This is a genomic window from Herbiconiux daphne, from assembly GCF_024979295.1.
GTDB lineage: Bacteria > Actinomycetota > Actinomycetes > Actinomycetales > Microbacteriaceae > Herbiconiux > Herbiconiux daphnes.
The window spans coordinates 285,870-339,109 of record NZ_JANLCJ010000002.1; the positions used below are offsets into that span (position 1 = coordinate 285,870).

Genomic DNA, 53,240 nt, shown 5'->3' on the forward strand with positions numbered 1-53,240 from the left:
GGGTCTGCCGCGCTACCACCGCTCGGTGCGGGCCTATGCGGCGGCGCTCACCGAGAGCGAAGTTGACTGATCATCACTTTACTGTTTAACCTGAAGACTCAGTAGCAGCGGGAGGGGCGCGATGCGAGCGATACCGCCGCCGATGGATGCCGCCATCGTGGCGGAGATCGACCGCCGGCTGCTCGAGGTGAGTGATCGCTTCGGCGTGAGGATTCCGTGGGCGATCGAGAGCGGTAGTCGGGCGTGGGGTTTCCCATCGCCCGACAGTGACTACGACTGCCGGTTTCTCTACCGTCAACCGCCCGATCGCTACCTGTCGCTGTGGGCTGGTCGCGACGTGATCGAGACGCCGTTGGACGCGATCTTCGATGTGAACGGGTGGGACATCGCGAAGGCAGTGCGACTCGTCACGAAGGGCAATGCGACCGCGCTCGAGTGGCTTCGGTCGCCGATCGTCTACTCGGGGTCGACCGCCTTTCGCGATGAGATGCTCGCGTTCGCCGAGCGGGTGGTCGAGCGGTCGTCGATCGGCCGGCACTACCTTCATGTGGCCGTTCAGCAGCGGGCGGGTGCTCAGACGCTGAAGCGCATCTTCTACGTGTTGAGGCCGGCGATGGCGCTGAGGTGGTTGCGCGCGCATCCGGGTGCCGCCGTCCCTCCCATGGATCTGCCCACGATGATGGCGGATTGCGAGGTCGCCCCTCCGGTGGCGCGGGCCATCGCCGAGCTCATGGCGGTCAAGGCCGTGACCCGCGAGCTGGGCACCGGAGCCATCCCGCCCATTCTTTCCCGCTTCATCGACGACGAGATCGACGCGGGCAGCCGTTTCGACGCCATGCCGCTCGAGCGGGATGCCGCGTGGGTGCGGCGGGAGGCAGACGCGTTCTTCCGCGGGCAGCTCGCCAGAAAATGAGCGAATGTCAGTGGTCGATGTTTGACTCTTCACATGGAGATCAGCCGACCTGACCTCGATGAGATCGCCTCCCAGCTCATCGATTGCTTCGGCGTGCCCACGGGGCGGCTCAGCGACGACGACCTGCTGAATCTGGCCGCGGCCGCCGAACGACTGGCGCGGGTCATCGGTGCGGCGCAGACCCTGCTGGCGGGCGAGATCGGCTCGCGCTCGCGCCCCGAACTGGGCGACGAAGGGTTGAGCCGGTCGCAGAACTTCACGACGCCCGTCAAACTGCTCGCCGCCGTCACCAAGGTCTCGCCCGGTGAAGCTCGTCGGCGACTCGAGCTCGGCGTTCGGTTGCGTGGCGCTGAGTTGCTTGGCGGTGCAGTCGGCCCGGCGCCCTATCCGCTGGTGTCGTCGGCGATGACCCGCGGCGACCTGAGCGTCGAGACCGCCGGCGTCATCAGCCGCGAGTGCGCCGGGCTCGCACAGCGCGGGGTCGACCCCTCAGCAGTCGGCGCGGCCGAAGAGACCTTGGTCGATTCGGCGACCGACCCGGCACTCACGGCCGACGACATCGCCCGACTGCGTGCGCATCCGCGAGACGCTCGACCCCGACGGCCTGGAGCCTCGCGCCGAAGCGCAGCACGAAGCGCGATCCCTCACCCTGGCCCGCAGCTCCGACGGCATGTATCGCGGGCGCATCGCCCTCGCCCCTGATGCGGCGGCGGTCTGGATCAATACGTTGCAGGCCCTCATCACCCCCCGCGCCGCGCCGCGTTTCGTGAGCGAAGACGACTACGTCGAGCAGACCATCACCGCCGACACCCGCACCGGTCCGCAGAAGATGGCGGATGCCGCCACCGAGGTCTTCAGCCGGGTCGCCGCCTCGCCCGACACGCCCCGCCTCGCCGGCGCGACCACCACCGTGAACGTGCACGTCACCCTCACCGACATCGAGCGCGGCAGCGGACCGGGCTGGGTCGACGGCCTCGACGAACCGGTGCCGATGTCGGTCGTCGCGCGGCTGCGCTGCACCTCGCCGACCGTCACGACCGTGTTCGGCGACCGTGGCGAGGTGCTCCACCACGGCAAGGCCCGACGCCTCTTCACCGGAGCCCAGAACCGCGCACTCGCCGCGAGAGACGGCGGGTGCATCTGGCCGGGTTGCGACCGCCCACCGTCCTGGTGCGAAACGCATCACGTCGACGAATGGATGTCGCACTCCCACCCACCCGGTCGAACCGACATCGACAACGGCGTGCTGCTGTGCCGGTTCCACCACAGCCACCTGCACAAGTCGAGTTGGCGTCTGGTGATGTCCGAGGGCGTCCCTCACGTCGTTCCACCCCGGTGGATCGACGTCTCCCAAACCCCGATCCGTGTCGCGCGTCGCAGGACTCTGCCCGCAGCTCGATCTGGTCCGCCGACCGCGGGTGCTCGGCCGCTGTCGCACGGCTTCGATCCCCCGCCCCGACATGCTTCACCCGACCACGACGACATCCGCAACACCGACGCCCGCGGTTCGGGATGACGGGTGGTGGCGAGCGCCGACGCATGTGGGCGACGGAGACTTCAATATCATGCGCGCCGTCAGTCTCGAAGGGGACCGCCTCCGATGCGCGCCGTCAGGCTCGGGGGCGACATCCTCCGCTGCGCGCGCACCGCGCAAGGGACGAGCTCGCCGCCGCCTCGCATACCCGACAGCGATAGCGACCGCGCCGGCCATCCGCTACCCACCACCCGGCGCGCGACGAAGCCCGGGGTGTCGGTGCGACCGTCCGATTAGCGCGCGCTCAGGCTCGACCACACACTCAGTCGAATGACCGCACGGGACGCAGCCGAGTAGGTCCCAGGCCCACCCGCGACCCCCGCCCACAACTCTTCGGCACATCCTTAAGCTGCGCGCAAGGCGACCCGACGCGCCGCCGCGCGCGCGGCGGGCCGCCCTCCGCAGCGCCCCTACCGCCAGCCGAGCGCCGGAGCGACCTCCGTGAGGATCGCGTCGATGACGTGCGCGTTGTAGGCGACACCGAGCTGGTTGGGCACGGTGAGCAACAGGGTGTCGGCCTCGGCGATGGCCTCGTCTTCGGCCAACTGCTTCACGAGGCGCTCGGGCTCGGCCGCATAGCTGCGACCGAAGATCGCCCGCAGGTTGGCGTCGATGTTGCCGATCTGGTCTTCGCTCTCGCCGCTGCCGCCGAAGTAGGCGCGGTCTTGGTCGTTGGTGATCGCGAAGATGCTGCGACTCACCGACACCCGCGGTTCGAAGTCGTGACCGGCCTCTTTCCACGCGTCACGGAACTCGCGGATCTGCGTCGCCTGCTGCACGTGGAACGGCTCTCCCGACTCATCGGCCTTCAGAGTCGACGACTGCAGGTTCATGCCCAGTTCCGCAGCCCACCGAGCGGTCGCGTTCGACGCCGCACCCCACCAGATGCGCTTCCGCAGACCCTCCGAATACGGCTCGATGCGCAGCAGCCCGGGCGGGTTGGGGAACATCGGCCGCGGGTTCGGCTGCGCGAACCCCTCGCCCTTCAGCACCTCGAGCAGCACTTTGGTGTGCTCGCGCGCGAGGTCGGCGTCATCCTGCCCCTCCGCGGGGCGATAGCCGAAGTAGCGCCAGCCCTCGATGACCTGCTCGGGTGACCCCCGGCTGATGCCGAGCTGCAGCCTGCCACCCGAGATGAGGTCGGCCGCACCGGCATCCTCGGCCATGTAGAACGGGTTCTCGTAGCGCATGTCGATGACGCCCGTGCCGATCTCGATCGTCGACGTGCGCGCGCCGACCGCTGCGAGCAGTGGGAACGGCGACCCGAGTTGCCGGGCGAAGTGATGCACCCGGAAGTACGCCCCATCGGCCCCCAACTCCTCCGCCGCGACCGCGAGGTCGATCGACTGCAGCAGCGTGTCGGCCGCCGAACGGGTCTGCGACTGGGGCGACGGCGTCCAGTGCCCGAAGGAGAGGAAGCCGATGTTCTTGCGGTTCGTTGCGCTCACGAGCCGTGCAACGCCGAATCAGCGGCGCACATTCCTCGCGCCGACGTGCCGCGGGAGGCCATGCTCACGACTCCTCGATGTCGGAGAACAGGATGCGCACACCACCGGTGGCCAGCCCGAAGATGCTCGGGAACAGCGCCGCCGCCTGCTCGGTGGCCACGGCCGCGCTCGCCGCGTCGTAATCGGTGAAGTAGAGGTCGACCTGGCGGTAGGCCGGCGTCGGGCTGCCGTCTTCTTTCGGCCAGACCTTCGCGCTCTCGACCCGCACGAGGCCAGGGAGGGCCTTCGCCAGGGTCACCTGCTCGGGGTAGCCGGCTTCGAAAGCGTCGGGGTCGGTGGGGTTGTCGTAGATGACGGTGATCTTCGTCGGCATGTCATGCCCTCTCGTCGAGCAAGGCCCGGCGGCCGGTCGGCCGTGAGCGCAGAGGAGCGGATGTCTCCACCCCTGAACGTTACGCCGACCAGCCGACACCTTCGAGAGCGGATGCCTCAGCGGTTGACGGCGCGACGGCCGGCGACGCGGGTCCAGATCAGCAGCACGATGATCGCGCCGATGACCGAGCCGATGATTCCGGCGGGCTGGAAGAAGCCGTCCATCGGGTCGTGCTGGAAGATGAGGAAGCCGAGGAATCCGCCGACGAACGACCCGACGATGCCGAGCACGATCGTCATGACGATCGAGATGTTCTGCCGGCCGGGCACGATGAGACGCGCGAGGGCTCCCGCGATGATGCCGATGACGATGAGGCTGATGATGAGACCGAGCATGGGGTTGCTCCTTCGATTCGGTGATGCATGAGGTGGTGGTGCACTGCAGCTGACCGAGGTCGGCTGTTTTCAGCGAACCAGGATGCCGCGGGCCCCGGGTCACCCCAAGGGGTGGTCTTTTCGACCCCTCCGCCTGGCCGCCCGAAGCCCGTGTAGCGTCGAGGCATGAGCGGAACCCTGCGCGACGGCCCTGTGCGCGACGGCCCTGTGCGCGACGGCCCCATCCGGGTGGCCCTGGTCGACGACTACGACGTCGTTCTCGCCGGCCTCGCGCACATGTTCGACCGCTACCGCGATCGCGTCGTCGTGTGCGAGATCGATGCGAACGCGCAGCTCGACGACGAGGTCGACATCGTTCTGTACGACTCCTTCGCCCAACCGGAATCCGACCATTCCGAACTCGGCGCCCTGGTGCGCAACCCGCGCGCGAGCCGGGTGGTGGTCTACACCTGGAACTTCCACCCCGACCTGGTCGAGAGCGCTCGGCAGCAGGGCATCCACGGCTATCTCTCGAAGACCCTCCCGGCCCGCGACCTGGTCGCCGCGCTCGAGGCCGTGCACTCGGGCGAGACCATCGTCAGCGAGCCGCCGCATCGTGCCCGCAGCGCGATCGGCCTCGACTGGCCGGGACGGCACGAGGGCCTCACCGACCGCGAGAGCGAAATTCTCGCCCTGATCACCCAGGGCAAGAACAATGCCGAGGTCGCGACCCTGACCTACCTGAGCCCCAACACGGTGAAGACCTACATCCGCAGCACTTACCGCAAGATCGACGTCACCAGCCGCACCCAGGCCGTGCTCTGGGGCGTCGCCCACGGCTTCACCCCCGACCACCACCGCATCGACCACTGGCTCGGCGGCCCCTGAGAACATCGGAACACCGCGTAGCCTCGACTCCGCGGGGTGCTGAAAAGGAATGGTCATGGCACGTTCGTCGGAACTCTCGAGTCCGTTCGAGGGATTGCATGCAACACCCACCGCGCGACTCCCCTATCAGGCCGACGTGGTGTTGCGGTCGTACCTGCTGGAGCGCCCCGAGGGGAACGTCATCGTCTACAACTCCCCCGGTGTGACGGCCGCGGCATCCGCGATCCGCGCGTTCGGGCCGGTGGAGCGGCTGCTGATCAATCACGAGCACGAGGCGATGTACGGTGCTCCCGATCTGGACGCACCGGTCTTCGTGCACGAACGCGACCGCGCGGCGACCGCCCGATCGATGTCGGTGGCAGGCGTGTTCACCGAGCGCGAGCGACTGGGCGACGACCTCGAGGTGATTCCGACCCCGGGGCACACCCCGGGAACGACGTCGTTCTTGTGGAACAACGGTCGGCTGCGCTTTCTCTTCACCGGGGACTTTATGTGGATCGAGAACGGAGAATGGCACGCCGTCGTTCTCGACCCCTCATCACAGCCCGCCTATCTCCAGAGCCTGGCGCTGGTGCGCGAGCTCGAGTTCGATGTGCTGGTGCCTTGGGGTGTGACGGAGGGTGACGCCGGGTTCGCCCACGTCGACCGCACGGAATCCCGCTCGCGGGTGGACGCAATCATCCGCCGGGTCAAGGCCGGCGAGAACCGATGACTTCGACCACGCCGCCCGACCGTGCCGTGCCGAATCTGCCGTCGCGCGACTTCGACGGCACGGAGGCGTTCTACCGCGCCTTCGGGTTCACGACCTCGTTCCGTGACGAGGGGTGGATGATCCTCACCCGCGGCGGCCTCCAGCTGGAGTTCTTTCCGGCACCCGCACTCGACCCGCTGTCGAGCAGCTTCATGTGCTGCCTGCGGGTGGCCGACGTCGACGAGCTCTACGACGCCATCCGTCGGTCGGGCGTGCCCGAGAAGACGACCGGGATGCCGCGGCTGCACCCGGTGCGCGCGCAGGAATGGGGCTTCCGCGCCGGCTACCTCGTCGACCCCGACGGCACGCAGCTGACCCTGATCGAGCAGCGAGGCTGACCCTGATCGACTAGCGCAGCTGACGGCGAAACGCGGCTCAGCGCTGCCGCGGGGACGCCGCGACCAGCGACTCGAGCTCGGCCTCGATCAGGGCCAGCGTGTCATACCGGGCCGCGGCCGACGCCAGTCGCTCGGCGGCCGCCCGGTAGGCGGGGTCGTCGAGCACCTGCAGCACCGCCTGCCGCACCGCGTCGGGCGTCGGAGTGCCCGTTCGCAGATTCACCCCGGCGCCCGACCACGCGACGCGCGCGGCCACCTCGGGTTTGTCTTCGGTGTCGCCGGCCACCACGATCGGCACGCCTTCGCTCAGCGCGTGCTGCACACCGCCGTAGCCGCCATTGGTCACGTAGACCGCGGTGCGGGCGAGCAGCTCATCGTAGGGCAGGTAGGAGGCGACCCGCGCGTTCGACGGCACCCCCTCGAGTTCCGAAGCCGGCCGGCCGCCGAGGGAGACGACCACGAGCACGTCGAGACCGTCGAGCGCGTCGAGCGTCGGCCGGATCAGTCGATCGAGATCGCGGTTGTCGATGGTGCCCTGCGTGACGTGCACGATCGGCCGCGAACCGTCGAGGTCGGCCCACCACTCGGGCAGCGGCGGCGCACCGGCGTCCGTCGCATCCGCCGCATCCGTCGTCCCGGTCGCTCCCGTTGCCCCCATCGCTCGCTTTTCGGCCTTTCCTCCCGCGGGCGGCATCGCGCCGACGAAGACGGTGTTGGGAGCGATGTCGCTGCGCGGGTATTCGAACGCGGCGGCGCTGAGTTGCAAAAAACGGTCGAAGGCGCTCGAGATGTCCATGACGAAGAGGTCGAGCGGCGCGATTCCGAGGTCGGCGAAGATCGCCTCCGCGACCTTCTGGGTGCGGCGGAACAACACCCGCCGCGCGACCACGTCGAGCACGCGATTGCGCGCGCGGCCGATCACGCTCGACGACGGCGGCATCCCGGTTCCCGCCGGCGCCACGTCGCGGCTGCGCTGGGTGAGCGGGGTCACCCCGAGTGCTACGACCGGCGGGCGCGGCCCGGAGCGCAGCAGCAGCGGCGCCACTCCCCCGAAGGCGCCGTCGACGAGCACCGCATCCGGATGCTCGTCGTCGATGATGCGCTGAACCGCCTTCGCCTGGTCGGGAATGGTCTTCACGAAGATCGACTGGATGTCGTATTGCGCCTGGGCGAGGCCGCGATAGCGATCGCGGTCGGGCAGATAGCTCGGCACGTCTCGATCATCGAAGTCGGCGATGCCGCCGAGCGGCCGGAACTCCGCCCCGATCGCCCTGACCCGGCCCGCGAACCGGCTGCCGGTGAGCACGACGACCCGATGGCCGCGTGCGACGAGGTGACGAGCCGCCTCGAGCATCGGCACGGCGTGACCATGGATGGGCGAGCTGCACACGAGATAGGTGGCCATGGCTCTGTTGTAGCACACCGTTATTGATTAGGATAGGGCTCTAATCAACGCGATCGACGGTCGACACAGATCGGCCGACACAACTCGGTCGAGAGGCGACCAGCGGGCTCGGCGAGCGGGCGGCACGAGGAGGCACGACGATCATGACCACGCGGCAGTACTCGTCGCCGATCCGGCAGGAGGCGTCGGCGCACACGCGCAGGCGCATCGTGCAGGCCGCCGCGACCCTCTTCTCCCGCGACGGCTACCAGGGCACGACGCTGCCCGCCATCGCGAAAGAGGCGGGGGTGTCCGTGCAGAGCGTTCACCTCGCCGGGCCGAAGAGCGCGCTGCTCATGGCGGCCTTCGAGCTCTCGCTCGCCGGCGACGAGGGAACCCATCCGCTGCACGAACGGCCCGCCGTCGCGGCGATCATGCAACTGCCCCCGGCGCAGGCACTGCCGGCCTACGTGCAGTTCCTCGCCGAGGCCAACGCCCGTTCGGCCGGCGTCGACCGTGCGCTCTCGGTGGCCGCCGAGACGGATGTCGCGGTCGCCGCGCTCGTGGCAGACCTCAACCAGCGGCGGCACCTCGACATCCGCATGGCGATCACCTGGTGCGACGCCCACGGGCTGCTGCACGGCGACGCCGACCCCGACGAGCGCACCGAGACGCTCACCTGGCTGGTCTCGCCGGCGACCTACCGGTTCTTCGCCCACGAACGCGGGTGGAGCGACGACCACTATCGCGCTTGGCTCGGCGACGCCATCGAACGCCTGGTGTTGCGCGCGCCCTGATCCCTCGCGCATTTTCAGGATACCGGTCGCCCGGGGGCTTGCCGCAAGACCCCCCGGAGCGGGCAGAATAACACGCTGCGACGCGGGACACAGCTAAGCCGCCCCACGTGCGTCGCCACACGAGAGCAGGGAACAGGGAGCAGGGAGCAGGTCTTGGGTTCGACGATGTTCGACGTGATCATCAGCGGCGGCGGGCCAACCGGCATGATGCTGGCCGGCGAGCTGCGGCTGCACGGGGTCGACGTGCTGGTGCTCGAGAAAGACGAGCAGCCGAACCCCGCGGTGCGGTCGCTCGGCCTGCACCCGCGCAGCATCGAGGTGCTCGCCCAGCGCGGACTGCTCGAGCGCTTCCTCGCCGTGGGGCAGCAGTATCCGGGGGCCGCGGGGCGCTTCGCCGGCATCGTGCCCCCTCACCCGCCGACGCTCGACACCGCTCATGACTACATCCTCGGCATCCCTCAGCCCGTCACCGATCGCCTGCTCGCCGACTGGGCGACGGAGCGGGGTGCGCAGATCCGGCGAGGCATCGAGGTGACAGGCTTCGAGCAGCACGCTGAGGGTGTCGACGTCCACCTCGCCGACGGCAGCCGGCTGCGATCGCGATGGCTGGTGGGCTGCGACGGCGGTCGCAGCCTGGTGCGACGGATGCTCGGCGTCGGCTTTCCCGGGGAGCCCGCGACGACCGAGTGGCTGCTCGGCGAGGTCGCCGTCACGGCCGAGGCCGACGAGGTGGCGGCGGTGTCGGAGCGCGTGCGCAGAACCCATCGGGGGTTCGGCATCGGCCCCGCGGCCGACGGGTTGTACCGGGCCGTCGTGCCCGCGGCATCCGTGGCCGACGACCGGGCGGTGCCGCCGACGCTCGAGGAGTTCCGCACGCAACTGCGCGCCATCGCCGGCACCGACTTCGGCGCGCACTCACCCCGCTCGCTCACCCGGTTCGGCGACGCCACCCGGCTCGCCGACCGTTACCGCGTGGGGCGGGTGCTGCTCGCCGGCGATGCGGCGCACGTGCACCCGCCGCTCGGGGGGCAGGGGCTCAACCTCGGCATCCAGGACGCGTTCAACCTCGGCTGGAAGCTCGCCGCCGAGGTCGCCGGGTGGGCGCCCGACGGACTGCTCGACAGCTACGTCGAGGAGCGGCATCCGGTCGCCGAGGAGGTGCTCACGCTCACACGAGCGCAGAGCGAACTGCTGCTGCCCGACCCGGGGCCGCAGGCCGTGCGCCGGCTGCTGACCGAGTTGGTCGGTCTCGACGACGTGAGCCGGTTTCTGGCCGAGAAGGTGAGCGGCATCGGCATCCGCTACGACCTCGGCGGCGACGGTGGCGACCGTGGTCATGACGACAAGGCCGGCGAGAACCCGCTCGTCGGCTGTCACCTGCCCGACCTGCCGCTGTCTCGCGGAACGCTCTACGACCTCACCCACGCCGGCCGCGGTCTGCTGCTCGACCGCACCGGGTCGCTCACGGCGTCGGGCTGGGCCGATCGGGTCGACCGGGCGCCGGTCGCGAGCGTCGAGCTCGACGCGCCTGCCGTGCTGCTGCGACCCGACGGCTACGTGGCGTGGGTCGGCGACGACGTGCCCACACCCGCGTCGGAACGGTAGATTCGACGATGAGCGCGAGCCATCACGCACCGAACCAGGAGAAGCCATGACCGAATCGGCGCCCATCGATCCCACCGCCACCGACGCCTGGAAGCAGCTCGAAGGCATCGCGAGCGGGTTCACCCCCGATCTGCGCGGCTGGTTCGCCGACGACGCCGACCGAGCCGCGACCTACACCTTCCAGGCCGCCGACCTCACGGTCGACCTGTCGAAGAACCTGGTGACCGAGCAGATCCTCACGCACCTGCTCGCGCTCGCCGAGGACGCCGGCGTGGCCGAGCGCTACCAGGCGATGATCTCCGGTCAGCACATCAACGTCACCGAAGACCGCGCCGTGCTCCATACCGCGCTCCGCCGCCCGGCTGCCGGCACCCCCGGTGCCGACACGCTCGATCCCGCCGCCGGTTTCGTGGTCGACGGCGCCGACATCGACGCCGAGGTGCACGGCACCCTCGACAAGGTCTTCGCGTTCGCCGACAAGGTGCGCAGCGGCGAGTGGGTCGGCGTCACCGGCAAGCGCATCGAGACCGTGGTCAACATCGGCATCGGCGGATCGGACCTCGGCCCCGTCATGGTCTACGAGGCGCTGAAGCCATATGTGCAAGAAGGTCTCGAAGCGCGTTTCGTGTCGAACATCGACCCGAGCGACATCTACGAGAAGACCGCCGATCTCGACCCCGAGACCACGCTGTTCATCGTCGCCTCGAAGACCTTCGGCACGCTCGAGACGCTCACCAACGCCCGCCTGGCCCGGCAGTGGCTGTGGGAGCGGCTCGGCGCATCCGGAGCCATCCCCGCCGACGACAGCCCCGCGGGCGACGAGGCACGCACCGCCGCCGTCGCCAAGCACTTCGTCGCCGTGTCGACGGCTCTCGACAAGGTCGCCGCGTTCGGCATCGACCCCGAGAACGCCTTCGGCTTCTGGGACTGGGTGGGTGGCCGCTACTCGGTCGACTCGGCCATCGGCACCTCGGTGGCCATCGCGATCGGGCCCGACGGGTTCCGCGAGTTCCTCGCCGGCTTCCACGCCATCGACGAGCACATGCGCACCACGCCGCTCGAGCGCAACGTGCCGGTGCTGATGGGGCTGCTGAACGTCTGGTACACGAACTTCCTCGGGGCCCAGAGCCACGCCGTGCTGCCCTATGCGCAATACCTGCACCGCTTCCCGGCCTACCTGCAGCAGCTCACCATGGAGTCGAACGGCAAGCGCGTGCGCTGGGACGGCTCCCCCGTCACCACCGACACCGGTGAGATCTTCTGGGGCGAGCCCGGCACCAACGGCCAGCACGCGTTCTATCAGCTCATCCACCAGGGCACGCGCCTCATTCCGGCCGACTTCATCGCGGTGGCCAACCCCGCGCATCCGTTGAAGGACGACACCGGCGACGGCAACGCCGTGCAGCCGGGCGCCGACGTGCACGCGCTGTTCCTCGCGAACTTCTTCGCGCAGACCAAGGCGCTCGCGTTCGGCAAGACGGCCGACGAGGTGCGTGCCGAGGGAACCGCGGAGGCGGTCGTTCCGGCGCGCGTGTTCCCGGGCAACCGGCCCACGACGTCGATTCTCGCGCCGGCGCTCACCCCGAGCGTGGTGGGCCAGCTGATCGCGCTGTACGAGCACATCGTGTTCACCGAGGGCACCATCTGGGGCATCGACTCGTTCGACCAGTGGGGTGTCGAGCTCGGCAAGCAGCTCGCCCTCGAGATCGCCCCGGCGGTCGACGGGGATGCCGCGGCCCTCGCGTCGCAGGACTCCTCGACCAAGGCGCTCATCGCCCGCTACCTCGAGCTGCGGGGCGAGTAGGCGCGAGGTTCGGCCGGCGGGCTCGCCGGCGACCAGCGGGTGGCTGCCAGCGGCCGGCTGCCGGCTGCCCGGACGGTCAGCCCTCGCGCGTCGCGAGGTCGTCGTCGGTGATCGCGCGCACGACCCGCGCCGGAACCCCGACGGCGACCGTCATCGCCGGCACGTCGTGGGTGACGACGCTGCCGGCGCCGATCACCGAGCCGTAGCCCAGTCGCACGCCCGGCATGATCACCGCGTTCGCGCCGATCCACACCTTGTGCTCAACGACGATCGGCTCCGAGAACCGGGCGAAGTCGACGCGGCGACTCGGATGCACCGGATGCCCCGTGGTCGTCAGCGTCACGCTCGGCGCGATCATCACGCCGTCGCCGATGGTGATGGCGACGTCTCGCGCCGGCGCTCAGCACGACCGGATGGTGTGTGGTTGTAGTCGAAGATCAGGTCGGCCCGTCGCTGCGGGGCCTGGAAGGCGGCCTCCGTCTCGGAGTAGATCAGGCCGTTCCGGATGCGTCTCAGCACGTCGTCTCGAGTGTCGTCGACGCGACCATTCTCGCGCGGGACCGGCGGGGCGGGAACGGGCGCGGCGTCGGGTGCGGGACGGTTGCGCGACGGGCGCGCGATCGGGTGCGGGAACCGCCGCGCGGGGCTAGGGTCGCGACCATGAGCGATGACAACACCCAGGACCAGCCGATCATGGCCGGATCCGATGAGGCGACCGACGACGAGAAGTCCGACGGCCGTGACGCGCAGGAGCGCGCCGACGCCGCGTTCTATGACGGCAAAGACGCCACGAACGCCAACCAGCCAGAGCCCGATCCCGCCGTCTCGACCTACGTCAACCCGTCGAGCAGCGACCTGTCGCACGGCACGGACGTCGACGCCGACGCCGACGATCAGTGACCGCCGATCGGTGACCGCCGCCCGGTGACCGCCGACCGGTGACCATCGCCCTCTGGCCGGTCAGCCCGAGGGCCGGCTGTCGTCGTCGACGGGCGCGAACGAGCCCCGGAACGCCCGCCGCGGGTGCTCAAGCGATCTGAGCGGCGTCGTGTCGCTGCCGGTCAGCGCCTCGCTCACCCAGCCGAGCAGCACCCGAACCTTCTTCGGCACGGTGGGCAGCGCGAGCAGATGGTAGCCGCGGTGCGCCAGCCAGGCCGGCAGCCCGCGAAGCTTGATGCCCTTGATGTTGGCCGCTCCGGTGGCCACGCCGAAGCTCGCGACCGTTCCGAGCGACGGATGCCGGTACTCCTCGAGCGGGCGACCACCGAGTTCGGCCACGATGTTGCGGGCCACCACCGGCCCCTGCCGCAGCGCGTTCTGAGCGTTGGGCGGGTAGTAGGCCGGCTGCTTCGCCGCGGTCAGGTCGGGGATCTGCGCGATGTCGCCGATGGCCCAGACCCCGTCGACGCGCGAGCCGTCGTCGCGCACCACCGCGAGCGTCGCATCCGCGATCACATGCCCCTTGGGTCCGCGGGGAAGGTCGGTGGCGTCCAGCACGGGGTTGGGCTGCACGCCGGCCGTCCAGACCAGGGTGTCGGCCTCGATCGACTCCCCCGTCGACAGCACCACCACCCCGTCGACGCAGGACTCGACCGTCGTCTTCAGCCGCACGTCGATGCCCCGGTCGCGAAGATGCTGCAACGACCAGGCCGAGAGCTCGGGGCCGACCTCCGGCGCGACGCGGTCGAGGGCTTCGATGAGGATCCACCGGAGTTCCGCGATGTCGAGCGACGGATACTCCCGGATGGCCAGGCGACTGAGCTTCTCGAGCTCGGAGAGGGCCTCGACGCCGGTGTAGCCGGCCCCGACGAAGAAGAACGTGAGCGCGCGGCGGCGCTCGCGCTCATCGGTGGTGTTCGCGGCGATCGACACCTGCTCGAGCACGTGGTTGTGCGCGAACACCGCTTCTTCGAGGGTCTTGAAGCCGATGCCGAACTCCTCGAGCCCGGGAGTCGGGAACACCCGGGTCACCGCCCCCATCGCGATGATCACGTGGTCGTAGGAGAGCTCGATGCTGCGGCCGTCGACGCGTGCGACGGTGGCTTTCTTCGCGGCCCGGTCGAGGCCGGTCACGGAACCCCGGATGACGCGGCAGCGTCGAAGCGTGCTCCGCAGCGGAATGGCCACGTCTGCCGGATGCACGTGCCCTCCGGCGACCTCGGGCAGCAGCGGCTGGTAGGTCGTGTAGGGACTCGGGTCGACCACGGTGATGGCGAGCGGTTGCGCGCCTTCCCGCTGCAGCGTCCGCGCCGCGTACAGACCTCCGTAGCCGCCGCCGAGGATCAGGATCTTCTGCGCTCTGAGTGCCATACGCCACACCGTACGCCGCCCGGCGCCCGGGCGCGCCCCGGGGCCCGGGGCCCGGGCTCCGGTCAGGCACCGGGCGAGCGCGGCTCAGGCCGTCAGCACGAGCGGACCATCGGCCGTGACCGCGACGGTGTGCTCGGAGTGTGCGGCTCGGCTGCCGTCGGCCGACCGCACCGTCCAGCCGTCGGGATCCATCAGGATGCGCGACGTGGTCTTCGCCCACCACGGCTCGAGGGCGAAGACGAGACCGGGCCGGATGCGATAGCCGCGGCCCGGGCGGCCGTCGTTGCCGATGAAGAGATCGCCGTGCATCGTGCGGCCGACGCCGTGGCCGCCGAACTCGAGGTTGACCGGGTAACCGTGCGCCGCCGCCACCGCGCCGATGGCCGCGGAGACGTCGCCGATGCGGTTGCCGGGCTGGGCCGCGGCGATTCCCGCGGCGAGGGCCTCTTCGGTGGAGCGGATGAGGGTGAGATCGGCCGGGTCGGCGCGGCCGACCACGACGGTGGTGGCGGCATCCGCGACCCATCCGTCGACCGAGGCGGCGAAGTCGAGACTCAGCAGGTCGCCGTCGCGCAGCCGGTAGTCGTGCGGCAGGCCGTGCTGGGCCGCGTCGTTGACCGAGAGGCAGATGACGTTGCGGAACGGGCCGTTGCCGAACGAGGGGGCGTAGTCCCAGTAGCACGAGACCGCACCCCGGCGGGCGATGGCGGCGCGCGCTTCGTGCTCGAGGTCGAGCAGGTTGGTGCCGACCCGGGCCCGTGCCGACAGTGCGGCGAGGGTGTCGCGCACGAAGGCACCGGCGGCGCGCATCTGCTCCATCTCGGCGGGGCTGTGCAATTCGATCATGGTGGTATGATAATACCGATTTCGGTATGAAAATACCGGTGGCCCCACCAGCAACAGACCGACCAGCAACGGCCTGACCGGCAACTGCCCGGCCAGCAACGGAGGATGCACGATGATGGTGCGAGCACCGCTCACCCCGGAACAGCTCGAGGCCGGGCGCCGACTGGGCGAGACCTTGCGGCGCGCCCGGCAGAGCCGGTCGCTGAACGAGGTGGCGGCCGAGGCGGGCATCTCTCCGGAGACCCTGCGCAAGATCGAGACCGGGCGGCTGCCGAGCCCGGCTTTCGGTGTGGTCGCCGCGCTCGGCCGTGCCCTCGGCCTGTCGCTCGACGATCTGGCGGCGGAGTGGGCCGGCGGCGCGGAGGCCGCTCGACGGAGCGCGTGACCGAGCCTGACGATCTGCCGCCGGTCGGTGGCGCATTCTGCGATCGGTCGTACGGTGCAAGCATGACCTCAGATCAGGAAACCCAGGACGAGCCCATCATGGCGGGCGCGACCGATGCCACCGAGCAGCAGAAGCACGACGGGCGCCAGGAGCAGATCGATGCCGACGCGCACCGCGACGCCGGGCTCGACGACAGCCTGCGCAGCGTGCGGGCCGTCGGTGAGAACCGATCGGGGTCAGGCGCCGACAACGAGTTCGCCGACGCCGACCACGAGAGCCACGAGAGCCACGCGAGCCACGAAGGAGCAGACCATGAGTGACCCCCGCCCCGAGCACACCCCCGAACCCGACGAGGTCGACCCGATCGAAGGCACCGAGCCCGACGGCACCCCGGTCGAGAATCCGTCCGGCTGAGTCCGGCTGAGTCCGGGAGGTCGGCGCCGTCAGGCCAGGTAGGCGAGCGCGCCGGCGATGAGATCGGCCACGGCGACGGGGTTCGACACCATCACCGAGTGCGAGGCATCCGGAACCTCGACGGTCTTCAGGGCGCCCGCGCGCTGAGCCATGAACCGCAGCGCCTCGACCGGGATGTTCTTGTCGGCCGTGCCGAAGACGAACCATGACGGCAGCGCCGACCACGCGGGCGTCTTGGCCGGCTGGGGTTCGGCCAACGCCTCATCGCGCACAGGTCGCTGGGTCGCGGCGGAGATCCGCGCCTCGGCGGGCGGCACGTCTGCGGCGAACTGACCGGGGTAGAGCTCGCGATCGACGATCAGGTCGTTGGTGCCGTCACCGAGCGGGATGCGCCGCACGGTCTCGCCGAGCGTGCTGCCGGGGAAGAGCGCGGTGAGTTGCAGGGAGGTCTCGCCGTGCTGCGGGGCGAAGGCGGCGACGTAGACGAGGCCGACGACGGAATTGGCGCCGGAGGCCGCCTCGGTGATGACCGCTCCCCCGTAGGAGTGCCCGACCAGGAGCACCGGCCCGCCGACGGCGGCGATCGCGCTGCGCACGTTGTCGGCATCGGTGGCCACGCTGCGGAGGGGGTTGGGGGTGGCGAAGGCGTCGACCCCGCGGCCGTGCAGGTTGGTGAGCACGGCGTTCCAGCTGGAGGATTCCGCGAAGGCTCCGTGCACGAGCACGACGGTGATGGATTCAGGCATGGACTCCCCTTCTCGCGAACGCGTCCGCCGGCCGGCGACCGGCGACGCTCTCTTCGACGCTACGGATGCTCGGCTCGGCGTGCGTGACCCTGGTGGTACCCCTGCGGCTCAGCCCGACGGCCGCGCGGTGGGATCCGGCGGCGTCGTGCCCGGCGCGCCGATCGACGCGGCGAGGTGCTGGAACACCACGGCCGTCAGGCTCTGCGGCGGCGCCGAGAGCACCGTCAGCAGATAGCCGGGCATGCTGCGCACGGCGAAGTTCTGCACCTCGATCTCGATGGTGCCGATGCCCTCGACCACCATGTGGATGTGGGCGTCTTCGGGCCCCGACACGTCGTAGCGGGCCCACATCGCGACGAAGTCGGGGTCGGCCGAGAGCTGGTCGACGATCTGCTTCAGGCGGGGAGAGAACGGATCGGCGTCGCGGCGGAGGCCGGCCACGGTCGACCGGGTCATCGGCTCCCACTCGACGAGCGTGGACTTCATGCGGTCGTTGAAGAGGTCGATCGCCACGTTGGAGCCGGCGGCGAGCCCGCCATGCCCGAAGACGGTCGCCAGGGGGTTGGCGGCGACGATGTCGCGGTTGCTGTCGGAGACGTAGGCCGGGGTGTGGGTCCACTGCGCCAGGATGCGCTCGATGCGCGCACTCGACTCGGCGTCGGGTGACCCGGCGCTCGGCAGGTCGCCGCTGGCCAGCCGGAACAGGTACTGGCGCGAGTCGGCGTCGAGGTGGAGGGCCCGGGCCAGGGCGTTCAGCACCTGGTCGGACGGCCGCGAGCTGCGCCCCTGCTCGAGCCGCAGGTAGTACTCGGGACTGATGCCCGCCAGGCGTGCGACCTCGTCACGGCGGAGACCCGGCACGCGCCGGCCCGGTTCACGCACCAGGCCCTCGTCTTCGGGTTGGCGCACCGCCCTCCGGGCTCGCAAGAAGTCGCCCAGGGCAACCGACTCCACCGACATCCGCTCGTCCTCCCGTCGCGGGGACCACCGCGTGCACCCACCGTACCGTTATTGAGCCGTCGCTCCACAATCCGCGCCGGATGTTGTGGGCTGGATCTCGCGCGCGTTCTTGCGCGCGATCCTTGCGCGCGTTGTGCGGCGGTTCTGCGGCGGCTCAGCAGCGGTTCTGCTGCCGGCAGACGTGACCGCGGGTTCGTCGTCACCGCCGTACGCTCGGCTGCATGGAGCTGATATTCGTGCACGGCGCCCTGGTGCGTGACGGACGGTGGTGGTGGCGACGCGCCGCCGACGAGATCGAGGAGCGCACCGGCATCCGCAGTCGCTCGGTGAAGCTGCCCTCGTGCGGTGAGACCACGCCTGAGGAGGTGTCGGGCGGGCTGGTCGCCGATGCGGCGGCGCTGCGGGCGGTGCTCGACGAGGTCGAGTCGCGCGCGGGTGCCGGTTCGGCCGTCGTCGTGGGGCACTCCTACGGGGGCACGGTCATCGCCGAGGCGGGCCGTCACCCGGCGGTGGCGCACCTGCTGTTCGTGTCGTCGTATCTGCCCGCCGTGGGATCGTCGCAGGCCGCGATCATGAGCGCCGAGACCGACCCGGTGGCGATCGGCGACAACGGTGACGGCACGCTCGGCGTGGTCGGCTACGACGCGGGGTCGTTCGGGGCGCGGTTCCTGCAGGACACGGATGCCGCCACGCAGCAGACGGCCTGGGAGCGCGTCACCGCGCAATCGGCCGCCGCCTTCGTGACGCCGACCACCGCGGCCGGGTGGCAAGGCGTCGATTCGACCTACCTCGTCTGCTCCGACGACCGCAGCACGTCGGTCGAGCTGCAGCGCGTGCACGCCGCACGGGCGACGCGTGCGGTGGAGGTGCCGACGGGGCACCATCCGTTCCTCAGCCGGCCCGATCTCGTGGCCGAGCAGGTGGAGCGGCTCGTCCGGGTGTGAGCGGAGCGGGGCCAGCCCTTCGGGGTGAGTCGAGCCAGGCCGAGCACCCGTCGGGCTGAGCACCCGTCGGGCTGAGCACCCGTCGGGCTGAGCGCTGTCAGGGTGCGCGGCAGTCGGGCTTAGATGGACACATGAGAGCGATCGTGTTTTCCGACAACGGCGCGTCCGACGTCTTGCGGCTCGAGGAGCGGCCGATTCCCGAACCGGGGGCCGGCGAGGTGAGGGTGCGGATCGCCGTGTCGGCGGTCAACCCCACCGACTGGAAGAACCGGGCCGGCGGCACCGGCGCCCCGATCCGGCACGAGCAGGGCACCGATCAAGACGGAGCCGGCGTGATCGACGCCGTCGGGCCGGGTGTCACCGATCTCGCCCCGGGCGACCGGGTGTGGCTCTTCCTCACCGCCTACCAGCAGCCCGGCGGCACAGCCCAGGAGTACACGGTGACGTCGGCCGAACGGGTGGCGAAGCTGCCCGACGGCGTCTCCTTCGACATCGGAGCATCTCTCGGCGTGCCGGCCATGACCGCGCACCGTGCTCTGACCGTGCACGAGGGCGGCCCCGCGCGGCTCGCACCCGACGCCCTCGCCGGGCGAACGGTATTGGTGGCCGGCGGTGCCGGCGCGGTCGGGCACGCCGCCATCCAGCTCGCCCACTGGGCGGGAGCCACGGTGGTCACGACGGTGTCGTCCGACGCGAAGGCCGCCCTCGCGACATCCGCCGGCGCCGACGTCGTGGTGAACTACCGCGACGACGATGCCGTCGCACGCATCCGGTCGGCCGCTCCCGACGGCATCGACCTGGTGGTGGAGGTCTCCCCCGCGAAGAACGCCGAGCTCAACGCGGCCGTGCTCGCCAACCACGGGAGCATCGCCGTCTACGCCAACGACGGCGGCGACCGCATGACGCTCGACGTGCGGCGACACTTCGCCCTGAACGTGCGCTACCAGTTCCTGCTGCTCTACACCGTCGGGCCCGAGGCGCTCGCCGCGGCGGCCGCCGACATCACCGCCGCGCTCGCCGACGGCGCACTGCCGGTGGGCGAGGAGGCCGGGCTGCCGATCACCCGGTTCCCGCTCGACCAGACCGCGGCGGCGCACGACGCCGTCGAGAACGGTGTGGTCGGAAAGGTACTCATCGACGTCGCCGCCGTGTGACGCCGGCGCGGCGCACTGCCCCCGGTCAGTGCCGCCGATCACTGCGCCGTGCGCGCGCACACCTCGGCCCAGGGCGTGGGCTCCAGCGAGAAGTGCGCCCGTGCGGCGGAGTCGTCGAGCACGTAGGGGCGCGTCCACTGGTAGGCCAGCTGCCCGAGTTCGCGCAGCATCGGCGAGCCCAGGGCGCCGAGGCGCACGACGACGGCGGGGATGCGGCTGACCGGCACCGGCGGGAACCCGGCCGCGGCGAGCACGTCGCCGAGCGCCTGGCGCTGTGTGCGCGGCGGGTTCGACGGCACGTTCCAGACCCGGCCGTGCGCCGATTCGTCGGCGGCGGCCGCGATCAGCAGTCGTGCGACATCCTGAACGTCGGTGAAGGTGTGCGGCTGATCGGGATCGCCGAGCACCCAGGCCCGCTTGCCCTGCCGTGCGGCGGGAAGTTGCCGGCTGATGTGCCCGTTCGCTCCGACACCGGGGCCCATGTAGTCGCTCCCCCGCACCTCGACCGCCCGCACCTCCCCCGCGTCGTGCGCCGCCCGGGCGTCGGCCCAGAGCCGCGCGCGCAGGATGCCTTTGTGGTCGGTGGCGGCATCCGGCAGCGCCTCGGTCATCGGCACGTCGACCGGCCCGTAGGGGTAGAGATTGCCGGTGATGGCGTAGGTCGCGCCCGAGCGGCGCGCGGCCTCGAGCAGCGCGGCGGCCAGGGGCGGCCAGGTGGCCTCCCACTGGGTGTAGTCGCCCGGGTTCGCGCAGTTGTAGAGCACGGATGCCCCGGCGGCGGCCGCGGCGAGGGCCGTCGCGTCGCGCGCATCGGCGCGCACGCTCGACACTCCCGCGATGCCGAGGTCGGTGCCGGAGCGGGTGACGACCACGACCTCCGATCCGCGATCGGCGAGCTGGGCGGCGACGTGGCGGCCGACAGGGCCGGCTCCGACGATGACGTGGCGGTCGGTCATGGGTTCTCCTGAGTCGGTAGGGACGGAACGAGAGCAGTGCTCTCTCTTTCAGTGTCGCAGGCGCATCGTGCGAAGGCAAGAGCAGTGCTCTCGTTTGTTGCGGATGCTCTCGCAAGACGGCACAGTGGGGGGATGCAGCTTCCGAAGGCGCGCACCGCTCGCGCTCTGGCTCGCGACCAGATCACCGCCGACATTCTCGCCGCCGCCCGCCGCCGCCTGGCCGACGAAGGGCCGGCGGAGCTCTCGCTGCGCGCGGTGGCCCGGGACGTCGGCATGGTCTCGTCGGCCGTCTACCGCTACTTCGCGAGTCGCGACGACCTTCTGACGGCCTTGCTCGTGCTGGCCTACGACGACCTGGGGTCGGCGGCCGAAGAAGGGGATGCCGCGGTCAGCGACCGCGACGACTTCTGGGCGCGCTGGTCGGCGGCGCTGCGGGCCATCCGGCGCTGGGCGGTGGCGAACCCGGGCGACTACGCGCTGCTCTACGGGTCGCCGGTGCCGGGGTATGCCGCGCCGCAGACCACCATCGAGCCGGCCGTGCGGGTCATCCTCGTCATTCTCGGGGTCGTCACCGACGCCCACCGCGCGGGCGCGATCGCCGGGGCGGGCACGTCGGCCACCATGGAGTCGGACGCGCCCGGGGCCGAGGGGCTGGCGGCATCCGTCGCCGAGGCGATCGACTTCGTGCGCGCGCGGGGCCTTCTCGAGGGCGAAAGCGACGTGCCCGTCGAGCTCGTCGTGCGCACCCTCATGGCGTGGACGACGGTGTTCGGCACGGTGTCGTTCGAACTGTTCGGGCACCTGGTCGGGTCGGTCAGCGACCTCGACCGCTACTTCGACGCCGTCATCGAGAGACTCGGCCGCGACCTCGGGCTCGTGGCACCCCACGGCCGCTGACGCGCCACTATTCTGGACCAGCGGCCAGGGGGGCCGAAGCGCGGGGCCGAAACGGGGGGCTGGCACATGGTGGTACTCACTCGGCAGGCGACGGATGCGCGAACGCGCGTCGCGCGCATCTGGTTCGGTGGCATCGCGGTTGTGGTGGGGGTCGCGCTCGTCATCCAGCTGGTGCTCGTGTTCACCGGCGGGCAAGACGTGAACTCGTTCCAGCCCACGAATGACCAGAGCCTCGGCGAGAAGCTCGTCAACCTGTTCAGCTACTTCACCATTCAGAGCAACCTGTTCGTGCTCGGCACGTCGATCGCGCTGGCGCTCAGCATCCACCGCGACAGCCGGCTCTGGCGGGTGCTGCGGCTCGACGCCATGCTCGGCATCATCATCACCGGGCTGGTCTACGACTTCGTGCTGGCCGGTCTCGTGCACCCCACCGGGTGGGCGCTCGCCGCCACCATCGGCTTCCACTACATCTCGCCGTGGGCGACCCTGCTGGGCTGGCTCGTGTTCGGTCCCCGGCCACGCATGGGGTGGCGGGTGATGGCGCTGGCCTTCATCTGGCCGGTCGCCTGGCTCGTCTACACCTTCGTGCGCGGCGCTCTCACGGGCTGGTATCCCTACCCGTTCCTCGACGTCGACCTCATCGGCCTCGGCGACTCGTTGCGCAACTCCGCCGTCATCCTCGTCATCGCGGTCGGCATCGCGGCCCTGCTGACGCTGCTCGACAAACGGATGCCCGCGCTCGTGCAGGAGAGCCGCTAGAGTCTGTGTGAAAACGGCCCGACCACTCGTCGCGGCCGATCGAATGCCCAGGGGGGACGAAGAAAGATGACTGGATACGCGCCAACAGGAGCGACGGCTGCGCCGCTCGACGCGCCCTATTACAACGCGCCGTTCGGAGCCGCGGTCGCGCGGTTCTGGCAGAAGTACGCCACCTTCAGCGGGCGCGCCAGCCGCAGCGAGTACTGGTGGTGGTACCTGGTGGCGTTCGTGGTCAATGGCGTGTTCAACGTGCTGTCGTACACCCTTGGCGGCTACGGCATCCAGATGGACCAGACCTACGCGCCGCCGAGCGCCGGCGCCATCGTGATCTTCTCGATCTGGGGGCTCTGGGCGCTCGCGACCATCATCCCGACCCTCGCCCTTCTCGCGCGCCGACTGCACGACGGCAACTTCAGTGCCGGCTGGATCTTCATCGGCCTCGTGCCGTTCTTCGGCGGCATCGTGCTGCTGGTGATGACGCTGCTGCCGCCGAACCCCGCGGGGCAGCGCTTCGATCGCTGATGCAGCCGGCGCTGAGCCGGCGCTGATACATCCGGCGCTGAGGAACCGGCGCTGAGGCAGCCCGCTTGACTTCAAGCGCTTGAGGTGTGGTGGTGTTGAGGCATGACCACCACAGCCTCAGCGCTCACCATCCACGACGCCTCCCGGCGCAGCGGCCTCAGCGAACCGACACTGCGCTACTACGAGCAAGTCGGGCTCATCGGCCCGATCGCCCGCGACCCGCACAGCGGCCACCGCCGCTACGGCGAGACCGATCTCGACACCATCCAGGCGCTCGCCTGCCTGCGGGCGATGGGTGTCGGCATCGACGACATGCGCACCTACCAGGCCAACCGGGCGCGCGGTCGCGCGGCCGCGGGCGAGCAGCGCGACCTGCTGCTTCGGCACGCGGAGCGCGTGCAGCGCGAGATCGCCACCCTCGAGGTGCACCTCGACTACCTGCGGTCGAAGGCGGAACTCTGGAACACCCGAGACCTCGCGGATGCCGCGGCCGAAGCGGAGGCGCATCGCGCGGTCGAAGCGATCCTCCCGCGGTTGCAGGAGGTGCTGTGATGGGCACCGTTCTCGTCACCGGCGCCTCCGGCTACCTCGCCACACGCCTCATCGCCGATCTGCTGCTCGCGGGCACCGGGGTGCGCGGCACCGTCAGGTCACTCGACTCCGAACCCGAGGTGCGGGCGGCGGTTCGCCGCGGCGGCGCTGACGACAGCGGCCTCGAGCTCGTGACCGCCGGGCTGCTCGACGACGCCGGCTGGGCCGAGGCGGCCGCCGGTGTCGACGGCGTCTATCACGTGGCGTCGCCGATGATCCAGACCGCCGATCCCGACGACGTGGTGCCACCCGCCCGCGACGGCACGTTGCGGGTGCTGCGGGCCGCTCGCGCGGCATCCGTTCCCCGGGTGGTGCTCACGTCGTCGTTCGCCGCCGTGGGCTACGGCCCCAAGCCGGTGCGCGACTACGACGAGACCGATTGGACCGACCCCGCCACCCCCGGCCTCCCGGCCTACCCGCTGTCGAAGGCGGTCGCCGAGCGCGCGGCCTGGGACTTCATCGAGCGCGAGGGCGCCGGCACCGAGCTCGTGGCGGTCAACCCGACCTGGATCGCCGGCCCCACCCTCACCACCACCGCCCGATCGTCGTTGCAGCTGTTCACGGCGATGCTCGACGGCACCATGCCCGCCGTGCCGCGCCAGCGCTTGGCATCGCCGACGTGCGCGACGTGGCCGCTCTGCACATCGCCGCGATGACGACTCCGGATGCCGCGGGCAAGCGCTACCTGGCCCTCGCCGACGGGCCCACGATGACGTTCCTCGAGGTCGCGACCGTGCTGCGCGACCGCCTGGGGCCGCTCGCGTCGCACGTGCCGACGCAGGAGGTGCCGGGCGACGAGCCCGCACCGCTCGTCATCCACAACGATCGCGCCAAGCGCGAACTCGGCTTCCGCCCGCGCCCCGCCGTCGACACCATCGTCGAAACCGCCGAGAGCTTGCGCGACCTCGGCCTGCTCGCCGCCGGGTAGATAGGAGCGGAGGCCGGTTGGCTGGTCGCCGCCCGGTTGCGGGAGCGCAGGCCGGCCGGCGGGCCGCTCACCGGGGTGATGCGTCGCCGCTCGCGCTCGTCTCTGCCACAGCGTCTATCGCCTCGCGCGACGAGAATCCCTCGGCCTGCAGTCGTGTGACGAGAAGGTGCTCGGCTCGCTGCTGGGCGCGGCGGCGAGCCGGCCAGCGGGTCGCTCCGCGGGACATCGCGATCAGCCGAGCGAACCGGATGACGAGAAGAATTGCGATCGCAGCGGCAGCGATGCACAGCACGAGGATGAAAGCCGCGGCGAATTGCTGGATGAGTTGCAGGTGGATCACCTCCGAGTGATGGTCGCCGTCACAGCCTAGCCACGGCAGTGAGCTTTCGTCACCTTGGCGGGTCGAGCGCGGCCTTCGTGTCAGTGCGAGCGTCGCAGCCGGGCGGCGGGCGTGGCAGGATTTCGGCATGGAGCATGTGCTGGGAATCGGCGGATATTTCGTGCGGGCGAGCGACCCTGAGGCGTTGGGCGCCTGGTATCGCGACTGCCTGGGGCTGGACGCCGACGAGATGGGGCTGTGGCAGCAGAGCGCCGGGCCCACGGTGTTCGCGGCGTTCGAGGCCTCGACCGACTACTTCGGGTCGCGCGACCAGCAGACCATGCTGAACTTTCGCGTGCGCGACCTCGACGCCATGATCGCGCAGCTGCGTGCCGCCGGCGCGACCGTCGCCGACGAGACGCAGGACATGGCGGGCGTCGGGCGTTTCGGATGGGTCACCGACCCGGAGGGCAATCGCGTCGAACTCTGGCAACCCGCCTAGCGGGCCCTCGCGCGGGCACCGACGGGCGGGCCCGGCGCGGTAGGCGTGCCGGGCAGCTCTGGCGGGTAGGCGCGGCGGGGCAGCTTGGCCGGTCACCCGCCACTCACCCGGCCGGGCGCGAGAACAGGTTCACGAGGTTGCCGTCGGGGTCTCGGAACAGCGTCGAACGGTTGCCCCAGGGCATCGTGGTGGGCTCGAGCACGATGTCGTCGAGGGTGCTGCACAGACGCGCGAACTCGGCATCCACGTCGTCGACGAGGAATTCGATGATGATCGAGTCGTTGCTCGCCGGCTTCGGCGCCTGCGCCCCGAGCATGGCCACGGTCGCCGTGCTGCCGATGGCGAGCGAACCCGCGTCGGTGCGGAACTCGGCGAACACCGGCGCAGGCCGAACCGCGGGCGTGCCCGTGACGCGTTCGTAGAAGTCGGCGAGCCGATCGACGTCGTCGGTGACGATGCGGATGGAGGCGAATTGCATGGTGATCCCTTCCGGCGGGCCGAGGTGGACCGTCGCCTCGATTGTGCGCCGAACCCACGACATCGGCTCGATCCCGCGCAGAACCGGGCCAGAACGGCCCCTGCACGAGGCCAGATCCAGGCCAGAACGAGCCCAGAACGGGCCGAACTCTAGGGCATTCCCGACGCCCTTCGCCAGTCCACTTTCGGGCTTGGCGCGACGGCCCACGGCACCCCTATGCTGTCCCCCGTGAGACGTCTGCCCGTGCTTCTGACCGTGCCCGCCCTCGTCATCGCCGCTCTGGCGATCGCCCCGTCGGCCGCATCCGCGGCACCCGCGGCACCCGCGGCATCCGCGACCACCGCTGCGGCGGCATCCGGATCGCTCGCCGCCGCCGACGCCTGCGCCCCGGCCCCGGCCACGGCGGTCGTGGGCAAGCTCGCGATCGACACCATCCACGAGAGCGGCCTCACCGGCTCCGGCCTCACCATCGGCGTCATCTCGTCGTCGTACGACAACCCGACGCCCGGCACGACGCTGCCGACCGACGCGGCCGACGACGTCGCATCCGGCGCGCTTCCGGGCGTGGGCAACCCGTGCGGCCGCACCCAGCCAGTGCGCGTGCTGCACGACGACGTGCCGAGCGACGACGAGGGCCGCGCGATGCTGCAGATCGTGCACGCCATCGCCCCGGCCGCCGATCTCGTGTTCACCACCGGCGCGAGCGACGACGTGACCTTCGCCGACGACGACCTCGCCCTGGCGTCCGCGATCGACGACATGATCGCCGCCGGGGTCGACGTGATCGTCGACGACATGATGGCGCCCGCCGACCTCGCCTACGCCCCCGGATTCGCGGCCGCCGCCGCCGAGCGCGCCACCGACGCCGGCATCATCTACTCCGTTGCCGCCGGCAACCTCAACCACGTCGGCGCGGAGTCGATCGACGGCGTTCCGCTCGACAGCGCGGGCTACAGCATCGGCAGCTGGCAGACCAGCGCCTTCCGCGGCACCGAATGCCCCGAAGCCGTGCGCGCCGAGAAACCGGATGCCGCCCTCGAATGCCTCGACTTCGACCCCTCGTCGGGCGCCGACCCCACCGACGAGTTCACCCTCTACGCCGAGCAGGGCGTCACCGATCCGTCGGAGCTCGCCATCCTGCAGTGGTCCGACGCCCCCTACGCCGTGCAGTCGACGCTGTTCGCGGCGTTCCTCGACGACACCGGAGCCGTGACCGACACGGTCGAGCTCGACGACCAGTCGGCGGGCCTCCCCGTGGCGGGCAGCTCGGTGTTCGGCGACATCCCGATCGCCACCACCGTGACCCGATCGCTGGTGATCGCCCGTGAGGTCACCGACACGGTCGACCCGCTGGCACCTTCCGCCCCTGCCGCCCCTCTCGCCGTGCGATTCGCCTTCTTCGACGACGACCTGCCGCGCACCGTGCAGGGGGCGGAGCACTACGAATCGACCGTGACCGACACGGGCGACGGGGCCGGCGGCACGGCGACCGACGCTGTGACCGACACGGTCGGCTCGATGCTCGTCGGCCGGGCCGCGAACCCGAGCGCCGTCACCGTGGCCGCGTCGTCGTTCTTCACGCCCACCGAGCTCGAGTCGTACAGCGCAGGCGGGCCGCAGGTGCGCTACTTCGACGCCGTGACCGCCGTGGGCACGGCACCGGCGCGGCTCGACGTGGCCGAGGTGCGCGAGGGACCGACGGTCACCGGGCTAGACGACCTGCCGACCACGTTCTTCGGCGACCTGATCGACGGCTACTACCTCTACCCGGGCACCTCGGCGGCGACGCCGGTCGTGGGAACGGTGCTGGCGCTCGGCCGCCAGGCAGCGCCGCACGCCACCCTCGACGAGCTGACGGATGCCCTGGCCGCGACGGCGACACCCCTCACCTTCACCTGGAACGGCACCACCCCCGCCCAGACGAGCGGCGCCGGGCTCATCGACCCGGTCGCGTTCATCGCCGCGGTGCGGGAGCAACCAGCCCCGGCACCGACACCGAAACCGGCAGCGTCGGGCGCGGTTCCTGCCGAGCTCGCGGCCACCGGCTCCGGCCCGTCGAGCGGCCTCGGGCTCTGGGGCGGTGCCGGCCTCGTCGTGCTCGGGCTCGCGGTGGCGACGCTCGCGGGGCTGCGCCGCACCCGCACCCACACCCGCACCTCGGCCTGACCGCGTAGCTGGCGGCCGGCAGCCCGGTCGGCGAGGATGGTCGACGTGAGCGATCATCCCTCTGACGAGACAGCGGCCGAGACCACGCCGGAGCGCTGGACCGAAGCGACGGTCTACCCCGACATGTGGGTCGATCCGGAGGCCGATCCGCGCAACGTCGGCGGCAGCAGCCCCGAGGGCGAGCTCGCGACGCTGACCGACTTCCTCACCGACTACCGGCTGACCCTGCGCATGAAATGCGACGGCCTCGACGCCGAACAGCTCGCCCGCCGGTCGGTGCCGCCCTCGACGATGTCGCTGCTCGGCCTGCTGCGGCACCTGGCCGAGGTGGAACGCGACTGGCAGAACTGGATCACCACCGGTGACCCCGCTCCCCGCCTCTACGGACCGAAGGACTCCGACTTCGACGGCGCGGTGGCGGATGCCGCGGTGGTCGCCGCCGCCTATACCGATCTGGCCCGCGAGCAGGCCGCCACCGACGCGCTCCTGGCCGGGCACGACGACCTCGGAGAACGCCTGGGCCGCCAGCAGATCCCGGTGCGAGAGTTGCTCGTGCACCGCATCGAGGAGTACGCCCGCCACTCGGGCCACGCCGACCTGCTGCGCGAACGCATCGACGGCCGCACCGGACAGTGAGCCCAGGGCAGTGAGCCCAGGGCAGTGAGCACAGGCCAGTGAGCACCGGGCGGAGAACACAGCGCAGTGGGCATCGCCGCGACGCTCAGCGCAGCACGTCGGGCAGGCAGCGGGTCACGGCCGAGACGGGCACGCCGAGGCAGCTCGCGATGTCGTCGTCGCTCATGCGTTTCGAACGCAGCAGCCGCACGGCGGCGCGCCGGCACATCTCGGCGGCCTTGGGCAGGTGCCCCGCCCCGAGCGCCCGGGCCTCGTCGACGTAGCGCTGCACCGAGGGCGGCAGCAGCAGCCGCAGTTCCGGCGACGGTGCGCCACCGGCCGAGTCCCGGCCCGCTGAATCACCGGTCCACAGGTTGGCCCGCACCTCGGCGAGCGAGCGCATGCCGGTCGCGAGAGAACGCTCACCGCCCCGCACATACCAGGAACCACGCCGCCACTCCACGACGATCTCGTCGGTCGCTTCGCTCTCGCGCTTCGGTTGTATCACCCATCTCTCCTTCGACTCGCGCCGTCGGCCGGCGTCACGGGGGACTCCACAGGCTAGGTGTCCGCGCCGTCACGACCGCCCTCGGCGGCGTGATGGCCGGACGGCGAACGCACAGCTGACCGAAAAACGAACGGCGCGCGGAATGCTCTACTGTGGCAGCACGCGGTGTCGCGGTGGCGCCTGCGACGTCAGCGATGCGATGGGAGGCAGCGCGATGACGACCACGTCACGACGAGTCGAGTTCGAGACCGACGACCGGGATGCCGCGGCCGACGCGATCGAGGACGCCTTCGGATTCCGGGCCCGCTTCACCGGTCGCGAGCTCGGTTTCCGGCAGCAGAGCATCTTCGGCGCCGACGTGTCGTTCACCGAACTGCGGTTCGGGGGCAGACTCCGCACCGACGTCGACCCGAACCCCAGCGTGGTCGTGAGTGAGATCCCCCGAGGTCGCTACGTCGTTCGCCGCGACGGCCAGACGGTCGATCTGTCGCACGGCGGTCTGTTCCTGCTGCCGACCCGTACCGACATGCGGGTCGAGCTCGACCACACCGTGATACGCACCTACAACCTCGGTTCGGTCGAGCAGTTGCGCCGCGCCGTGGCGCAGGCGTCACCGACCGGGCCGGAGCTCGACCTGACCCGCTTGAGCCCGGTGTCGCCGAGCGCCGAGCGCTACCTGCGCGACTCGCTCGCGCTCTACCGCCGTCACTTCTTGGGCGACGCGACCGTCGGCACCGGTTTGGCGGCCGCGGAGGCCCACCGGCACCTGCTCTGCACCGCCGCCTCGGTGTTCGGGCTTCTGTCGCCGGCGAGGAAGGCGGCCACCGACAGCGTCGTCGTGCGGCAGGCACGCGCTCACGTCGCCGAGCACCTCGGCGAGCCGCTGACGGTCGACGACCTGGCCGTCGCCGCGCACTGCGGCGTGCGGGCCTTGCAGATCGCGTTCCGTCGCGAACTCGGGCAGACGCCGATGGAGTTCGTGCGAGAGGCCCGGCTCGCCGCGGCCCACGCCGACCTGAAGGCGACGGCCGACAGCCTCGGAGCGCCGGCGACGGTGTCGGCCGTCGCGCTGCGGTGGGGCTTCGTCAACGCCGGGCGGTTCAGCCACTCCTACCGTCGCCGCTTCGGCGAATACCCGAGCGACACCCTGCGCCGACGCTAGAGCCGGGACCGGCCCGTTCGACTGGCCGCCCCGGCGCGCGAGTGCGGGCAGGTCGGCTTGGGCCCTTCTGCCGGGGCCGCTACTGTGCCGGGTCGGCGGCGGCGCGTCTCACCAAGGCCGCGATCTCGGCCGCGGTCTCATCGGTGAGGTGGTCGAGGGCATACGACGACGGCCAGAGTCCGCTCTCGTCGTCGAGCTGCGCGTCGACGCCGAAGCCGAGGGTCGAGTAGCGCAGCTTGTCGTCGATACCGCTCCGGAAGAACACCACGATCTTGCCACCCTTGGCCCAACCCGGCTGGCCGTAGTAGAGCTTCGGCGCGAGCTCGGGCGCGGCATCCGTGACGATGGTGTGCAGGCGCTCGGCCATGGCTTTGTCGGGCTGCTGCATCTCGGCGATCTTGGCCTCGACGGCAGCCGCATCGGCGGCGGCCTTCTCGGCTGCACTCGCTCGCCGGGCCTCCGCCTTGAGTTCGGCTGCTCGCGCTTTCATGGCCGCACGCTCTTCGGCCGAGAAGGACGCGGAGTCCTTTCCGCCGGCCCCGGCCTTCGCCCCTGCTGCCGCGTTCATCACGTCTCCTCTGGTGTCTCGTCGTGGCTGTCTCGTCGCGGCTGTCTCGTCGACTGTTCCGCTGTTCACGGTAGCGCCAGCATACGAAGACCGCTTCTCCGTTCCTGCTCGAAACTAGGGTGAGATGGCCCTAGCACCCCAAGAGAACGTCGACGACCCCGAAGGAAGAGACACGATGATGCCCACCACGATCGCCGTCGCCGGAGGAACCGGTGCCGTCGGCCACCACGTCGTCGACATCGCCCGCGAACGAGGTCACGAGGTGGTGGTGCTCGCGCGCGCCGCGGGCGTCGACCTCACGAGCGGCCGGGGCCTGGCCGAGCGGCTCGAGGGCGTCGCCACCGTCGTCGACGTCACCTCCGTCTCGACCCAGGCGGATGCCGCCTCCCGCCGGTTCTTCGGCGCCGTCACCCAGAACCTGCTCGACGCCGAGGTCGCCTGCGGCGTCGATCACCACCTGGTGCTCTCGATCGTCGGCAGCGACCTGGCGCCGTTCGGCTACTACGCCGGCAAGGCCCTGCAGGAAGAACGGGTGAGTGCCGGCCCGGTGCCCTGGACGATCCTGCGCACCACCCAGTTCCACGAGTTCGCCGCACAGATCTACGGCCGCGTCCGGCTCGGCCCGATCTCGATCGTGCCGTCGATGATCTCGCAGCCCGTGGCGGCGATCGAGGTCGCGCGGCGACTGGTCGACCTGGCAGAGATCGGCCCGCAGGGCCGCGTCGCCGATCTCGCCGGGCCGGAGCGACTGCGGATGGCGGACATGGTGCGCGCCTATGCGGCGGCGATCGGCCGCAGAGGGCCCATCCTCGAGGTGCCGCTGCCGGGCAAATTCGGCACGGCGCTTCGGAACGGCACCCTCACAGCCGCACCGGCGGCCGACCTCGGCTCCGAGACGTTCGGTGAGTGGGTCGGCGACATCCGTCGTCACCGGGCGGAGACCGCCGGGTGATCACCCGCGCCGCAGCCGCGTCGCACCATCCGCCCAGCATCACGCGCGCCGCATCAGCCGCGCCGCGAATTACCCGCGCAGGATCGACGCCATCTTCTTGCCGCGGGCGACCTCGTCGACGAGCTTGTCCATGTAGCGGATCTTCTGCATCAGAGGGTCGTCGATCTGCTCGACCCGGATTCCGCAGATCACGCCCGTGATGAGCGCGGCGTTCGGATTGAACGAGGGAGCGTCGGCGAAGAAGGTCTTGAGGTCGACCTCGTCGTCGATCACGCGCTGGAGCTGCGCGTCGTCGTAGCCGGTGAGCCAGCAGATGACCTGATCGACCTCGGCGCGGCTGTGTTCCTTGCGCTCGGCCTTGGCCACGTAGTGCGGGTAGATGCTCGCGAACGGGGTGCCGAAGATGCGGTGTTCTGTCATGGTCAGCCTCCCGGGCGTGATTGCTCGCCACCAGAATAGTCGGGCTTGACAGTTAGATCTCTAACAGTTAGGGTTCTGATCATGGATGAACGCGAGCTGCCCCTCACCACCAGCCTCGAACTCGTGCGCTGGATCGGCTGGGCGCAGCGCAGGGCCGGTGAGGACTGGATCCGTGAACGCGAACTCAGTCACGAGCAGGCCTTCGTGCTCGGCTACCTGGTGAAGAACCCGGGCGCCATCCAGCGCGACATCGCCGAGGTGAGCCGCACGAGCGCCGCGAGCGTGTCGAGCCTGTTGCAAGGGCTCGAACGACGCGAGCTCGTGCAGCGACGCACCGAACCGGGCAACGAACGCACGAAACGCGTGTTCGCCACCCCCGCGGGCGAGCAGCTCATCGCGGGCTTCGAGACGGCCATGAACGCCGCCGACGAGACGATCCTCGCCCCGCTCGACGAGGCCGAACGCGCCGCGTTGCAAGCCCTGCTCGTGAAGATAACCGCCGCACTCCCCCGACCCAGTCGGTAGCGGCTCCCCCGCCCCTGATCTCATGGCACTGATCTCAGGGCACTGATCTCAGGGCACTGATCTCAGGGCACTCATCTCAGGGCGCTGAATCGGGCCGCCCCCTCTGGCCCGCCGCTCGTAACACCCTCTGCACGCCGGCACCCGCCGTCGTGCGCTCGACCCTGGCCGGAAAGGAGCAGTCATGAGCACCACGAACCTCTCGACACCCGCAGAACCTACCGATACAACACCGCCCGAACCGGCCACACCCGCGAAGGGCTCCGACCGCTGGTATCTCTCGGCCGCCCCGATCCTGCGCGCCCTGGTGCACCTCTGCGTGCCGATGGCCGCCGCCATGATCGTCGGCGCCGTCTACAACCTGATCAACGCGGGCTTCATCGGCTCGGTGCACGACGCCACACTCCTCGCCGCCATCACGTTCGGCACCCCCCTGCTCGGGCTCGTCATGGCGGTCGGCGGCGTGTTCGGCGTGGGCGGCGGCGCACTCATCTCGCGCCTGCTCGGCGCCGCCGAACACGAACCCGAGAAGGCCGGCCAGATCAAACGCGTGTCGTCGTTCGCGTTCTGGGGCGCCGTCGTCGCCGGAGCCGTGCTCGGCGGCATCGGCTTGCTGCTCGTGCATCCGCTGGTCTCCCTGCTCGGTGCGGATGCCGTGGCCGTGCCCGCGACCAGCGCCTACGTCTCCGTCATGCTCGCGTTCGTTCCCGTGCTCGCCGCCGCCTTCTGCCTCGAGCAGATCGTGCGGGCTGAAGGGGCGGCACGCCAGGTTATGGTCGCCCTCATCGGATCGGCCGTGGCCAACGTCGTGCTCGACGCGCTGTTCATCCTGGTGCTGCACTGGGGTGTCGCCGGCGCGGCTCTCGCGATGGGGCTCGCCAACCTGGGCGTCGTGGTCTATTTCGTGGTGTGGCTCCAGCGCCACAGCGAGCACGTGAGCCTGGCTCCACGCTGGTTCACCCTCTCGCCAGCGGTGCTGAAGCCCGTCTTCGGGGTCGGCGCGGGCGAGTTGCTGCAGGCATCCTTCTTGATCGTCACCTCCCTGGTGCTCAACAACCTCGCCGCGGCCTACGGAGACAGCGCTCTGGCGGCGATGGGCGTGGCCGTGCGCATCGCGCAGGTGCCGGAGTTCCTGGTGATGGGCGTCACCCTCGGGGTTCTGCCCCTGCTGGCCTATTCGTTCGGCAAGGGCGATCGCGCCCGGCTGATGTCGGCCCTGCGGGTCTCGGCCCTCGTTGTCGGCGGCATCGTGCTGCTCTCGGCGGGCGGCGTGTTCGCCTTCCGCGACCAGGTGTTCTCGGCGTTCGTCTCCGATCCGTCGGTGCTCGCCATCGGCGTCACCATCCTCACCGCGCAGCTCGTGGCGATGATCGTCAACGGGTTCACGGGGCTGCTCACCTCGCTCTTCCAGGCCACGGGTCTCGCCACGGCCGCCATCGTGATGTCGATGGCCCAGGGCGTGCTCTTCGTGCCGATCGTGCTGCTCGGCGACCTCTGGTTCGGCCTGCCCGGCATCATCTGGTCGCTCACGGTCAGCGAAGGCATAGTCTTCGTCGTCGGGGTGGCGATCTGGTTGCTCTCGCGACGCGCGATCGATCGCGGTCTCGCCGAGTCGCGCTGATTACTGCCAGGGTGGAGCCGTGACTGAACTCCTCGTCGTGATCGTGACCGGGTTCCTGGTGATCGCCGCCGCGACCGTCGTCGGCCCCCGCCTCGGCATCGCGTCTCCGCTCGTGCTCGTGGCGATCGGCGTGGCCGCGAGCTTCCTGCCCGTTTTCTCGTCGGTGCACATCGAACCCGAGTGGATTCTCGCCGGCATCCTGCCGCCTCTGCTCTACTCGTCGGCGGTGTCGATGCCGGCCATGAACTTCCGGCGCGAGTTCGGGGCGATCAGCGGGTTGTCGGTCGTGCTCGTGATCGCCTCGGCGCTCGTGCTCGGGGTGTTCTTCATGCTCGTCATCCCGGGCCTCGGCTTCGCCTGGGGAGTGGCCCTCGGCGCGATCGTGAGCCCCACGGATGCCGTCGCGACATCCATCATCAAGCGAACCTCGGTCTCGAAACGCGTCGTCGCCATCCTCGACGGCGAGAGCCTGCTCAACGACGCCACCGCGCTCGTGCTGCTGCGCACCGCGATCGTGGCGACCGCGGCGTCGTTCTCGTTCGGGGGCGCGGTGGGCACGTTCGCCTACTCGGTGGTGGTGGCGGTGCTTCTCGGCGGGCTCGTCGGCTGGCTCAATCTCGTGGTGCGCAAGCGCGTCACCGACCCCACCGTCAACACGGTCATCTCGTTCGCCGTGCCGTTCGTGGCCGCGGTGCCCGCGGAGCTGTTCGGAGCTTCCGGGCTCGTGGCGGCCGTCGTGGCGGGTCTCGTCACCGGCATCCGTGCCCCGCGCGATCTCTCGCCCCAGAACCGCCTGTCGGATTCGCAGAACTGGCGCACGGTCGAACTCGTGCTGGAGGGAGCGATCTTCTTGACCATGGGGGTGCAGATCAAGGCGATCGTCGAGAACGTCGAACGCGATCACGCCGGCGTCGGCACCGCCGTGCTCATCGCGGCCGGCGCCCTGGTGCTGACCCTCGTGGTGCGGGCGGCCTATGTGGCGCCGCTGCTCGGCATCCTCGCCCGGCGGTCGCGCGGCATCGCGAAGATGAAGACCCGCATGCTGGGCATGAAGCAGCAGCTCGACACTCCGGAGGGTGCGCAAGAGGCGTTCAAGGAGGTCAATCCGCGGGGGCGGCGCACGACGTCACCGCGGGCTCTCGACGCGTTCGCTCGGCGCATCACGCAGGGGCTCGCCGACATCGAGTACTTCGTGCGCACCGCTCGGCTGGCGGGAGGGCGCCGCCGTCGTGTGGGCGGGCATGCGCGGCGCGGTGACCGTGGCCGCGGCGCAGTCGCTGCCCGAAGACACTCCGCAGCGCTCGGTGCTCGTGCTCATCGCGTTCGCGGTGGCGGCGCTGTCGCTGCTCGTGCAGGGCGGCACCATCGGTCCGTTGCTGCGGCTGATCACGCCGAAGGTGCCGGCCACCGACGTCGCCGCCCAGAACGAGGCGGAGCGCGACCAGATCTACGAGCTCCTGCGCACGAGCGCCGAGGCGGTGCCGGAACCGCCGCGTTCGGCCGAGCCCACACCCGAGCTGTTCGAGGCGGCGAAGCGCTGGCGGCTCGACGTGATCGCGGCGCAGCGCTCGGCGTTGCTCGACGCCCGCGACAACGGCACGTTCGACGCGGATGTGCTGGCGCACGAGCTCGCGAACCTCGACGCCACCGAGATCGCGATCGACATGCGGGGTGGAACGGGAGCGTGAGGATCACAGCAGCTCGGTGACGGTGGCGGATGCCGCGTCCCAGCGTCGGAGGGCCACAGCCGTCGAGCGCGCTCGAGGTTGGTGGGCCTGGTGGGCTCGGTGGGTCTGTTCGCCGTGGTGGGGTTGGCGGGCTTCCGGAGCGTCTTGGGCCTCGGCGCGCGGATCGTGCAGCAGCGAGAGCGCGAGGGGCAACACCTCGACGCGCAGGCGGCGGGCGAGGGTGACGTGCGGCGTCCACTCGCCCGGACGGGTGTGCGGGGCGTCGGGGCCGGGGCCGGGAGCGCCGGTGCCGGGGGCGGGAGTGTAGGTGTCGGGGCCGGGGGCGTCGTCGTCGCCCAGGCCGGCGCCGGGCCCGACGAGCGCGTGCAGGTCTGCGTGCAGTCGCAGCAACGCCGCCGACGGCACGATCGTGCGGGCCAGCACCCGGCGGTCACCTGTGCCGAAGAGCACCACGGGCCCGAGAGCGATCGGCAACGGCAGCGAGACGACCTCCGCCAGCTGGGCGGCTTTCAGCGGCGCGATGGTCCGCCGCACCATGAGGGTGATGTGCGGCCGATTGCTCGCCGCCCGATGCGCGGCGAGACTCGACAGGCCCGCGTCGGCGAGCGCCTGCCACTCGTCGCGCACGAGTGCTTCGGTGGCGGCGTCCAGCACCAGCTCGAGGCTGACGACCGGTGCTGTGCGGTGCGCTGTGGACTCCATAGGCCCGAACTCTATGCCGCACCATCGACATCGCCGAGGGGCGGCCATCACACGCACCGCGCGTACCGCGCGCACCGCGGGCGCCGCGAGCGCCTGTACAGCCCTCGTGCCGATCGAACAGGGCAGGATGAGGCTATGAGCCCACAGAGTTCGCCCGCCTCCTCCCCCGAGCCGTCCCGGCCGGCCGATGTGCTCGTCGCGGGGGCGGGAATCTCAGGCCTCGCGTGCGCTCGAGCCCTGCGCGAGTCCGGGGTGACGGTGCGGGTCGTCGATCGCGGCCGGCGGGTGGGCGGGCGGATGTCGGGCCGCACCCTGCACGGGCGCCCGGTCGACCTCGGTGCCTCGTACTTCACGGTGCCGGAATTTGCTGGGGCTGAACCCACCGGGCCGGAGTCGATCGGGCCTGATTCGGCCCGGAGTGATGTGACCAAGGCCGACTTCGCTGTACCCCGCGGATCGGGCTTCGCCGAAGTGGTCGCGAGCTGGGTGGACCGCGGACTGGCACGCCCGTGGACCGACACCTTTGCGGCGATCGACGCCTCGCGCACTAGTTTGGGCGATGCCGAGGGCGAGACCGAGAGCGACGCGTCGGGTGCCTCGGGCGCCGCCGGCCGCTTCCCCATTGCGACCGGCCCGATGCGCTACGCCGCCGGCGGCGGCCTCCGCTCGCTCGTGGCCGACCTTGCCGAAGGTCTCGACGTGCTGACCGAACACGACGTCACGCGGGTGAACGACGACGGCACGGTCGGCGGCGTGCTCGAGGGCGCGACCAGCAGCACGACCCACGGCGCGATCGGCGGCATCCGTCACCGCGTCGTCGTGCTCGCCATGCCCGAGCCCCAGGCCGCGCGCCTGCTCGAGCCCGCGTCGCCCGTGCACGCGCACCTCGACACCTCCGTCTGGCAGCCGACGATCGCCGTCGCACTCGGGTTCGGCGAGCGGGTGTGGCCGGCCGATCTGCACGGGGCTTTCGTGGAGAACTCGCCGGTACTCACGTTCGTGGCCGACGACGGAGACCGGCGCGGCGACGGAGCACCCGTGCTCGTCGCCCACACGACCGCGGCTTTCGCGCGCGCCCACCTCGCCGACCCCGAATCGGCGGTCGCGGAGGTACAGGCCGAGGTGGCGCGAGTGCTCGGCCTCGGCTCGGTGGAACCCTCGTGGACCCATGCCCACCGGTGGAGGTTCGCTCGCGCCGCGTCGACGCATCCGGAGCCCTTCGTGCTGCTGGGCGGCGTGGCGGTGTGCGGCGACGCCTGGGGTGGGCGGTCGTCGGTGGCGACGGCCTGGGCCTCGGGCGACGCTCTCGGAAGGGCGATCGCCGCGCGAGGCTGACGCGCGGGTGGCGGGCACAGGTTCGGATGTCGGTGGGCGCACCTACCGTCGAAGACGCACCAGTCTTCTACGAAACGAGCACCATGACCCCGCCAGGTTTCGCCACTATCGACTTCGAGACGAGCGGGCTCGCGCCGTCGCGAGGTGCTCGAGCGCTCGAGATCGCCGTCGTGCACTCCGACGCCGACGGTGTCGTCACGGGTCGGTGGGACACCTTGATCCGCGGCGACGGGCCCGTGGGCCGCTCCGACATCCACCGCATCTCGCGATCGGCGCTCGCGCACGCGCCGACCTTCGCCGAGATCGCGCCGCTGCTGCTCGAGCTGTTGCGGGGCCGGGTGGTGGTGGCGCACAACGCGGGGTTCGACATCCGGTTCCTCGTCGCCGAACTCGACCTCATCGGCTATCGCTTCACGTCACCCCTTGTGTCGCTCTGCACGCAGCGCCTGGCCCGCACCTACCTGCCGGGCATGCGGCGCTCGCTCTCGCACCTGTGCGAGGTGATCGGCATCGACCTCGACGGCGCCCACCGCGCGTCGGTCGATGCGTTCGCCACCGCGCAACTGCTCGAGTGCTACCTCGCGAACTCGGCCGACCGCTCGGGCTTCAGCGAGCTGCTCGAACGCGCCGCCGCCGCGCCTCTCGTGCCGCTCGCAACCGCGGGGAGGGCGTGGTATCCGCGGGAGCTCGCGCGCGACGATTCGCGATGGCCGGCGTTCGCTGAATACCCCTGATCCGGCGACCGATCGTGAAGACGGCCCAGCGACGGATCGTGAAGACGGCCCGGAGACGGATCGTAAAATAGTGCGCATGAGCGACCAGTCCGATCTGCGCGCGACGTTCCGGCGCGGCGACAGCGACGCCGTGGAACAGATGGCCCGAGCGGCGCGGGCGACGGCACAGGCCGACGGCGACGCGGCCGGTGAGGTCGAAGCCGTCTACGCGCTCGCCCGCGTGGCACTGCGCGACGGCGACCTGCCCCGGGCCGCCGCCACAGCCCGCGAAGCGCTCGACATCGCGCAACGGTCGGGCGACCTCCGCCTCGAAGAGCGCCCCCGACACGTGCTCGCGGCGGTGGCTCGTCTCTCGGGCGACCATGCCGAGGCCCGCGAGTAATACCGAGCCAGCATCGCTCTCAACGAGCGCGTCGGCGACAGCGCCCACGTTCGCTCGGAGACCTATAATCTCGCGATCACCGAACTGCACCTCGGCGACATTTTGACCGCTCGCCGGCTGCTCACCGCCGTTCGCGACGACGTGCTCGCCGATGGGGATGACGGATTCGTGCCCTACCTCGGCGTCGCGGCCACCGCGATAGCCGTGTCGGCGGGCGACTTCACCCTCGCCGCGAGCCTGATCGGCTTCACCGACCGCGCTTTCCGTGATCTCGGACAGGTTCCCGACCCCGACGACGCTCAAGAACTCGACGCGGCTCGATCGACGGCAATCGGGCGCCTGGGCGCAGATGATTACGCGACGGCTCTCGCCGTCGGAGCCGAGTGGGGTTCCGCACAGGCGCTCGAACGAATATGAATTTCGCTCGCTTTTTCGATAGAATCATTGCGGGTCGGGAACTCTGATGAAATCGGAGATTCCGCCCATGCCCCATCAGATCGAAATCCTTGCCGCCGCGACATCGCTTGCGCTCGGCCTCTCGACCGGCTCCAGCCAGGCGTCGGCCGCTGCGGCTCCGTCGAACCAGCGAGAGATGACGCCCGCCGGCTGACAACGCTCAGCGCAGCGCTCGCTGTTCCCACGCCGGCAGCCGGCGCTGTGCGTGCAGCCTTACGATTCACGCAGCCGACAGAGGCAGCCGGGTCGTCACGGCAACTGCGGGGCCCAGATGACGAGTTCTTCGGGCGTGAATTCCGACACCTCGTCGAGGCCGTCGAGAATCACACTGACGTAGCCGTCGGCCGTGTGCCCGATGAGCACGCCCTGTTGGCCTGAGGCGATCACCTCGAGTCGGCGATGACGCGTCACTCCACCACCGCCTCCGGCACCAGCGGAATCCGCATGGGATGCCCGGTCGCCCGCGCCAGGCGATAGGCGCGCACGGCGGCAAGCGTTCGGTCGGCCTCCGACTCGTCGCGAATGACGAACAAAATGTCGAGTTTGCGCGCCTCCACATCGTCGATCAGATGATCGGGATCGGCGAGGATGACCAGCACGCCCAACTGCCGGCACGCGTGGGTGCGCACCCGCAAGGCTCTGATGCTGGAGCTTCCGACGACCATCATGACGATGTCGGGTGGGAACATCGGATCCGCGACCACATCCACCCAGTGGGTCGCCGCGATCGTCACCGTCGCGAACGTCTTCGTCTCGATGAACTCACGCCATCTGACCATCATTGCCGCGTCGTCGGTGCACAGCGCGACGGCTACGTCAGCCTTGTCATCCATCGTCCCCCTGACTGCGGTGCGGCTCTGCCGCGCTCCTTGACGCCACCCTACGCGATCGCTGCACAATCGTTTACTTAATACCTCGATCGTTATAATCGAACCATGCCGAGAGCGGGGTGGGTCAAGCCGGACGCCGATCATCGGCTCTCGGATCACCTCGCGTTCGCGATGCTGACGCGGGTGTATCCGCCGGATGTCGTCGATCAGGTCATCGCCGAAGCGGGTCGGCTGCAGCAACGCACCCGGCTCCTCCCCTCGCGCATCGTCGTCTACTACGTGCTGGGCCTCGCACTGTTCTCCCACTCGTCCTACGACGAGGTCATCCGCCTGCTCATCGCAGGCCAGTCCTGGTCGTCGGGCTGGTCGCAGTCGTGGCCGGTGCCCACCAAGGCCGCGCTCTACAAGGCGCGCCTCCGACTCGGCCACGAACCACTGCGGGTTCTGTTCGAGCGCGTCGCCAAGCCGATCGCCGACCCGGGAGGCGTTGCAGGCTTCTATCGCGGGCACCGGCTTCTGGGCCTCGACGACGTGCTGTTGCCGATACCCGCCACCCCCGCGAATCAGAACGAATTCGCCGGGTCGGCGCAGCGACCTGCCACCGACACACATGACGAGCAATCCGAACGCCCCTCGGTGCGCGTGCTCGGACTCACCGAACTCGGAACCGGCGCGATCATCGGCGCCTCGATCGAGGGAACCGATGCCGACGACAGCGACAGCAACCGCAGCGGCGACAACAACGGCAACGGTGACGACGACGGATCACCCGCCGCCACCCTGATCCCGGTGCTCGGCCCCGGTCAGCTGGTGCTCGGCGCCGCCGACGTCTACTCGCCCGAGCTCTGGGCGGCCGCCGCCGCCACCGGCGCCGAGCTGCTCTGGGAGCTCCCCGCGACCGAATCGTTCCCCGCCGGGGCTCGCCACCCCGACGGCTCCTTCGCTTCGCAGATCACGGTTGGCGCCGACCCCGCCCGATCCCCCAGCGGCACAGGCCGCGACATCCCTCGCCTCGTTCCGGGTGCCAACTCCCCCGACGCAGAAGCCCCCATCGGCCCAGGCACCGCACCAGGGCCAGACCGAGGCTCAGCCGACTCCAGCCCAGCCGACTCCAGCCCGGGCGCCGGAACCCGGATGCGCTCCGAACGCAACCTCCCAGTGCGCGTTCTCGAGTTCCCGGACGACGCCGGCCAGGGCCGACCGACCGACCCCGACCGTCGGCGCCGGTTCATCACCACCCTGCGCGACCCTGCGGCCGCGCCCGTCTCAGAGCTCGTCGGCCTGTTCACCCGCCGACGCAGCCTGGCTTCGGCCTTCGACGAGTTCCGGGCTCAGAGCACGAGCCCTCGGGTCGTGCTGCGCTCGAAGATGCCCGGCGGCGTGCGCCAGGAGATCTACGGCTACCTACTCGTGCACTACGCCATGCGCTGGATCATGAACGCTCCGGATGCGCACGGCCCGGCCGATCCTGACACCCAGGACCCCGACGGACAGAGCCCCGACGGACAGGCACCAGAAGCACAGGGCCCAGAAGCACCGGCGCCCGAGGCACAAGACCCCGAGGCACAGAGCCGCGACACCCCCCACCCGACCCCAGGCCCCGCCCCGTCCGCGACGGCGGCCACGACCACACGGCGCACCTCGCCACCCGGGTCCGATCCACGAATCGTGGCCTAGCCCCACGCTCCAGGACCATTAAGTAAACGATTATCGCGAATCGCTTGTCGTGGCAGATCCGCTGTGGTAGACCTCACTCGGTAGCTCCCGATCGGGGGGCGGTCCCTTCGGTGAAGAGCGACGAGGCTGCACGCCATACGCACACATCAAGCAGGGGGAGGCCGTCATGGCCACATCGATCCGGCGCGGAAAAAAGCGCATCACCATCGGCATCATCGCCGTTCTCACGCTCGCCGGGGCCGGGGCCGCGATCGCCTACTGGACGTCGACCGGCACCGGCACGGGGTCGGCGACGACCGGCGAGAGCGTGGCCTTCACGATCACGAGCGAAGACGCGGTCGGCACGATCGCCCCGGGCAACGCGGGTCAGACCGTCGAATTCACGGTCACCAACCCCGGTGAGGGGTCGCAGAACCTGACCGCCGTGACGGTCGAGCTGGCCGACGCCGACGGCGTGGCCTGGGTGCCGGCCGGCGACTGCCAGATCGCCGACTACACCGCGACGATCAGCACGCCTCCCGTCTACGGCCAGATCGCCGCCGGCGGGTCGGTCACCGGCACCGCGACCGTGACCCTCACGAACACGGCCGTCAACCAAGACGACTGCCAGGGTCAAGACGTGCCGCTGTACTTCGAGGCCTCCTAGCCTCACACCGAATGCCGCCGGGGGTCGCGCAACGCGTGCGGCCCCGGGCGCATCGGCCGGACTGTCTCATGCACAGCACCACCCGCACTCCCGTGACCCGCCCACGCCGCCGGGTCGTCCGCTCCGGTCTCGCGGTTCTCACCGCGACCGCCATCCTCACGAGCGTGGTTCTGGCGTCCACCTCCGCCTCGGCGCACTGGAGCGCCGGCGGCGTCGCATCCGGCGGTGCCACCACCGGCGTGCTCGCCCCGCCCACCGCCGTCTCGGCTCCCGCCACCGCGGTCGCCTCCGTGCCGGTCGCCTGGACCGCTTCGGTCGGCGACCCTGCCCCCGACGGCTACTTCGTCACGCGCAACGACGCAGCAGACCCGACCGTCAACGCTCCAGCCTGCGCGACCAGCCCGACCGTGCTGACCACCGGCACGTCGTGCACCGACACCGTTGCGCCCGGCCGCTACGCCTACCGGGTCACCGCGGTCTACCGCTCGTGGACCCGGCAGGGCTCCCCAAGTGGCACCGTACTCGTGACGGCGTCGTCTCTGCTCGGCGCGGCCCAGTCCTATTCGGTGCTGGCCGGAACCGCTGTGGTGAACACCTTGGCGACGACCCTCAGCGGCGACCTCGGCGTGAGTCCGGGCACGGCGGTCATCGGCTTCCCGCCCGGAACCGTCGGCGGCGACATCCATGCCGGCGACGCCCACGCACAGTCGGCGCAGCTCGCTCTCGCGACCGCTCTCACCGCCCTGTCGCAGCGTCCCGCGGATGCCGAGATCGTCGGCGATCTGGGCGGGCGCACCCTTCTTCCCGGCACCTATCACAGCACCGCCGCCCTAGCGCTCACCGGAACCCTCGTGCTCGACGCCGCCGGCGACCCCGACGCGATCTTCGTGTTCCAATCGGATGCCGCCTTCGATACGGCAGCGGCCAGCACCCTGGTGCTCGCCCGCGGTGCGCAGCCCGCCAACATCTACTGGGTCGTGACGGGCGCCGCCGGAACCGGCGCGAACTCCTTCCTCTCCGGCAACATCCTGGCGCGCGGCGCGATCACCCTCGGCGCATCGACCCAGCTCATCGGTCGCGCGCTGTCGCGTGACGCGGTGACCCTCGCGAGCAACACCGTGCGGTTCACCCTGGCCCTCCCGCCGTCGGTGATCATCACGGGCGGCCCCGTCGCCGTGACCCAGGACACCACGCCGACGATCTCGGGCACGACGAACGCCGCGGCGGGCAGCCTGGTCTCGGTGACGATCGGCGGCCAGGTGCTCCTCACGGCCGTCAGCGCAGTCGGCACCTGGAGCGTGACCGCCGCGGCGCTGCCCGCGGGCACCTACTCGGTGACGGCGAAAGTGCGCGATGCCGACGGCAACGGGGGCGCCGCGACACAGTCGCTCACCATCGAAGTCAATCCCCCACCGGTGCTGCTCGGGGCCGCGAACAGCTACTCGGTGCTCGCCGCCACAGCGGTGGTCAACACCGGAGGCACGGTGCTCAGCGGCGATCTGGGAATCTCGCCCGGCACCTCGGTCACCGGATTCCCGCCCGGCGTTCTCGCCGGCAGCATCCATGCCGGCGACGGCACAGCCAGCACCGCGCAACACGACCTGCTCGCCGCCCTCGCCGACGGCTCGTCACGAGCGCCGCACACCGAGATCGTCGGCGACCTCGGCGGCCGCACGCTGCACACGGGTGTGCACCACAGCATCGCCGCTCTCGCCATCACGGGCACTCTCACACTCGATGCGCAGGGCGATCCCGATGCGGTCTTCATCATGCAGACGGATGCCGCGTTCAACACCGCCGCCGCGAGCACCGTGATCCTCGCCGGCGGCGCCCGCGCGGCCAACGTGTTCTGGATCGTCACCGGCGCCGCCGGAACGGGCGCGAACTCATTCCTCGTGGGCAGCATCCTCGCGCGCGGAGCGATCACCCTCGGGGCATCAACGACCCTGGTAGGGCAGGCGCTGTCGCTCGGCACCGTGACACTCTCCACTGACAGCGTCACGGGGGCCGTGCCCGCGCCCGTCTCCCCGGCCGCCCGAGCGCTCGGCGGGCCCGAGCCCGCGGCCGCCGCCCAGGGAGCGACCCAAGGGGCGACTCCTGAGGGAGGCCCCGCGGGGTCGTCCGACCCTGCCGCTGGCGCTCAAGGTGATCCGGCGCCGTCGGAGCCCGCTGCCCCCGAGCCTGTCGAGCCAGACCCCGCCGCCCCCGAGCCGGTCGACCCTGGCCTCGTCGCACCGGACCCCGGCGCCCCGGAGCTCGGCGCCCCGGAGCCGACCGGGGTTTCTTCAGCGACGAGCCCACCCATTCCGGAGGCCCTGCCATGATCTGCGATCAGCTGCCCAACACCGGGCTCGGCACCGAGCGCAGCGTGGTGCTCGTCGTCGCGCTCGCCTGTATCGCAGCCGGGGTGTGCGCGACGCTCCTCCGGCATCGTGCCGCACGCTCGACGGCGACGGCGTCAGCGTCAGCGTCAGGGTCAGCAACGATGACGACAGCGTCAGCGACGATCGCCGTGCTCCTCGCGGTGCTGCTCGCGGGCACGGCGACAGTGCTCCTGCCGGCCCCGGCCGCTCAGGCCGCGGCATCCGGGTGCTCGGCCACGGACGCCGGGGTGCGCGTGCAGCAGACCAGCACCATGCTTCTGGCCCCGGGCCTCGCCCCGGTCGGCATCACCGGTCTCGTCACGAACACCGGCTCCGAGACGCAGCTCATCGTCGCCGTCGACGTCGAGATCGTGTCGGTCACGATGCAGCCGGGTTCCGCCGCCAGCACCTGCGACTCGAGCGACTACCTGTTGCTCGACTCCCGGATGCCGGTCGGCCGCACGATCGAGGCCGGGGCGTCGATCGCCTTCGCGGGAGCGTCGATCGGTTTCAGCGACAAGACCTCGGTGCAGGACGCCTGCCAGAGAGCAATCGTGAATCTGCTCTACACGGTGAACCCCCGTGGGCCGGCGAACCGTGTCGAGGTGGTGCGTTCGGCCGTCGAGCGGTAACGTCGTGCGAAGCGCCCCAGACCCCGGCGTCCCTGATCGAAGCACGCTGGACATCTCCGGCATTGACGTGGAGGGCGCCGATGGACGAGCAGCAATTCTGGGACACCGCACACGACGTCTTCGGCGCCGAGCTCGCCGGAGTCAGCATCCTCTGGCCGCTCCGGCAGATGAGAGTGCAGCTCGTCGACGGCACCCGCGTGCTGCTCGACGAGAACGGTCAGCGCATCGGCCGCGCGCTCCCGCCGCGCGACCGGTCATAACCGCGCGCGACCGCGCCCGATCCTGCTCAGCAGGTTCACCAACGCCAGCAGCCGGCGCGCGCCGCGTCGGCCGATCAGTCCGTCGCTCACGGTCGGCAGCATCCGGAAGTTCAGCTGAGCCACGACATCGCCCGCGACCATCTCGACCGGGGCCTCGCTGGGCGCGCCGATCGTCTTCACAGCCTGACGGGCGAGAAAACGGAACAGCAACCGCCCCGGCAGGGTCTGCTGCATGTCGCTGACCGCCGTATCGAGGGTGAACTCCCCCGGCCCCGCCGGCACGTTCCGCGGAACCGGATGCCCCAGCAACCGCTCGAACTCCGCGACCGGGAATCCCGCCCGCTTCGAAGGCGCCCGGTAGAAGCTCGACAGGTCGCCCGGCTCCCTCCCCTCGCTCCCGAGGGCGGGGAGATCGTCGCGATCTCCGTCATCGCCCGGCGCGCCCAGTTCGATCGTCGACCGCCACCGGATGTCGCGCGACGACCGCCCGACCCGGATCTCGAACCTGCCCGGCTCGAGCACCCATGCCCCGGCCGAGGTGTTCCAGAAGCTGAACGCCCGCCGATCGAGCTGGATCGACACCGTCTCACGCCCACCGGCGGCCAGTTCGACCTTCGCGAAGCCCTTCAACTCCTGCTGCGGCCGGAAGACGCTGGATTCGAGGTCGTGCACGTAGACCTGCACCACCTCCGCGCCTGCCCTCGTGCCGGTGTTCGAGACGACCAGACGCACCTCGACGTCGGCATCGCTCGAGCCGCCCACCCCTGACGAATCCGACCCCGAGACCGCGACATCCGACCAGTCGAACGTCGTGTACGACAGCCCGTGCCCGAACGGGAACGCCACCGCCTCCCCCGCGCTGTCGAAGTAGCGATACCCCACATACAGGCTCTCGCGGTATTCCACCGTGGCCGGCCCGTTCGGCAGCCACGACTCCGGATGATCGGCGTAACGCACCGGAAACGTCTCGGCCAGCCGCCCGCCGGGCTCCGCCTCGCCCAGCAGCACCTCGGCGAGCGCGCTCCCCCCGGCCTGACCCCCGAGGTAGGCCTCCACGACGGCCGGCACCGAATCGAGCCACGGCATCTCGACCGGCGACCCGTTCTGCAACACGACCACCGTCTCGGCGTTGACCGCGCGCACTGCCTCGACCAGCCGGTCGTGGGCCTCAGGCAACCGCAGGTGCTCGCGATCCACCCCCTCGGTCTCGAACACCTCGGGCAGCCCGATCACCACCACCGCGACATCCGCCTCGCGCGCCGCACTCTGCGCCTCGGCGATGAGCGCCGCCGTCGATTCGTTGTGCACCCGGTCATAGCCCGGGGCGTAGACGACTCGATCGATCCCGACGGCCTCGACGAGCGAATCGAGCAACGTGTCGAGCCGGGTCGGCACCACGTGCGAACTGCCCGCGCCCTGGAACCGGGGCTCCTTCGCGAACGCACCGATCACCGCGATGCGACCCGAGGGCCCGATCGGCAGCACGCCGTCATTCTTCAGCAGCACGGTGCCCGCCGCGGCCGCTCGACGCGCGAGCGCGTGGTGGGCGTCGAGATCGGGGGCATCGCCGGCCCCGGTCGCGCCCGCGTGCCGCCCCACGAGCTGCAGGATGCGCGCCGCCGATTCGTCGAGCGCCCGACGGGCAAGCGCCCCCGACCGAAGAGCCCGCCGCACGTATCGGTCGTCGCGCCGTCCGAGCCCCGGCATCGCCAGGTCGTTGCCGGCCGGCACCGATATCATGCGGTCCCAGGCGGCGCCCCAGTCCGAGACGACGACCCCGTCGAACCCCCACTCGCCCCGCAGGATGTCGCGAAGCAGACGACTGTTCTCGGTGCAGTGCTCGCCGTTCAGCCTGTTGTAGGCCGCCATCACCGTCGCCGGCCGCTCGTCGATCACCACCCGCTCGAAACACGCGAGATAAAGCTCCCGGAGCGCCCGCTTGTCGACCACGGCATCGACGCCGTAACGCCGGCGCTCGGTGTTGTTGGCCGCGAAGTGCTTGAGCGACGCCCCCACGCCCGTGCTCTGCACGCCACGCACCCAGGCGGCACCCATGCGCGCCGACACGAGCGGATCTTCGGAGAAGTACTCGAAATCACGCCCACCCACCGGCGTGCGCTTGAGGTTGACACCCGGCCCGAGCAGCACCGCGATGCCGTGCGCCGCCGACTCGCGCCCGAGCGCCTCGCCGACCAGACGCACGAGCTCGGGGTCCCAGGTCGACCCGAGCGCCGCCGCCGTCGGAAAACAGGTGGCCGGATGCGAGTCGAACATCGACATGCCGGCGCCGTCGTGCGGCTTCCGCACCCCGTGCGGGCCGTCGCCGAGCCTGATCGCGGGAATCCCGAGGCGGTCGACGGCCGTGGTGGTCCACGCATCCGCCCCCGCCGTGAGCGACACCTTCTCGGCGTCGGTCAACCGCCCGACGAGAGCGCGCGCCTGAGCCTTGGTCGTGTCGTCCATCTGGCTCCATGGTAGAGGGCCGACGGATGCCGCGAACGAGTGCGCCTCTGTCGCCACCGCGCCCGGCTCTGCCAGACTTGCAGCACTCGCACTCCCGCTTCCACTCCCCCGACCTCGACCGAAGGACGACGCCGTGACCGCCAGCGCCCCGCTCCCCTCCGACTCGCTCGCCGCCGCTTCGCTGCCGTCGGTCTCGATCGTCATCCCGGCCTACAACGAGGAGGCCGGCATCCGGCACTGCCTCGTCGCCGCGATCGAGCAGACCGTGCCCGCGAAAGAGATCATCGTCGTCGACAACAAGTCGACCGACGGCACGCGTGCTGCGGTCGAGGCGATGCAGGCCGCGTTCCCCGAGGCGAACATCCGGCTCGTCATCCAAGACGCCGAGCAGGGCATCACGCCCACCCGCAACGCCGGGTTCAACGCGGCCACCGGCACCGTGATCGGGCGCATCGACGCCGACACCGCGCTGTCGCCCGACTGGGTGGAGCAGGTGCAGAAGGCGTTCTCGACCGGCGAGTTCGTGGCCGCGAGCGGCCCGGTGGAGTACTACGACATGCCGATGCGTGCTTTCGGGCATCACGCCGACGACACCTTCCGCAAGATCCAGGTGAAGCTGGCCGGCAAGTACGTCTTCCTTTTCGGCACGAACATGGCCATCACCAAAGAGGCCTGGCTCGCGGTGCGCGACGACGTGTGCCCCGACCGCGAAGACCTGATGCACGAAGACCTCGACCTGGCCGTGCACCTCGCGCTCAAGGGGCTCAAGGTCGGCTATGTGTCGGCGATGGTGGTGGGCATGTCGGCTCGCCGGCTCGACTCGTCGCCCAAGGACTACCTCTACTACGTCGAGCGCTTCGAACGCACCTATGCCAAGCACGGCATCCACGACATCCGGTTGCTGGCGCCGATGGCGGTCTTCCTCGGCATCTATCCGGCGCTGCACGCCGAGCGCCGGCTGCACGAGCACCACACGGCCCAGAGCTGGGGCGGGGTGCCGAAGCCGGCGGCGGCCGACTAGGCCGAGCAGAGCGGGAAACGGTTCGGCGCGCGAGACGGCGTCCGGCCGGAGGGGGCTGACCGAGTCGTCCGCTGGGCGGCACGCCTGAGCGGCGCCCGGCCCCGGGCCGCCTAGACTCTCGTCATGCCCGTTTCAGCGCTGATCGGGCAGGTCGACGCCCCCGACCTGCAGATCGCGACCTTCAACATCCGTCGCCGGATGCCGCCGACCCTGCCGCGCACAGCCGACCAGTGGTCGGCGCGCACCCCGGCCATCGCCGCGTTCCTCAGCACCGAGCGCCCGCACGTGCTGGGCACCCAGGAGGTGCTACCCGGTCAGGACCGCTTCATCCGCGCCGCGCTCGGCGAAGACTACCGCCGGGTGGGGCACGGCCGCGACGCCGACGGCCAGGGTGAGGGTTGCCCGCTCTACTACGACGGCACCCGGCTCGAGCTGCTCAGCTGGCACCAGTCGGCGCTCTCCGACACCCCCGAGTCGCCCGGGTCGCACTCGTGGGGCAACATGACCCCTCGCGTGCTCGTCGGCGCGGTGCTGCGCGACCGCGTGACGGAGGCCCGCTTCCTCGCGATCAACACCCACTTCGACAACGTGTCGCGACGCTCCCGCGTGCTCTCGGCGAGAACGATCCGTCAGCTGGTGGCCGAGCAGTCGCTGCCGGCCGTGATGACGGGCGACCTCAACAGCGGCGAGGGCACTGCACCGCTCGTCGAACTCTTCGCCGACGGCACGCTCACGGATGCCTGGAGCATCGCTCGTGACCGCCTCACGCCCGAGTGGGGAACGTTTCCCGACTACGCGGCGCCTCGCCTGGGCCGAAAGCGCATCGACTGGGTCGCGGTGACACCCGACATCGAGGTGCGCCGGGCCGCCATCGACACCCGCCGCCCTGGCGGGGTGTGGGCATCCGATCACCTGCCGGTGCAGGCGGTCGTGCGCCTGCCGTCGGCCGAGCCGTCAGTCGCGCCGCACGACGTCTAGTGCGTGCTGCAGGTCGGCCGGGTAGTGGCTCTCGAACGACACGTATTCGCGCGTCTCGGGGTGCACGAACCCGAGTCGCATCGCGTGCAGCCACTGCCTCGTGAGCCCCAACCGCGCGGAGAGCTGCGGATCGGCGCCGTACATCGCATCGCCGACACACGGATGCCGCTGGGCCGCCATGTGCACCCGGATCTGATGGGTGCGCCCGGTCTCGAGGTGGATCTCCAGCAGGGTCGCCGCCCGGAACGCCTCGAGCGTCTCGTAATGCGTCACCGAGGGCTTTCCGCCGGCGGTGACCGCGAACTTCCAGTCCGACTTCGGATGCCGCCCGATCGGAGCATCGATCGTGCCGGCGAACGGGTCGGGGTGCCCCTGCACGAGCGCGTGATAGATCTTGTCGACCTCGCGGTCGTGGAAGGCCCGCTTCAGCCAGGTGTAGGCGCTCTCGGTCTTCGCCACGACCGTCAGACCGCTGGTGCCGGCATCCAGCCGGTGCACGATGCCGGCGCGTTCGGCGGCGCCACTCGTGGCGATGCGGTAGCCGGCGCCTGCCAGGGCTCCGAGCACCGTGGGGCCGTCCCAGCCGACCGACGGATGCGCGGCCACGCCGACGGGCTTGTCGACCACGATGATGCTGTCGTCGTCGTAGACCACGTCGAGCTCGGCCACCACCACCGGGATGATGCGGGGCTCTTCGCGAGGCGACCACTCGACCGAGAGCCAGGTGTCGCTGCGCAGCTTGTCGGACTTGCCGACTGGGCGCCCGTCGACCGTCACCCCGCCTGCGTCGACCACCTCGGCCGCGAACGTGCGCGAGAAGCCGAGCAGTTTGGCGATGCCCGCGTCGACCCGCGAGCCGTCGAGCCCATCGGGAACCGGCAGCGTGCGTGATTCCACGTCGTCAGCCCTGCGCGCGGTTGTCGCGGGTGGGCTCGACCGGGTCGGCCGCGTGATCGGACGCGTGCTCGACTGCGCCGTCGGCCGGAGCCTCCTCGACCTCGCCGTCGGCCGGCGCCGGGGCGGGATCGACGTGGCGCTTCCCGTCGAGGCCGATGCCCCGGATGGTCAGCACGAGGAAGAGCACCATGGCCGCGGTGATCGACACGTCGGCCAGGTTGAAGATGGCCGGCAGCAGCGGGATGGTGAGGAAGTCGATCACGTGGCCGACGCCGAAGCCCGGTTCGCGGAACAGTCGGTCGATCAGGTTGCCGATCGTGCCGCCGAGCAGCAGCCCGAACACGGTGGCCCAGGCGAACGACCGGATGCGGCGCGAGAACCAGATGATGAAGACGGTGACGGCCGTGGCCAGGATCGAGAAGATCCAGGTGTACGCGTTTCCGATCGAGAAGGCGGCGCCGGAGTTCTTCACAAAGTGAAATTGGATGAGGTCGCCCACGACGGGGACGACCTCACCCAATTCAAGGTTCTGCACGACCAGAAGCTTGGTGATCTGATCGATGGCGATCGACGCAGCTGCGACGACCACCAGGACGATCAGGACCCGGGGACGGACTCTCGAGCGCTCGCTATCCGCCAAAGCCGCTGAAGCTGGACGACGGGCTCTTCTCGTTGTCGACCGACGAGGAGGTCAGGTCTTTGAGCTGGTCTTCGATGTAGGTCTTGAGACCCGCACGGTAGTCCTTCTCGAAGGTGCGCAGTTCGTCGATGCGGTGCTCGATGCCGGCCTTCTCTTGGTTGAGACGGGCGAGCTCGTTGCGCTGCTTCGTCTCCGCCTCGGCGATGATGCGTGCCGCGGTGGCGTGACCCTCGGCGATGAGGGCATCGCGCTTCTCGGCACCTTCTTTGACGTGCTCATCGTGGAGACGACGGGCCAGCTGCAGCAGGTTCGTGGTCGAACCCGTCTCGTCGTCGACGTCGTTGACGGGAGCAGGAGCGGCGGCGACGGGCTCGGCGACAGGAGCGGGCGCAGGCACCTCGACGACCTCTTCGACGACGGCAGCGGTCTCGACCGGCGCAGCGGCTGCGGGGGCGGAGCCACCGGCGGCGAGCTGAGCCTTGAGCTCCTCGTTCTCCTGAGTCAGACGGCGAAGCTCCACGACCACCTCGTCGAGGAAGTCATCCACCTCGTCCTGGTCATAACCTTCGCGGAACTTGGTCTGAGAAAATCTCTTGTTAACAACATCTTCCGGAGTTAACGCCATGGTTTTCCACCCTTATTGCTTTGACAGACAGTGATAACGCGTTGCTAACCGTAGCAACATTCCCGACAAACGTCCCGTGAACGGAACGAACTCGTGCGGAGCCGTGGTCCCAGGATACATGCGCGGGGTGTGCGCGCCTCAAAAAGTCAGCCCGCCCGGAGGAATCCTGCCACCGAGAGCGCCACGATGACGAGCAGCATGACGATGCTCCAGCCGAAATCGAGTGCGATGGGCCCCACGCGGAGGGGCGGGATGATCCGGCGGAAGAACTTGATGGGCGGGTCGGTGACCGTGTAGGTCACCTCGGCCAGCACGAGCAGTGCTCCGGACGGCCGCCAGTCGCGACGGACCGTCCGGACGAGGTCGAGGATGAACCGACCCCACATCAGGAAGAAGTAAAGGAGCAGAGCGAAATAGACGACGGTCGCGATGATGACGACGAGGGAACCCACTCAGT

At 70.4% G+C, this 53,240-nt stretch carries 65 protein-coding genes and 1 pseudogene (1 of these 66 only partly in view); 42 read left to right on the top strand and 24 right to left on the bottom strand.

Annotation, left to right across the window (positions count from 1 at the left end):
• The 4 genes in view from N1032_RS06820 to N1032_RS06835 are tightly spaced (at most 51 nt apart) and all read left to right on the top strand, a layout consistent with a single transcriptional unit that may run on beyond the window.
• Positions 1-70: the end of a tetratricopeptide repeat protein gene (locus N1032_RS06820; RefSeq protein WP_259538269.1), read on the top strand. Its footprint begins 425 nt before the window's first position; the window shows 70 of its 495 coding nt (coding positions 426-495); its start codon lies off the left edge, out of view; its stop codon occupies positions 68-70.
• A gap of 51 nt (positions 71-121) precedes the next feature.
• Entirely contained in the window at positions 122-913 is a 792-nt protein-coding gene (locus N1032_RS06825; protein WP_259538270.1) for a nucleotidyltransferase domain-containing protein, read from the top strand.
• A 33-nt stretch (positions 914-946) separates the two neighbouring features.
• Positions 947-1,615 carry a hypothetical protein gene (locus tag N1032_RS06830; RefSeq protein WP_259538271.1) on the top strand — a complete coding sequence of 223 codons (669 nt, stop codon included), beginning with the start codon at positions 947-949 and terminating at the stop codon, positions 1,613-1,615.
• Positions 1,518-2,429, top strand: a complete 912-nt coding sequence (locus tag N1032_RS06835) for an HNH endonuclease signature motif containing protein (RefSeq protein ID WP_259538666.1) — start codon at positions 1,518-1,520, stop codon at positions 2,427-2,429. The genes N1032_RS06830 and N1032_RS06835 overlap by 98 nt, the downstream gene beginning before the upstream one ends.
• Positions 2,430-2,857: 428 nt before the next feature.
• On the opposite strand, the gene N1032_RS06840 is transcribed toward N1032_RS06835, so the two are convergent.
• From N1032_RS06840 to N1032_RS06850, 3 genes are all read right to left on the bottom strand, one after another.
• Positions 2,858-3,895 (bottom strand): LLM class flavin-dependent oxidoreductase, encoded by a 1,038-nt coding sequence (locus N1032_RS06840; RefSeq protein ID WP_259538272.1) that lies wholly within the window; start codon positions 3,893-3,895, stop codon positions 2,858-2,860.
• A 64-nt stretch (positions 3,896-3,959) separates the two neighbouring features.
• Positions 3,960-4,268, bottom strand: a complete 309-nt coding sequence (locus tag N1032_RS06845) for an EthD family reductase (protein WP_259538273.1) — start codon at positions 4,266-4,268, stop codon at positions 3,960-3,962.
• A gap of 116 nt (positions 4,269-4,384) precedes the next feature.
• Positions 4,385-4,663, bottom strand: a complete 279-nt coding sequence (locus N1032_RS06850; RefSeq protein WP_259538274.1) for a GlsB/YeaQ/YmgE family stress response membrane protein — start codon at positions 4,661-4,663, stop codon at positions 4,385-4,387.
• 165 nt (positions 4,664-4,828) lie between these two features.
• Here N1032_RS06850 and N1032_RS06855 point away from each other — a divergent pair, with 165 nt between their 5' ends.
• Genes N1032_RS06855 through N1032_RS06865 form a run of 3 tightly spaced genes read left to right on the top strand, consistent with a single transcriptional unit; the run spans position 4,829 to position 6,619 of the window.
• Positions 4,829-5,530, top strand: coding sequence for a response regulator transcription factor (locus tag N1032_RS06855; protein WP_259538275.1), 702 nt, complete (start codon positions 4,829-4,831; stop codon positions 5,528-5,530).
• Positions 5,531-5,585: 55 nt separating this feature from the next.
• Positions 5,586-6,242, top strand: coding sequence for an MBL fold metallo-hydrolase (locus N1032_RS06860; protein ID WP_259538276.1), 657 nt, complete (start codon positions 5,586-5,588; stop codon positions 6,240-6,242).
• Positions 6,239-6,619 carry a bleomycin resistance protein gene (locus N1032_RS06865; protein ID WP_259538277.1) on the top strand — a complete coding sequence of 127 codons (381 nt, stop codon included), beginning with the start codon at positions 6,239-6,241 and terminating at the stop codon, positions 6,617-6,619. The genes N1032_RS06860 and N1032_RS06865 overlap by 4 nt, the downstream gene beginning before the upstream one ends.
• A gap of 37 nt (positions 6,620-6,656) precedes the next feature.
• On the opposite strand, the gene N1032_RS06870 is transcribed toward N1032_RS06865, so the two are convergent.
• On the bottom strand, positions 6,657-8,024 hold the full coding sequence (locus N1032_RS06870; protein WP_259538278.1) for a glycosyltransferase: 1,368 nt from the start codon (positions 8,022-8,024) through the stop codon (positions 6,657-6,659).
• Positions 8,025-8,167: 143 nt separating this feature from the next.
• Here N1032_RS06870 and N1032_RS06875 point away from each other — a divergent pair, with 143 nt between their 5' ends.
• The 3 genes from N1032_RS06875 (at position 8,168) to pgi (ending at position 12,209) form a co-directional block, all read left to right on the top strand.
• Complete coding sequence (locus N1032_RS06875; RefSeq protein WP_259538279.1) at positions 8,168-8,800, top strand: TetR/AcrR family transcriptional regulator; 633 nt, start codon at positions 8,168-8,170, stop codon at positions 8,798-8,800.
• A gap of 165 nt (positions 8,801-8,965) precedes the next feature.
• A complete protein-coding gene (locus N1032_RS06880) occupies positions 8,966-10,405 on the top strand; it encodes an FAD-dependent monooxygenase (RefSeq protein WP_259538667.1) in 1,440 nt (479 codons plus the stop codon).
• Positions 10,406-10,451: 46 nt separating this feature from the next.
• Entirely contained in the window at positions 10,452-12,209 is a 1,758-nt protein-coding gene (pgi, locus tag N1032_RS06885) for a glucose-6-phosphate isomerase (RefSeq protein WP_259538280.1), read from the top strand.
• Positions 12,210-12,285: 76 nt separating this feature from the next.
• On the opposite strand, the gene N1032_RS06890 is transcribed toward pgi, so the two are convergent.
• Together N1032_RS06890 and N1032_RS06895 are read right to left on the bottom strand one after the other, a co-directional pair.
• Positions 12,286-12,567: a DapH/DapD/GlmU-related protein gene (locus N1032_RS06890; protein WP_259538668.1), complete on the bottom strand. Its 282-nt coding sequence runs from the start codon at positions 12,565-12,567 to the stop codon at positions 12,286-12,288.
• Positions 12,567-12,728 carry an LbetaH domain-containing protein gene (locus tag N1032_RS06895; protein ID WP_259538281.1) on the bottom strand — a complete coding sequence of 54 codons (162 nt, stop codon included), beginning with the start codon at positions 12,726-12,728 and terminating at the stop codon, positions 12,567-12,569. The genes N1032_RS06890 and N1032_RS06895 overlap by 1 nt, the downstream gene beginning before the upstream one ends.
• A gap of 141 nt (positions 12,729-12,869) precedes the next feature.
• Here N1032_RS06895 and N1032_RS06900 point away from each other — a divergent pair, with 141 nt between their 5' ends.
• Positions 12,870-13,109, top strand: coding sequence for a hypothetical protein (locus N1032_RS06900; RefSeq protein WP_259538282.1), 240 nt, complete (start codon positions 12,870-12,872; stop codon positions 13,107-13,109).
• A gap of 60 nt (positions 13,110-13,169) precedes the next feature.
• Here N1032_RS06900 and N1032_RS06905 read toward each other — a convergent pair whose 3' ends face one another.
• Both N1032_RS06905 and map read right to left on the bottom strand, forming a co-directional pair.
• Entirely contained in the window at positions 13,170-14,519 is a 1,350-nt protein-coding gene (locus tag N1032_RS06905; RefSeq protein ID WP_259538283.1) for an NAD(P)/FAD-dependent oxidoreductase, read from the bottom strand.
• Positions 14,520-14,603: 84 nt separating this feature from the next.
• A complete protein-coding gene (gene map / locus N1032_RS06910) occupies positions 14,604-15,365 on the bottom strand; it encodes a type I methionyl aminopeptidase (RefSeq protein ID WP_259538284.1) in 762 nt (253 codons plus the stop codon).
• A gap of 115 nt (positions 15,366-15,480) precedes the next feature.
• Here map and N1032_RS06915 point away from each other — a divergent pair, with 115 nt between their 5' ends.
• Both N1032_RS06915 and N1032_RS06920 read left to right on the top strand, forming a co-directional pair.
• Positions 15,481-15,750, top strand: a complete 270-nt coding sequence (locus N1032_RS06915; RefSeq protein WP_259538669.1) for a helix-turn-helix domain-containing protein — start codon at positions 15,481-15,483, stop codon at positions 15,748-15,750.
• Positions 15,751-15,812: 62 nt separating this feature from the next.
• Positions 15,813-16,070, top strand: a complete 258-nt coding sequence (locus tag N1032_RS06920; RefSeq protein ID WP_259538285.1) for a hypothetical protein — start codon at positions 15,813-15,815, stop codon at positions 16,068-16,070.
• Between the two features lie 123 nt (positions 16,071-16,193).
• On the opposite strand, the gene N1032_RS06925 is transcribed toward N1032_RS06920, so the two are convergent.
• Both N1032_RS06925 and N1032_RS06930 read right to left on the bottom strand, forming a co-directional pair.
• Entirely contained in the window at positions 16,194-16,910 is a 717-nt protein-coding gene (locus N1032_RS06925; RefSeq protein ID WP_259538286.1) for an alpha/beta fold hydrolase, read from the bottom strand.
• 108 nt (positions 16,911-17,018) lie between these two features.
• On the bottom strand, positions 17,019-17,870 hold the full coding sequence (locus tag N1032_RS06930) for a helix-turn-helix domain-containing protein (protein WP_259538287.1): 852 nt from the start codon (positions 17,868-17,870) through the stop codon (positions 17,019-17,021).
• A 221-nt stretch (positions 17,871-18,091) separates the two neighbouring features.
• On the opposite strand from N1032_RS06930, the gene N1032_RS06935 reads away from it, so the two are divergent.
• Complete coding sequence (locus N1032_RS06935) at positions 18,092-18,814, top strand: alpha/beta hydrolase (protein ID WP_259538288.1); 723 nt, start codon at positions 18,092-18,094, stop codon at positions 18,812-18,814.
• A gap of 131 nt (positions 18,815-18,945) precedes the next feature.
• A complete protein-coding gene (locus N1032_RS06940; RefSeq protein WP_259538289.1) occupies positions 18,946-19,968 on the top strand; it encodes an NADPH:quinone reductase in 1,023 nt (340 codons plus the stop codon).
• 38 nt (positions 19,969-20,006) lie between these two features.
• Here N1032_RS06940 and N1032_RS06945 read toward each other — a convergent pair whose 3' ends face one another.
• The gene (locus N1032_RS06945) at positions 20,007-20,924 is read right to left on the bottom strand and encodes an NAD-dependent epimerase/dehydratase family protein (RefSeq protein WP_259538290.1); all 918 of its coding nucleotides are present in this window, start codon (positions 20,922-20,924) and stop codon (positions 20,007-20,009) included.
• Positions 20,925-21,056: 132 nt separating this feature from the next.
• On the opposite strand from N1032_RS06945, the gene N1032_RS06950 reads away from it, so the two are divergent.
• The 6 genes from N1032_RS06950 to N1032_RS06975 all read left to right on the top strand — a co-directional run bounded on the left by N1032_RS06950 (position 21,057) and on the right by N1032_RS06975 (position 24,621).
• Positions 21,057-21,821, top strand: a complete 765-nt coding sequence (locus N1032_RS06950) for a TetR/AcrR family transcriptional regulator (protein WP_259538291.1) — start codon at positions 21,057-21,059, stop codon at positions 21,819-21,821.
• Between the two features lie 66 nt (positions 21,822-21,887).
• Entirely contained in the window at positions 21,888-22,580 is a 693-nt protein-coding gene (locus N1032_RS06955; protein ID WP_259538292.1) for a Pr6Pr family membrane protein, read from the top strand.
• 66 nt (positions 22,581-22,646) lie between these two features.
• Complete coding sequence (locus tag N1032_RS06960) at positions 22,647-23,102, top strand: DUF805 domain-containing protein (protein WP_259538293.1); 456 nt, start codon at positions 22,647-22,649, stop codon at positions 23,100-23,102.
• Positions 23,103-23,204: 102 nt separating this feature from the next.
• Positions 23,205-23,654: a MerR family transcriptional regulator gene (locus N1032_RS06965; RefSeq protein WP_259538294.1), complete on the top strand. Its 450-nt coding sequence runs from the start codon at positions 23,205-23,207 to the stop codon at positions 23,652-23,654.
• Positions 23,654-24,349, top strand: a complete 696-nt coding sequence (locus N1032_RS06970; protein WP_259538295.1) for an NAD-dependent epimerase/dehydratase family protein — start codon at positions 23,654-23,656, stop codon at positions 24,347-24,349. Before N1032_RS06965 ends, N1032_RS06970 begins: the two co-directional genes overlap by 1 nt.
• The gene (locus N1032_RS06975) at positions 24,313-24,621 is read left to right on the top strand and encodes an NAD-dependent epimerase/dehydratase family protein (RefSeq protein ID WP_259538296.1); all 309 of its coding nucleotides are present in this window, start codon (positions 24,313-24,315) and stop codon (positions 24,619-24,621) included. Before N1032_RS06970 ends, N1032_RS06975 begins: the two co-directional genes overlap by 37 nt.
• A gap of 67 nt (positions 24,622-24,688) precedes the next feature.
• Here the strand turns inward: N1032_RS06975 and N1032_RS06980 are convergent, their stop codons facing one another.
• A complete protein-coding gene (locus N1032_RS06980; protein WP_259538297.1) occupies positions 24,689-24,961 on the bottom strand; it encodes a hypothetical protein in 273 nt (90 codons plus the stop codon).
• Positions 24,962-25,088: 127 nt separating this feature from the next.
• On the opposite strand from N1032_RS06980, the gene N1032_RS06985 reads away from it, so the two are divergent.
• Positions 25,089-25,442, top strand: a complete 354-nt coding sequence (locus tag N1032_RS06985; RefSeq protein ID WP_259538298.1) for a VOC family protein — start codon at positions 25,089-25,091, stop codon at positions 25,440-25,442.
• Between the two features lie 103 nt (positions 25,443-25,545).
• Here the strand turns inward: N1032_RS06985 and N1032_RS06990 are convergent, their stop codons facing one another.
• Entirely contained in the window at positions 25,546-25,920 is a 375-nt protein-coding gene (locus N1032_RS06990) for a VOC family protein (protein WP_259538299.1), read from the bottom strand.
• A 228-nt stretch (positions 25,921-26,148) separates the two neighbouring features.
• On the opposite strand from N1032_RS06990, the gene N1032_RS06995 reads away from it, so the two are divergent.
• Positions 26,149-28,086 (top strand): S8 family serine peptidase, encoded by a 1,938-nt coding sequence (locus N1032_RS06995; protein WP_259538300.1) that lies wholly within the window; start codon positions 26,149-26,151, stop codon positions 28,084-28,086.
• Positions 28,087-28,131: 45 nt separating this feature from the next.
• Entirely contained in the window at positions 28,132-28,722 is a 591-nt protein-coding gene (locus N1032_RS07000) for a DinB family protein (protein WP_310795929.1), read from the top strand.
• Positions 28,723-28,807: 85 nt separating this feature from the next.
• Here the strand turns inward: N1032_RS07000 and N1032_RS07005 are convergent, their stop codons facing one another.
• Positions 28,808-29,209 carry a hypothetical protein gene (locus N1032_RS07005; protein WP_259538301.1) on the bottom strand — a complete coding sequence of 134 codons (402 nt, stop codon included), beginning with the start codon at positions 29,207-29,209 and terminating at the stop codon, positions 28,808-28,810.
• A 214-nt stretch (positions 29,210-29,423) separates the two neighbouring features.
• Here N1032_RS07005 and N1032_RS07010 point away from each other — a divergent pair, with 214 nt between their 5' ends.
• The gene (locus N1032_RS07010; RefSeq protein ID WP_259538302.1) at positions 29,424-30,371 is read left to right on the top strand and encodes a helix-turn-helix domain-containing protein; all 948 of its coding nucleotides are present in this window, start codon (positions 29,424-29,426) and stop codon (positions 30,369-30,371) included.
• Positions 30,372-30,450: 79 nt separating this feature from the next.
• Here N1032_RS07010 and N1032_RS07015 read toward each other — a convergent pair whose 3' ends face one another.
• The gene (locus N1032_RS07015) at positions 30,451-30,939 is read right to left on the bottom strand and encodes a DUF1801 domain-containing protein (protein WP_259538303.1); all 489 of its coding nucleotides are present in this window, start codon (positions 30,937-30,939) and stop codon (positions 30,451-30,453) included.
• 124 nt (positions 30,940-31,063) lie between these two features.
• On the opposite strand from N1032_RS07015, the gene N1032_RS07020 reads away from it, so the two are divergent.
• Entirely contained in the window at positions 31,064-31,891 is an 828-nt protein-coding gene (locus N1032_RS07020; protein WP_259538304.1) for an SDR family oxidoreductase, read from the top strand.
• A gap of 69 nt (positions 31,892-31,960) precedes the next feature.
• Here the strand turns inward: N1032_RS07020 and N1032_RS07025 are convergent, their stop codons facing one another.
• A complete protein-coding gene (locus tag N1032_RS07025) occupies positions 31,961-32,311 on the bottom strand; it encodes a DUF2200 domain-containing protein (RefSeq protein WP_259538305.1) in 351 nt (116 codons plus the stop codon).
• An 81-nt stretch (positions 32,312-32,392) separates the two neighbouring features.
• Between N1032_RS07025 and N1032_RS07030 the strand changes: the two genes are divergently transcribed.
• From N1032_RS07030 to N1032_RS28280, 4 genes and pseudogenes are all read left to right on the top strand, one after another.
• Positions 32,393-32,836, top strand: coding sequence for a MarR family winged helix-turn-helix transcriptional regulator (locus N1032_RS07030; protein ID WP_259538306.1), 444 nt, complete (start codon positions 32,393-32,395; stop codon positions 32,834-32,836).
• Between the two features lie 181 nt (positions 32,837-33,017).
• Positions 33,018-34,454 (top strand): MATE family efflux transporter, encoded by a 1,437-nt coding sequence (locus N1032_RS07035; protein WP_259538307.1) that lies wholly within the window; start codon positions 33,018-33,020, stop codon positions 34,452-34,454.
• 118 nt (positions 34,455-34,572) lie between these two features.
• Positions 34,573-35,394, top strand: a pseudogene (locus N1032_RS28275) (cation:proton antiporter); the annotation flags it as partial.
• 301 nt (positions 35,395-35,695) lie between these two features.
• Entirely contained in the window at positions 35,696-36,142 is a 447-nt protein-coding gene (locus N1032_RS28280; RefSeq protein WP_310795933.1) for a cation:proton antiporter, read from the top strand.
• A 3-nt stretch (positions 36,143-36,145) separates the two neighbouring features.
• On the opposite strand, the gene N1032_RS07045 is transcribed toward N1032_RS28280, so the two are convergent.
• Positions 36,146-36,844 (bottom strand): 2'-5' RNA ligase family protein, encoded by a 699-nt coding sequence (locus N1032_RS07045; RefSeq protein ID WP_259538308.1) that lies wholly within the window; start codon positions 36,842-36,844, stop codon positions 36,146-36,148.
• A 135-nt stretch (positions 36,845-36,979) separates the two neighbouring features.
• Here N1032_RS07045 and N1032_RS07050 point away from each other — a divergent pair, with 135 nt between their 5' ends.
• The 5 genes from N1032_RS07050 (at position 36,980) to N1032_RS07070 (ending at position 39,905) form a co-directional block, all read left to right on the top strand.
• The gene (locus N1032_RS07050) at positions 36,980-38,179 is read left to right on the top strand and encodes an NAD(P)/FAD-dependent oxidoreductase (protein WP_259538309.1); all 1,200 of its coding nucleotides are present in this window, start codon (positions 36,980-36,982) and stop codon (positions 38,177-38,179) included.
• An 83-nt stretch (positions 38,180-38,262) separates the two neighbouring features.
• A complete protein-coding gene (locus N1032_RS07055; RefSeq protein ID WP_259538310.1) occupies positions 38,263-38,913 on the top strand; it encodes a 3'-5' exonuclease in 651 nt (216 codons plus the stop codon).
• Between the two features lie 76 nt (positions 38,914-38,989).
• Complete coding sequence (locus N1032_RS07060; protein ID WP_259538311.1) at positions 38,990-39,295, top strand: hypothetical protein; 306 nt, start codon at positions 38,990-38,992, stop codon at positions 39,293-39,295.
• Positions 39,296-39,397: 102 nt separating this feature from the next.
• The gene (locus N1032_RS07065; protein WP_259538312.1) at positions 39,398-39,712 is read left to right on the top strand and encodes a hypothetical protein; all 315 of its coding nucleotides are present in this window, start codon (positions 39,398-39,400) and stop codon (positions 39,710-39,712) included.
• 67 nt (positions 39,713-39,779) lie between these two features.
• Positions 39,780-39,905 (top strand): hypothetical protein, encoded by a 126-nt coding sequence (locus N1032_RS07070; RefSeq protein WP_259538313.1) that lies wholly within the window; start codon positions 39,780-39,782, stop codon positions 39,903-39,905.
• Between the two features lie 95 nt (positions 39,906-40,000).
• Here N1032_RS07070 and N1032_RS07075 read toward each other — a convergent pair whose 3' ends face one another.
• Entirely contained in the window at positions 40,001-40,162 is a 162-nt protein-coding gene (locus N1032_RS07075) for a hypothetical protein (RefSeq protein WP_259538314.1), read from the bottom strand.
• A complete protein-coding gene (locus tag N1032_RS07080; RefSeq protein ID WP_259538316.1) occupies positions 40,159-40,584 on the bottom strand; it encodes a hypothetical protein in 426 nt (141 codons plus the stop codon). The genes N1032_RS07075 and N1032_RS07080 overlap by 4 nt, the downstream gene beginning before the upstream one ends.
• A gap of 102 nt (positions 40,585-40,686) precedes the next feature.
• Here N1032_RS07080 and N1032_RS28385 point away from each other — a divergent pair, with 102 nt between their 5' ends.
• The 5 genes from N1032_RS28385 to N1032_RS07105 all read left to right on the top strand — a co-directional run bounded on the left by N1032_RS28385 (position 40,687) and on the right by N1032_RS07105 (position 46,159).
• Positions 40,687-42,258 carry a transposase domain-containing protein gene (locus N1032_RS28385; RefSeq protein ID WP_407933011.1) on the top strand — a complete coding sequence of 524 codons (1,572 nt, stop codon included), beginning with the start codon at positions 40,687-40,689 and terminating at the stop codon, positions 42,256-42,258.
• Positions 42,259-42,424: 166 nt separating this feature from the next.
• The gene (locus N1032_RS07090; protein WP_259538318.1) at positions 42,425-42,904 is read left to right on the top strand and encodes a hypothetical protein; all 480 of its coding nucleotides are present in this window, start codon (positions 42,425-42,427) and stop codon (positions 42,902-42,904) included.
• Positions 42,905-42,972: 68 nt separating this feature from the next.
• Positions 42,973-45,228, top strand: a complete 2,256-nt coding sequence (locus N1032_RS07095) for an ice-binding family protein (protein WP_259538319.1) — start codon at positions 42,973-42,975, stop codon at positions 45,226-45,228.
• Positions 45,225-45,899, top strand: a complete 675-nt coding sequence (locus tag N1032_RS07100) for a hypothetical protein (protein WP_259538320.1) — start codon at positions 45,225-45,227, stop codon at positions 45,897-45,899. Before N1032_RS07095 ends, N1032_RS07100 begins: the two co-directional genes overlap by 4 nt.
• Positions 45,900-45,979: 80 nt before the next feature.
• Positions 45,980-46,159, top strand: a complete 180-nt coding sequence (locus N1032_RS07105; RefSeq protein ID WP_259538321.1) for a hypothetical protein — start codon at positions 45,980-45,982, stop codon at positions 46,157-46,159.
• On the opposite strand, the gene N1032_RS07110 is transcribed toward N1032_RS07105, so the two are convergent.
• Entirely contained in the window at positions 46,154-48,679 is a 2,526-nt protein-coding gene (locus tag N1032_RS07110; RefSeq protein WP_259538322.1) for a glycoside hydrolase family 3 C-terminal domain-containing protein, read from the bottom strand. The genes N1032_RS07105 and N1032_RS07110 overlap by 6 nt on opposite strands.
• A gap of 76 nt (positions 48,680-48,755) precedes the next feature.
• On the opposite strand from N1032_RS07110, the gene N1032_RS07115 reads away from it, so the two are divergent.
• The gene (locus N1032_RS07115; RefSeq protein WP_259538323.1) at positions 48,756-49,643 is read left to right on the top strand and encodes a glycosyltransferase; all 888 of its coding nucleotides are present in this window, start codon (positions 48,756-48,758) and stop codon (positions 49,641-49,643) included.
• A 123-nt stretch (positions 49,644-49,766) separates the two neighbouring features.
• The gene (locus tag N1032_RS07120) at positions 49,767-50,621 is read left to right on the top strand and encodes an endonuclease/exonuclease/phosphatase family protein (RefSeq protein ID WP_259538324.1); all 855 of its coding nucleotides are present in this window, start codon (positions 49,767-49,769) and stop codon (positions 50,619-50,621) included.
• On the opposite strand, the gene N1032_RS07125 is transcribed toward N1032_RS07120, so the two are convergent.
• From N1032_RS07125 to N1032_RS07140, 4 genes are all read right to left on the bottom strand, one after another.
• Positions 50,598-51,518, bottom strand: a complete 921-nt coding sequence (locus tag N1032_RS07125) for an RluA family pseudouridine synthase (RefSeq protein ID WP_259538325.1) — start codon at positions 51,516-51,518, stop codon at positions 50,598-50,600. The two genes, N1032_RS07120 and N1032_RS07125, sit on opposite strands and share 24 nt — an antisense overlap.
• 4 nt (positions 51,519-51,522) lie before the next feature.
• Complete coding sequence (lspA, locus tag N1032_RS07130) at positions 51,523-52,107, bottom strand: signal peptidase II (protein WP_259538326.1); 585 nt, start codon at positions 52,105-52,107, stop codon at positions 51,523-51,525.
• Between the two features lie 40 nt (positions 52,108-52,147).
• The gene (locus N1032_RS07135; RefSeq protein ID WP_259538327.1) at positions 52,148-52,783 is read right to left on the bottom strand and encodes a DivIVA domain-containing protein; all 636 of its coding nucleotides are present in this window, start codon (positions 52,781-52,783) and stop codon (positions 52,148-52,150) included.
• 146 nt (positions 52,784-52,929) lie between these two features.
• Positions 52,930-53,235, bottom strand: a complete 306-nt coding sequence (locus N1032_RS07140) for a YggT family protein (protein ID WP_259538328.1) — start codon at positions 53,233-53,235, stop codon at positions 52,930-52,932.
• Positions 53,236-53,240 lie beyond the last annotated feature (5 nt).

Bases quoted from the DNA above. Each gene is read 5' to 3' on its own strand.
- N1032_RS06825 (WP_259538270.1), top strand. From the start codon at position 122: ATGCGAGCGATACCGCCGCCGATGGATGCCGCCATCGTGGCGGAGATC.
- N1032_RS07020 (WP_259538304.1), top strand. From the start codon at position 31,064: ATGGCCCTAGCACCCCAAGAGAACGTCGACGACCCCGAAGGAAGAGAC.
- N1032_RS07025 (WP_259538305.1), bottom strand. From the start codon at position 32,311: ATGACAGAACACCGCATCTTCGGCACCCCGTTCGCGAGCATCTACCCG.
- N1032_RS06850 (WP_259538274.1), bottom strand. From the start codon at position 4,663: ATGCTCGGTCTCATCATCAGCCTCATCGTCATCGGCATCATCGCGGGA.
- N1032_RS28280 (WP_310795933.1), top strand. From the start codon at position 35,696: ATGCGCGGCGCGGTGACCGTGGCCGCGGCGCAGTCGCTGCCCGAAGAC.
- N1032_RS06955 (WP_259538292.1), top strand. From the start codon at position 21,888: ATGGTGGTACTCACTCGGCAGGCGACGGATGCGCGAACGCGCGTCGCG.
- N1032_RS07035 (WP_259538307.1), top strand. From the start codon at position 33,018: ATGAGCACCACGAACCTCTCGACACCCGCAGAACCTACCGATACAACA.
- pgi (WP_259538280.1), top strand. From the start codon at position 10,452: ATGACCGAATCGGCGCCCATCGATCCCACCGCCACCGACGCCTGGAAG.
- N1032_RS06970 (WP_259538295.1), top strand. From the start codon at position 23,654: ATGGGCACCGTTCTCGTCACCGGCGCCTCCGGCTACCTCGCCACACGC.
- N1032_RS07010 (WP_259538302.1), top strand. From the start codon at position 29,424: ATGACGACCACGTCACGACGAGTCGAGTTCGAGACCGACGACCGGGAT.
- N1032_RS07135 (WP_259538327.1), bottom strand. From the start codon at position 52,783: ATGGCGTTAACTCCGGAAGATGTTGTTAACAAGAGATTTTCTCAGACC.
- N1032_RS06830 (WP_259538271.1), top strand. From the start codon at position 947: ATGGAGATCAGCCGACCTGACCTCGATGAGATCGCCTCCCAGCTCATC.
- N1032_RS06960 (WP_259538293.1), top strand. From the start codon at position 22,647: ATGACTGGATACGCGCCAACAGGAGCGACGGCTGCGCCGCTCGACGCG.
- N1032_RS06865 (WP_259538277.1), top strand. From the start codon at position 6,239: ATGACTTCGACCACGCCGCCCGACCGTGCCGTGCCGAATCTGCCGTCG.
- N1032_RS06845 (WP_259538273.1), bottom strand. From the start codon at position 4,268: ATGCCGACGAAGATCACCGTCATCTACGACAACCCCACCGACCCCGAC.
- N1032_RS07060 (WP_259538311.1), top strand. From the start codon at position 38,990: ATGAGCGACCAGTCCGATCTGCGCGCGACGTTCCGGCGCGGCGACAGC.
- N1032_RS06985 (WP_259538298.1), top strand. From the start codon at position 25,089: ATGGAGCATGTGCTGGGAATCGGCGGATATTTCGTGCGGGCGAGCGAC.
- N1032_RS07070 (WP_259538313.1), top strand. From the start codon at position 39,780: ATGCCCCATCAGATCGAAATCCTTGCCGCCGCGACATCGCTTGCGCTC.
- N1032_RS06915 (WP_259538669.1), top strand. From the start codon at position 15,481: ATGGTGCGAGCACCGCTCACCCCGGAACAGCTCGAGGCCGGGCGCCGA.
- N1032_RS06920 (WP_259538285.1), top strand. From the start codon at position 15,813: ATGACCTCAGATCAGGAAACCCAGGACGAGCCCATCATGGCGGGCGCG.
- N1032_RS06965 (WP_259538294.1), top strand. From the start codon at position 23,205: ATGACCACCACAGCCTCAGCGCTCACCATCCACGACGCCTCCCGGCGC.
- N1032_RS07090 (WP_259538318.1), top strand. From the start codon at position 42,425: ATGGCCACATCGATCCGGCGCGGAAAAAAGCGCATCACCATCGGCATC.
- N1032_RS07055 (WP_259538310.1), top strand. From the start codon at position 38,263: ATGACCCCGCCAGGTTTCGCCACTATCGACTTCGAGACGAGCGGGCTC.
- N1032_RS07050 (WP_259538309.1), top strand. From the start codon at position 36,980: ATGAGCCCACAGAGTTCGCCCGCCTCCTCCCCCGAGCCGTCCCGGCCG.
- N1032_RS06880 (WP_259538667.1), top strand. From the start codon at position 8,966: ATGTTCGACGTGATCATCAGCGGCGGCGGGCCAACCGGCATGATGCTG.
- N1032_RS07095 (WP_259538319.1), top strand. From the start codon at position 42,973: ATGCACAGCACCACCCGCACTCCCGTGACCCGCCCACGCCGCCGGGTC.
- N1032_RS07120 (WP_259538324.1), top strand. From the start codon at position 49,767: ATGCCCGTTTCAGCGCTGATCGGGCAGGTCGACGCCCCCGACCTGCAG.
- N1032_RS06905 (WP_259538283.1), bottom strand. From the start codon at position 14,519: ATGGCACTCAGAGCGCAGAAGATCCTGATCCTCGGCGGCGGCTACGGA.
- N1032_RS07105 (WP_259538321.1), top strand. From the start codon at position 45,980: ATGGACGAGCAGCAATTCTGGGACACCGCACACGACGTCTTCGGCGCC.
- N1032_RS06945 (WP_259538290.1), bottom strand. From the start codon at position 20,924: ATGACCGACCGCCACGTCATCGTCGGAGCCGGCCCTGTCGGCCGCCAC.
- N1032_RS07045 (WP_259538308.1), bottom strand. From the start codon at position 36,844: ATGGAGTCCACAGCGCACCGCACAGCACCGGTCGTCAGCCTCGAGCTG.
- N1032_RS06940 (WP_259538289.1), top strand. From the start codon at position 18,946: ATGAGAGCGATCGTGTTTTCCGACAACGGCGCGTCCGACGTCTTGCGG.
- N1032_RS06900 (WP_259538282.1), top strand. From the start codon at position 12,870: ATGAGCGATGACAACACCCAGGACCAGCCGATCATGGCCGGATCCGAT.
- N1032_RS06990 (WP_259538299.1), bottom strand. From the start codon at position 25,920: ATGCAATTCGCCTCCATCCGCATCGTCACCGACGACGTCGATCGGCTC.
- N1032_RS07015 (WP_259538303.1), bottom strand. From the start codon at position 30,939: ATGAACGCGGCAGCAGGGGCGAAGGCCGGGGCCGGCGGAAAGGACTCC.
- map (WP_259538284.1), bottom strand. From the start codon at position 15,365: ATGATCGAATTGCACAGCCCCGCCGAGATGGAGCAGATGCGCGCCGCC.
- N1032_RS06950 (WP_259538291.1), top strand. From the start codon at position 21,057: ATGCAGCTTCCGAAGGCGCGCACCGCTCGCGCTCTGGCTCGCGACCAG.
- N1032_RS07030 (WP_259538306.1), top strand. From the start codon at position 32,393: ATGGATGAACGCGAGCTGCCCCTCACCACCAGCCTCGAACTCGTGCGC.
- N1032_RS06855 (WP_259538275.1), top strand. From the start codon at position 4,829: ATGAGCGGAACCCTGCGCGACGGCCCTGTGCGCGACGGCCCTGTGCGC.
- N1032_RS07080 (WP_259538316.1), bottom strand. From the start codon at position 40,584: ATGGATGACAAGGCTGACGTAGCCGTCGCGCTGTGCACCGACGACGCG.
- N1032_RS06930 (WP_259538287.1), bottom strand. From the start codon at position 17,870: ATGTCGGTGGAGTCGGTTGCCCTGGGCGACTTCTTGCGAGCCCGGAGG.
- N1032_RS06925 (WP_259538286.1), bottom strand. From the start codon at position 16,910: ATGCCTGAATCCATCACCGTCGTGCTCGTGCACGGAGCCTTCGCGGAA.
- N1032_RS06935 (WP_259538288.1), top strand. From the start codon at position 18,092: ATGGAGCTGATATTCGTGCACGGCGCCCTGGTGCGTGACGGACGGTGG.
- N1032_RS07100 (WP_259538320.1), top strand. From the start codon at position 45,225: ATGATCTGCGATCAGCTGCCCAACACCGGGCTCGGCACCGAGCGCAGC.
- N1032_RS06860 (WP_259538276.1), top strand. From the start codon at position 5,586: ATGGCACGTTCGTCGGAACTCTCGAGTCCGTTCGAGGGATTGCATGCA.
- N1032_RS28385 (WP_407933011.1), top strand. From the start codon at position 40,687: ATGCCGAGAGCGGGGTGGGTCAAGCCGGACGCCGATCATCGGCTCTCG.
- N1032_RS06870 (WP_259538278.1), bottom strand. From the start codon at position 8,024: ATGGCCACCTATCTCGTGTGCAGCTCGCCCATCCATGGTCACGCCGTG.
- N1032_RS06890 (WP_259538668.1), bottom strand. From the start codon at position 12,567: ATGATCGCGCCGAGCGTGACGCTGACGACCACGGGGCATCCGGTGCAT.
- N1032_RS06875 (WP_259538279.1), top strand. From the start codon at position 8,168: ATGACCACGCGGCAGTACTCGTCGCCGATCCGGCAGGAGGCGTCGGCG.